The following is a 57036-nucleotide window of genomic DNA, read 5'->3' as shown; positions in this document are numbered from 1 at the left end:
GGACCACGGCAAGCCGTGAAGAGGAGATCGCATTCCTGGCGATGGAGCAGGTGCTCGGAGTAGAGATCAAGCTCGCCGATGCCGGCGCAGGCAACAAGATGCCCGACGGTTCTTGGGTCTATCCCGATGGTCAGGCGCGCCAAGGCATCGTGGAAATCACGTCGCCCCCTGCCACACGCCTTATGAATGAATGGGCCCGCGCCAAAAGGGCCGGACAGCCCCAGATCGAAAGCGGCTCCATCCCGTCGCGCTTGAACGAACTTGCGCAAGTGTGTTTCGAGCTGCTACAGGAAGGCTGGGCTCGTGAAAATTTGGACAAGCTCTTGGCCCAGCCAGCCGATGAGCGGCACCTCTTCCTGTTCGCCCGGAGTCATAAGGCAGGCGGCGACTATTTCTATCGACTCTCAGATACGTACGACGACGCGACGTCTGAGCGCGTCGATGACCTCGTGTTGCCGCTGGGCATCTCGGACGTCTGGTTTCGCGGTCGCGCACAACGAGATCCTTATCAGCCTCTAGGGACAACGCAGCTCTGGCTGGCGAGGTTCCAGGCAGGAGCGGGATGGCACCGATATGTGGTGAATATCGAAGAGCGCGGTCTGCCTTCCCCCAACCCAGGCATCGCTGACGATCGGGTGCCCACCAACTGGCGACTTCCGAAGGATCGAACTGCGGGCTCCCCGGGCCTACAAGATCGCGCGGACCAGCAGGTCTTGCCCGCGAAACTCACAATCCCGAGTCGGTGACGCTTCGCCTCGTCGCGAGCCCGCGGGGGAGCAGGGCGGCGGTACCAGCGACTCCGCGTCCGTGGTTGCGGTTCTGGTTGCAGTTGGCCCAGATCGATCTTGGTCCGCCGTCGTTCGCCGTCGTCCGGCAGAGCGACGAAGCCCCTGTTCAGCAGCCCTCTTCGGACATCCGCGAACTTCAGCGAACGCGATCATGACGGCCTGGCAGTGTGGGGGTCAGGGGTTCGAGTCCCCTCAGCTCCACCCGTGTGACCAGGCCGTTCCCCTCCCGGGGAGCGGCCTGTGTCATGTCCGTGGCGGGTACACCTCAGCCCTGCGGCGAGTGCACCCGGTCCGCCTCGACCAGCACGATCAGCCGCACCTGATCCCGCCCGCCGTACCAGGGGTAGGGCCCACCGGTGTACTTCTGCGCCAACTGCTCGATGTGCTCCGCCCCGCCGTCCGGGCTGATCGACACCACCCGCCCCCGGACGGCGAAGTACCGCGACGGGTCGGCGGGGTCGGCGATGTTCAGCGCGACGCGGGGGTCGCGGCGCATGTTGCGCACCTTGAGGTAGCCCTCGACCGTGTTGATCCGGATGCGGCCCGACGGGTCGGCGTCCACCCAGGTCTGGGTCATCTGCGGCGAGCCGTCGGCCATCACGGTGGCCACGAAGCAGGGGCTGGGGCGGTCGAGCAGGTCGAGCAGGCCGGCGGGGAGTTCCACGGGTGTCCTCTCGGTGGCCGCACCCGGCGGGCGCCGTGGTCGCGGTACGGCCATCGTCGCCCATGGCCGGTCGCTCAGTCGGGGGCGGTCACCAGCGCCTGCGCACCGGCGGCCTCGTGCCGCCCGTCCACGCTGACCTGCTCGGGCAGGCGGGGAGCCGGGCCGGTGTCGTGGGCGTGCAGCGGCACCAGCGGCACCGACGCCGGGTCGGCGCGGCCCCACTCGGTCTCCACGTCGCTGATCAGCGCCTCCAGGTAGGAGCGCAGCTGGTGGCGCACCGCCTCGCCGAACGCCTGCAGGTACACCACCTGGTGCTGCAGCTCCTCGGCGCTGGGCGTGCTGCCGTCGCCGGCGGGCGCGGCGGCCCCGGTGATCGACCCGGCCGCCTCCTGGGCCGCCTGGATGATCGCGCCGGCCTTCTCCCGCGCCTGGTGCATCTGGTCCTCGTAGAGGTCGCGCGCCTGGGTGGCCACCTGCCGGCTGAAGTCCTCGGCCTCGGCCACGTAGGCGTCCGCGGTCTGCTGCGCGACCGACAGCAGCCGCACCGCCTGCTCGCTCGGCGGCTCCGGCACCTGCACGCCGTCGACCTCCCGCTGCAGCGCCTGCACCCGCTGGTGCAGCTCCGCGTTCTCCTCCTCCAGCCGGGCCAGCTCGGCGGCGGCCCGCCGCAGGACGTCGTCCACCTCGTGCTCGTTGTAACCGTGGTGCAGCATCGAGGCGCGGGAGAAGGTCACGGCCCGCAGCGCCGCCGGGGTGAGCCGTCCGTCCCCGCCCCCCGGTCCGTGCACGTCGTTGGTCATGCGGTCACCTCTCCGTCGAGATCGGGCCCGGGCCGGCTGGCGGCGAACACCTCGGTGTGGATGCGCTGCGCGGGCACCTGTGGCCCGATCCGGGCCAGCGTCGCCTCGACGGTCGCCGGCCCCCCGGCGACGTACACCTCGCGGCTGCGCCACGGCCCCCGCTGCAGGACCACGTCGGCGACGTCGCCCCGGGGCAGGGAGGAGAGCTCGTCCCGGGAGACCGCCAGGGTCACCGACAGCCACGGGTGCTCCCGCTCCAGCCGCTGCAGGTCGGCGCGGTCGTAGTGCGCGTCCTCGGTGCGGGCGCCCACGAACAGGTCGATCCGGCGCGTCGGCCCCTCCCGCGCCACCTGGTCGACCAGTGCCTTGAGCGGGGCCAGGCCCGTCCCGGCACCGATCAGCAGCAGATCCCGGTCGGGGTCGCCGTCGAGCACCAGCCGGCCGCCGGGCGGGCCCAGCCGCACCACGTCGCCGACCCGCAGCTGGCGCACCAGGGCGGAGCTGACCGGCCCGCCGTCGCGGGCCTGCACGTGCAGCTCCAGCAGGCCGTCGTCCCGGGGGGCGTTGGCGGGGGAGTAGTACCGCCACAGCCGCGGCCGCAGGTCGGTCTCCAGCGAGAACGACTGGCCGGCCCGGAACGGGAACGGCTCGCGTGGGCGCAGCCACACCACGGCCACCTCGTGCGTGCGCCGCTCGTGACCCACGACGTCGGCGTCCCACCACGGCGGCTGCTCCGCGGCCTCCTCGGCGGCCTCGATCATCACCGAGGCGACCAGCTCGTAGGCCGCCGTCCAGTCGGCGGCGCGGGCGGCGTCCCAGTCGGGGTCGAAGTGCTGCAGGGTGGCCAGCAGGCTGGCCCCGACCGCCGGGTAGTGCGCCGCCAGCGTGCCGAACTTGCGGTGGTCGCGCCCCAGCTCCCGCAGCACCGGCAGCAGCGAGTCCAGGTCGTCGACCCGGGCCACCACCTCGCCCAGCGCCTGGAAGAGCCGGTCGCGCTGGTGGGCCATCGAGACGGGGAACATCTGCCGGGTCCCGGGGTGGCTCAGGAACAGGTGCGCGTAGAACCAGAGCGGCGCCTCGTCCCCGGCTGCCGCTGCCTTGGCGAAGGTCGCCCGCATCGCGGCGACGTCCATCCGCGCATCCCCTCCCGGGCGGTCCGGGGCCGGCTGCCAGCCCGCACCTGTCGCCGAGAATGTAACGGAGGTCACCAGAAGTGCGCACGCAGAGCGATGTGATCGGGCTGTGCACCGAGCCATCACGGGCGCCGTGATCATGCTCTCGCTGAGGGTGACGACCCGTCGGAGCACACCGGGTCCAGCCGACTTTCATCACGGTCGATCGCCGCAGTGCCGAGCGAGCGGCCCGGCCGTCCCTGCACGATGAGGCCGTGACCAGGCCGAGGACGCTGCCGTGGCTGGTCTTCGCCCTGCTCGTGAGCGGGTGCTCCGGAGCGCAGGTCGACGGGCACGCCGACGCCGCACCGACGGCGAGCAGCTCCGAGGTCCGCCCGGCGGCGCCCACCGCCTCGACCGCCGAGGACGGCAGCTACCAGCTCGCGCCGGCCTGCCCGCCGGTGACCGGGCCCCAGCTCACCAGCGCCGCCGAGGTCAACGCGATGGTGTCCCAGGCGCAGCTGCCGGGCTGGCAGGCCGCCGACGTCGGTGCCAGCGCCCCGCTGCACGACGGCCGGCTCGTCTGGGTCTACGGCGACACGTTCCGGGCCGCGGGCTACTCACCGACCATGGTGGCCAACTCCATCCTGGTGTCCTCGGGCAGCTGCCTCTCCCAGGTGGTCACCCCCGAGGCTGGCCCGGTGATCCCCGACCTGGCGCCGGACCTGGTGCAGTGGCCGATGTCGGTCGTGGTGCTCCCGCCCGAGGCGGCGGCAGCGGCGGGGGAGGGCATCACCGACGTGTTCCTGGTGCTCAGCGCCCGCACCTGGCGGGGCCCGGCCGGGCCGATGGACTTCCACTTCCGGGGCACCTCGGCGTCGGTGTTCACGGTGACCGCCGGGGGCGCCCCGCAACTGCGTGAGGTCGTCGAGATCACCCCGGACGACGAGGACGCCACCCAGGTCAACTGGGGTGCGGCAGCCACCGTGGACGACGGCTGGCTCTACGTCTTCGGCACCCGGCTCACCGGTGAGCGGCTGCAGTTCGGCCGGGAGCTGCACGTGGCCCGGGTCCCGATCGGCACGCCCACCGAGCGCTCGGCGTGGGAGTTCTGGGACGGCCGTGACTGGCAGGACGACGCCGAGCGGTCCGCCGTCGTGATCGGGGCCTCCGGTGGGGTGTCCCAGCTGCTGTCGGTCGACGTCATCGACGGTCAGTTCGTCGCCGTCTCCAAGCGGGACGGCGACCTCGGCGACTTCGTCTACAGCTGGACCGCGACCTCCCCGGTCGGGCCGTGGACGGCGCAGCGCGGGCTCTCCGCGCCGGCCGGCTACGACGTCGGCCGGCTGACCTACTCCCCGCTGGCCCACCCCGACGTCGAGCTCGCCTCCGGGCGGCTGCTCGTGTCGGTCTCCCGCAACAGCACCAGCTACGACTCGCTGGTGGCCGACCCGCGGATCGGGCGGCCGACGTTCGCGGAGATCCCCCGGCCCTGAGTTGCCGGGGTCGGCCCTCCGGGGCGTCGCCGCGGTGACCGACGGCACTGGCCGATCGGGCCGCCGGGCAGGTCAGCGGGGGGACCATGTGAGCGTGCCGAGCAGTAACAGGATCTCGCGTCGGGCGGCGTGCGTCGTCGCGGCGCTCGTGGGTTGCCTCGCGGTCGCCGGGTGCTCGGATCCGGCGGGCACCGCCGCGCCGTCCTACACGCTGTCGCCACCGTGCCCGCCGGTGGCCGTCCCGCCGCGGGTGTCCGCCGACCTGGTGAACCAGGTGGTGTCGCAGGCGGGCCTGCCCGGCTGGCAGGCCGGCGACATCGGGGCCAGCGCCCGGCTGAGCGACGGACGGCTGGTCTGGGTGTTCGGGGACACCGTGCGCGCCGCGGGGGTGTCGCCCCGGCTGGTCGCCAACTCGATGCTGCTGTCCTCCGGCACGTGCCTCTCCCAGCTCGTGGCGCCCACCGGCGGGCCGGTCATCCCGGACGCGTTCGACGGCAGCGTGCGGTGGCCGATGTCGGTCGCGGTGCTGCCCCCGACCCCGGACCTGGCGGCGAAGGGCGTCACCGACGCCGTCGTGGTGCTCTGCGCCCGGACCCGCCGCGGCGGCCAGGGCGGGGTCTTCGACTACGAGTTCCGCGGCACGTCGGCCGCGGTGTTCACGGTGCGGGCCGGCGGCACCCCGCAGCTGGAGGAGGTCGTCGAGCTCACCCCGGACAGCGACGACGTCACCCAGGTCAACTGGGGTGCGGCCGCCAGCGTGCAGGGCGACTGGTACTACGTCTACGGCACGCGCCTCACCGGCGACCCGGGCGTGTTCGGCCGGGAACTGCTCGTCTCCCGGGTGCCGATCGCCGCCCCTGCCGACCGCTCGCGCTGGGAGTTCTGGGACGGCACCGGGTGGCAGAGCGACCCGGCCCGCGCCGCGGTCGTGCTGCCCGCCGCCGGCGGGGTCTCCCAGACCCTGTCGGTCGACCCGGTGGGCGACGAGTGGGTCGCGGTCTCCAAGCGGGACGGCGACCTGGGTGACTTCGTGTACAGCTGGACCGCGCCGTCCCCGGTCGGCCCGTGGACCCCGCGCCGGGGCATCGCCGCCCCGGCCGGGTACGACACCGGGCAACTGACCTACGCACCGTTGGCGCACCCGGAGATCTCCCTGCAATCCGGTCAGCTGCTGGTCTCGATCTCCCGCAACACCACCGACTCCGCCCAGCTGCTCGCCGACCCGGAGGTCGGCCGGCCGGTGTTCGCCGAGATCCCCCGGCCGTGAGCCAGGACGGCTGACCCCCGACGTCCTGACCCCCGACGTCCTGGCTCCTGACGTCCTGGCCCCGGACGTCCTGGTCCGCGACGGTCGACACGCCGCAGGCCCACCACAGCACCGGCGAGCCGGCAGCGAGCACCATGGGGGTGTGCCCCGGTCCCCGCTGTCGCGCAGCCTCGTCGGGACGCTGGCCGCCGCGCTGGTGCTCACCGGTTGCTCGACCGCGGGGACGGTCCGGCCCGCGGTCGGCGGCAACGCGCTGGCACCGGCCTGCCCGCCGGTCGGCGGATCACCACTGGTGTCGGCGGACCTGGTCAACGAGCTGGTGTCCGGCGCGGACCTGCCCGGCTGGCAGGCCGCCGACATCGGCGCCAGCGCCCGGCTCTCCGACGGCCGCCTGGTGTGGGTCTTCGGCGACACGGTGCGGGCCGCCGACGTCACCCCGCGGATCGTGGCCAACTCGATGCTGGTCACCGCCGGCAGCTGCGTCTCCCAGCTCGTCGCCCCGGACGGCGGGCCGGTCGTGCCGGACGCCGAGGACGGCACCGTGATGTGGCCGATGTCGGTGTCGGTGATGCACCCCGGCGCGCAGTCCGCCGACGACCCGGTCAGCGACATCGTCGTCGTGCTGTGCGCGCGCACCCGGCGGGGCGACGGCGGGTCGATGGACTTCCAGTTCCGCGGCACGTCGGCCGCGGTGTTCACCGTGTCCGACGGCGGTGCGCCGCAGCTGCGCCAGGTCGTGGAGGTCACCCCGGACGACGGCTCGGCGTACCAGGTCAACTGGGGAGCGGCGTCCACCGTGCACGACGGCTGGCTGCACGTCTACGGCACCCGGTTCACCGGCCTGCCGCTGGAGTTCGGCCGGGAGCTGCACGCCGCCCGGGTGCGGGTCGGTGCGGTCGGGACCCGGTCGAGCTGGGAGTTCTGGGCCGGTGACCGGTGGCAGCGGGACCGCACCCGGTCGACGCCGGTGCTGCCGGCCGCCGGCGGGGTGTCCCAGACGCTGTCGGTGGACCACGTGGACGGGCGGTGGGTCGCCGTCTCCAAGAAGGACGGCGACCTGGGCGACTTCGTGTTCAGCTGGACCGCGCCCACCCCGGTCGGGCCCTGGCAGCCGCGCGCCGGGGTGCCGGCGCCGGCCGGGTTCGACACCGGCGACCTGTCCTACACGCCGCTCGCGCACCCGGACGTGGAGCTGGCCTCCGGGCGGCTGCTGGTGTCGATCTCGCGGAACACCCTCGACTTCGCCCGGCTGCTGGAGGACCCCACGGCCGGGCAGCCGGTGTTCACGGAGATCCCCTACCCCTGACCCCGGGCTGGGTGGCCAGCGCGCCGGTGACGGCGGCCAGCTCGGCCACGTCCGGACGGGTGCTGCAGGGGTCGACGTCGGCTGTGCTGCAGGCGGCGACCCAGGCGCGCGTGGCATCGGGGCCGCCGGTCACCGGCCGGGCGGCAGATCGCGCACCCGGACGTAACACCGACTGCCTACGGTGAGGCGCACCACGGGGCACCGGCGCCCCGGCGCCGCCACCCCACGCGCCCCCCGGAGGACGTCATGACCGTCACCGTCGACCGCCCGCACACCGCCGCCGGCACCGCGCTGCCGGGGCACCCGCTGGAGCCGCTCGCCGCCGCGGAGATCTCCGCCGCGTCGGCCCTGCTGCGCGCCGACGCCCGGTTCCCCGAGGGCACCCGGTTCGTGTTCGTGGAGCTCGCCGAGCCGCACAAGGACGCCGTCCTCGCGTGGGTGCCGGGCACCGCCTGGGACCGCCGGGCCGCGGCGGTGCTGCGCAACCCCCGGCTGCGGGCCACCTACGAGGCCGTGGTGTCGCTGTCCACCGGCGCGGTCGTGGAGTGGCGGCACGTGGCCGGTGCTCAGCCGTCGATGACCGCGGAGGAGTTCAACGCCTGCGAGGAGGTGGTGCGCGCCGACGCGCGCTGGCTGGCCGCCATGGCGTTGCGCGGGGTGCAGGACCCGTCGCTGGCGATGCTCGACCCGTGGGCCGGTGGCTACACCGGCCCGGACGACGACCCGGGCGGCCGCCGGCTGGCCCGGCCGCTGACCTTCGTGCGCAGCGCGCCCGGGGACAACGGCTACGCCCGCCCGGTGGAGGGGCTCGTGGTGACCGTCGACCTGGACACGATGCAGGTGCTGGCCGTCGACGACCACGGCGTCGTCCCGCTGCCGCCGAAGGCGGGCAACTACGACCCGGCACTGATCACCGCCCCGGACAACGTGCCCTCGTTCCCGGCGGTGCGCGAGCGGCTGCGCCCGATCAGCATCACCCAGCCCGAGGGCCCGAGCTTCACCGTCGACGGGCACGCGGTGTCCTGGGCCAACTGGCGGTTCCGGATCGGCTTCACCCCGCGCGAGGGGCTGGTGCTGCACGACGTCGGCTACGTCGACCGGGGCGTGCTGCGCCCGGTGCTGCACCGGGCGTCGCTGTCGGAGATGTACGTGCCCTACGGCGACCCCCGGCCCACGCACTGGAACAAGAACGTGTTCGACGAGGGCGAGTACGGGCTGGGCTGGCTGGCCAACTCCCTCGAGCTCGGCTGCGACTGCCTGGGCGAGATCCACTACCTCGACGGCTGGGTGAACGACCAGGACGGCGAGCCGGTGCGGATCGGCAACGCGATCTGCATGCACGAGGAGGACGCCTCGATCGGCTGGAAGCACACCGACTTCCGCACCGGCGTCGCCGAGGTGCGCCGCAACCGGAAGCTGATCGTGTCCATGATCGCCACGGTCGGGAACTACGAGTACGGGTTCTACTGGAACCTGTCGCTGGACGGCTCGATCGAGTTCGAGGTCAAGCTGACCGGCATCCTCTCCACCGGCGCGCTGCCGGTGGGCGAGGACCCGGTCTTCGGGACGACGATCGCCCCCGGGCTCATGGCGCCCAACCACGAGCACTACTTCAGCGTGCGGCTGGACACCCGGGTGGACGGCACCCGCAACAACGTGTTCGAGGTCGACTCGGTCGCCGAGCCCGCCGGGCCGGGCAACCCGCACGGCAACGCCTGGCGCACCCGCAAGCGCCAGCTGACCACCGAGAGCGAGGCGCAGCGGCTGCCCGACCAGCTGTCCGGGCGGGCCTGGCTGATCGCCAGCGCCGACACCGAGACGGCGCTGGGCACCCGGCCGGCCTACAAGATCGAGCCGGGGGCCTACACGGCGCCGCTGTGGCAGGACGGCTCGCAGCAGGCCGCGCGCGGCGGGTTCGCCACCCGCCAGCTGTGGGTCACGCCCTACGACCCGGCGGAGCGTTTCGCCGCCGGTGACCACGTCGCGCAGAACCCGGGGCCGGACGGGCTGGTGGCCTACACCGCCGGCGACCGGCCGATCGTCGACGAGGACCTGGTGGTCTGGTACACGATCGGCGCCCACCACGTGGTGCGCCCGGAGGACTGGCCGGTCATGCCGGTGACGGCGGTGTCGATGCACCTCAAGCCGTTCGGCTTCTTCGACGGCAACCCGATGCTCGACCTGCCCCGCGAGGGCGGGCACTGCTCGGGCGGCTCCTGACCCGGAGGGCGGAAACGTCCCGCACACGGAAGCGTTACCCGCGGCGCCTTGTAGCGCTCCCGGGCCACTGACACCGTTCAGGGGACGGCGCGACCGACCCGGCGCCGGTGCTCAGCCCCTCGAGGAGTCCCCCGTGAGCGTCGACGACCTGACCACCCGAGCGCCGGCGCCCACCGTCCCGGACGACCCGTCGGTGCCCGCGGCCGGCGGCCGGCTCCGGGGCGGCGCGCTCGGGCTGGTCGGGGTGCTGTTCATGGCGGTCGCGAACGCCGCGCCGATCACCGCGATGACCGGCAACCTGCCGATCGCGGTCGCCTACGGCAACGGCCTGTACGCCCCGGCGGGTTTCCTGCTGGCCACGATCGTGCTCACCCTGTTCACCGTCGGCTTCGTGGCGATGGCCCGGCACATCACCACCGCCGGGGCGTTCTACGGCTTCATCTCCCACGGCCTGGGCCAGGTGTGGGGCATGGCCGCAGGCGTGCTGGCCACCATGGCCTACGTCGTGTTCGAGGGCTCGATCGTCGGCATCTTCTCCTACTTCGCCCATGACGCCCTCGGGCAGTGGTTCGGCTGGGACGTCGACTGGCTGCTGCTCGCCGGGGTGTGCATCGCGGTCATCGGGGTGCTGGGCTACTTCGACATCAGCGTCGCCGCCGTCGTCCTCGGGGTGTTCCTGGTCGCCGAGGTGCTGCTGCTCGGGGCGCTGGCCGTGTCGGTGCTGGTGCGCGGCAGCGCGGACGGCTTCGACCTGGGCTGGGTCGACCCGGTGAACGCGTTCACCTCGGCCCCGGAGGGCGGCGGCTTCGACGTCCAGGCGGCGGGCTCCACCATCGCCGCCGGCAGCGCCGCGATCGGGCTGTTCTTCGCGTTCTGGTCCTGGGTCGGCTTCGAGACGACCGCGGTGTACGGCGAGGAGTCGCGCAACCCGAAGAAGATCGTGCCGCGGGCGACGCTGATCGCCGTCGTCGGGCTCGGGCTGTTCTACACCTTCGTCTCGTGGATGGTGATCGCCGGCACCGGCGGCGCCGCGGCGGTGGACAAGAGCGCCAACAACGCGATCGGGCTGTTCACCGACCTCGCCTCGGCGAACCTCGGCGGGCGCTGGGTGGTCGACGTCTACCTGGTGCTGATCGTCAGCGGCTCGTTCGCCTGCGCGCTGGCCTTCCACAACGCCGCTGCCCGCTACATGTACGCGATCGGCCGGGAGATCCCCGGCCTGCAGCGCTCGCTCGGCGCCACCCACGCCGCGCACGGCTCGCCGCACATCGCCTCGCTGGTGCAGACGGTGGTGACGGTGCTGCTCACCGTGGGGTTCTACGTCCTGACCGTCGGCGGGGACGACGCCCTGCAGGGCGCCTACGTCTACGAGTACGGGCTGCTGGCGCTCATGGGCACCATGGCCATCCTCATCGTGCAGTCCATCTGCTCGGTGGCGGTGATCTCCTACTTCCACGTGAAGAAGGTGCACCCGGGCAACGTCCTCACCACCGGCGTGATCCCCGCGCTGGGTGGGCTGGGCATGCTCTACGTCGTCTACCTGCTGTTCTCCAACCTCGACTTCGCCGGTGGCGGCGCGGCGGGCTCGCCGTTCTTCGCCGCGATGCCGTGGATCGTGCTGGGCGTGTTCCTGGCCGCCGGCGCCGGCGCCCTGTGGCTCAAGCGGGCCCGGCCACGGACGTTCGAGGCGATCGGCCGCACGGTGCTGGTGGAGACGCTCGACTGAACCGTCCGCCGGGTGGTGCTCCGCCGCTGCCCGCGTGCAGGTGCAGGCGCACCACCGCGGGGGCACCATGCCGGGCATGCGCACAGCGAGCTTCGACTTCACCGACACCGTCGTCCTGGTGACGGGAGGCGGCACCGGCATCGGGGCCGCCATCACCCGCGCCTTCCTCGACGCCAGCGCCACCGTGGCCGTCTCCGGCCGCCGCGCGGACCGGCTGCAGCAGGTGCTGGAGGGGCACCCCGCCGAGCGCACGGCCGCCGTGCAGACCGACCTGACCGACCCGGCGCAGGTGCGCGCCATGGTCGACCAGGTGGTCGACCGGTTCGGCCGGCTCGACGTCGTGGTGTCCAACGCGGCCGGTTACGCGAGCGGGCCGCTGACCGAGCTGCCCGACGAGGAGTGGGCGCAGATGCGGGCCACCAACGTCGACGCGCTGTTCCACCTGGCCAAGCACGCCCACCCGCACCTGGTCTCCTCCGGCGGCACCCTGATCGCCACCTCGTCGGTGTCGGGCATGCGCGGGGACTGGGGGCAGGCCGGCTACAACGCGACCAAGGCCGCGGTGAGCAACTTCGTCCGCTCGCTGGCGCTGGACTGGGGCGCCGACGGCGTGCGGGTCAACGCCGTCGCCCCGGCCTTCACCATCACCGAGATCACCGAGCAGCTGGCCGCCGACGAGCAGGCCATGGCCCCGTTCGTGAACCGGGTCGCCCTGGGCCGGCCGGGCCACCCGGAGGACATCGCACCCGCGGTGCTGTTCCTGGCCAGCGAGGGCGCGCGCTACGTCACCGGCATCGTGATGCCCGTCGACGGCGGCACCAGCGCCTCCACCGGCCAGCCGCACGTCTGACCCACCGAGCACGGGGGCTGCGGGGCACGGACCGCGCCGGGTCCGTGCCCCGCAGCGGTCAGTCCCCGGCGCCCACGCTCGGCACCGGCACGCTGTCGGCGGCCAGCGTGATCCGCTCGGCCTCCTCGGCCACCGTGTTCGGCGCGGGGACGCCGGCCGGCTCCGGCCAGCCGATGCTCGGCCCGTGCCCGCGGAAGTTCTCCAGCCAGAACGCCGTGTCCGGCGGCAGCAGGCGGAACGGCTCCGGGTGGCCCAGCTCGCGGGCCGCCCACACCGGCCAGTGCGGGTTGGCGAGCGCGGGCCTGCCGAGCAGGACGAGGTCGAGGTCGCCGGAGCGGACGGCCGCGTCGGCGTTGGCGGGCACGCCCAGGTTCCAGCTCGTGGCGACCGGGATGCCGACCTCCCGCTTCACCCGGGCGGCGCGCGCGACCCAGGCGCTCGGGTCGTTCCAGATGGGGTCGCGCATGTCGTCGGTGTTCCCGCCCTGGCTGACGTCGGCCATGTCCAGCCCGTGCTCGGCCATCCAGCCGATCGCGGTCACCGCCTCGTCGAACTGCACGCCGTCGGGGTGGAAGTCGTCCGAGCCCAGGCGCATGGTCAGCGGCAGCCTCTCCGGCCACACCGCGCGCACCGCGTCGAGCGCCTCGAGGAGGAAACGGGCCCGGTTCTCCAGGCTGCCGCCGTAGGCGTCCTGGCGCTGGTTGGCGAGCGGTGAGAAGAAGCTCGACGCCAGGTAGCCGTGGGCGAAGTGCATCTCCAGCCACTCGTAGCCGGCGTCTGCAGCCCGCCGCGCTGCGTCGGCGTACTGCCGGTGGAGCTGCTGGATCTCCTCGACGCTGAGCGGGTGCACCGGGAACGGTCGCTTCGGGGCCCCGTAGGGGATGTCCGAGGGGCCGCGCACCTGCCAGCCGTCCGGCTCGTCCGGCGAGATCTGGCCCCAACCGGCCCACGGTGGCTGCTCGCTGCCGTTGCGCCCGGTGTGGCCCAGCTGGATGCCGGCCACGCCGCCCATCTTCTTGATCATGGCGGTGACCCGGGCGTGCCCCTCGACCTGGGCGTCCTCCCAGATGCCGGCGCAGTGCACGCTGGTGCGCCCGTCGGGGGCGATCGCCACCTGCTCCGGGATGACCAGCCCGAACCCGCCGGCGGCGCGGGCCCCGAGGTACATGAGGTGGTAGTCGTCCATCTTGCCGTCGACCGAGTGGTACATCGTCATCGGGCTCATCCCGATGCGGTTGCGCAGGGTGACGTCCTTGAGGGTGAACGGGCTGAACAGGTCGGGCATGGGTCCTCCGTCGCAGGTCGGTACCCGTCAGTGGACGGCCTGCTGGAGTGGTCGGGATGTCCCGCAGGACAGGTCCGTGTCACGTTCTCCGCACTCGCCCTCCCGCTGCCGTGTGAGCTCGCCGTGCCGTGCCGTGCCGTGCCGTGCCGTGCCGTGCTGTGCCCGGGCTCCGCTGCCGGTGCCGCCGGGCGGGCGCTGTCACGACGCCGTGACCGAACCCGGCCCGTCGCCCAGGTCGGCCCGTTCCGCGGCCAGCCGGCCGGCGTGCCAGCCGGCGGCGTCCACCGACCGGCTGCGGCGCCGGGCCACCCGGGGGAACAGTGCGTCGGTGGCGCGGTCGACCTCCTCGGCCCGCCGGGCCAGCACCGGCACCAGGTCCGCACCGTAGGCGTGGGTGGCCGCCGTGGCAGCCTCCTCGCGCGCCCGCTCCAGCCGCTCGCCCACCCGGGCCGCGTAGGCGAGGAGGAAGCCACGGCGGAAGGCCGCGGAGCGGGTGGCGGTGCCGCCGTGCCGGGTCGCGTCGGTCAGCGCCCGGGTGGCCTGCAGCAGCAGCGAGGTGAACAGCAGCGACACCAGCTCCAGATCGGCAGGCAGCCCGACCACGGTGGCGATGCCGAGCTCGCGGTACAGCACCACCCGCGCGCCGTTGGCGTCCGCCACCGCGTGCAGCAGGTGCGCCTTGGGCTCGGCGTACGGGTCGGCGAGGTGCAGCCGCCGGGCGACCGCGGTGCCGGCCCCGCCGGCCGGCTGCGCGTCGGCCAGCACGGCGGCGTCGATGGCGTGCCGGGACATCAGCTCCTGCGCCTTGGCGGTGAGCGCATCGGCCTCCTCGGGGAAGTCCGTCGACTCGGCCTTGGCCAGCAGCCCGCGGATCCGGTTCAGGGCCCGCTCCGCCACCGGGGCCGTGCGCACCGCGGCGTCCCGGCGGGCGGCGGGCCAGGCCGAGGGCGGCGGCAGCAGCGGCTCCGTGCCGGGCAGCGCGAGCAGCGCCGCCACCAGGCGGATCAGGTCGCGCCAGCCGGTGGCCGCGTCCAGGCCCTCGCTGCGCTGCCACTGCCCGACCGAGCTGGTCGTGGCGCAGCCGTCCAGCTGCTCGACCCACGCCGCGGGCGCCCGGGTGGCCGCCCCGCTCGCCGCGGCCTCGGCGGTGATGCCCACGGCCACCAGCCGGGCCGCGCGCCGGTTCACCCGCCGGCCGGCCAGGTGCACGACGTCGGCCGGCTGCCAGCCGTGCTCCCACAGCACGGCGAGCTGGGTGGTCAGCGCGTGCAGGCCCGCACCGGTGACGTCGGTCTGCGGTGCGCGGCGGCCGAGCTCGTCGGCGACCTCGTCGAGTTCGCGCCCACCGTCGGGGGAGCGGGCGGCCTGCAGCCCGGCCGCGAGGAGCAGGACGACGGGGTCGGCGCTGGGCCGCTGGGCTCGGGTGGGCACGGGGCGAGCATGCCCGCCCCGCCCGCCGGCTCCGCTCCCGCGCACCGGGCTGTGGACGCCGGGGCGGTGTCCACAGCCCGGCCGGCACGCCGGCCGACCGGTGTGCTCGCGGGGCTCAGGCGCGCGGGCGCACCCGGGAGGCGGCGTCGGTGGCGACCGCGCGGGCGGTGTCGACGTCCTCGGCGCGGGCCAGGGCGACGCCCATCCGGCGGCGCGGGAAGCTCTCCGGCTTGCCGAACAGCCGCAGGTCGACGCCGGGCAGGGCCAGTGCCTCGTCCACGCCGTCGAAGGCGATGCCGGTGGCGTCCATGCCGCCGTAGACGACCGCGGACGCGCCGGGGTTGCGCAGCGAGGTGTCCACCGGGAGGCCCAGCAGGGCCCGCGCGTGCAGCTCGAACTCGTTCTGCCACTGCGTCGTCATGGTCACCATGCCGGTGTCGTGCGGGCGCGGGCTGACCTCGGAGAACCACACGTCGTCGCCGCGGACGAACAGCTCGACGCCGAACAGGCCCAGCCCGCCCAGGTCGCCGGTGACCGCCGCGGCGATGTCCTGCGCGCGGGCCAGCGCCGTCTCGGACATCGGCTGCGGCTGCCAGCTCTCCACGTAGTCACCGCTCTCCTGCCGGTGCCCGATCGGGGAGCAGAACGAGGTGACCGGCTCACCGCCGACCAGTGACCGCACGGTGAGCAGCGTGATCTCGTAGTCGAAGTCGACGAACCCCTCCACGATCACCCGGGTGCCGGCGACGCGGCCCCCGGCCATCGCGTACTCCCAGGCGCCGGCGACGTCGTCGGGCCCGTCGAGCTTGCTCTGCCCCTTGCCCGAGGAGCTCATCACCGGCTTCACCACGCACGGGAAGCCGACCTCGGCCGCGGCGGCCCGCAGCTCCTCCAGCGAGTCGCAGAACCGGTAGGCGCTGGTGGGCAGCCCCAGGGTCTCCGCGGCCAGGCGGCGGATGCCCTCCCGGTCCATCGTCAGCCGGGCAGCGCGTGCCGTGGGCACCACGCGGGTGCCCTCGGCCTCCAGCTCGACCAGCGTCTGCGTGGCGATCGCCTCGATCTCCGGGACGACGACGTCGGGACGCTCGGCCTCCACCAGGCCGCGCAGCTGGGCGGGGTCGCTCATCGTGATCGTGCGCTGGTGGTGGGCCACCTGGTGCCCCGGCGCGTGGTCGTAGCGGTCGACGGCGATCGTCTCCACCCCGAGCCGCTGCAGGGCGATGAGCACCTCCTTGGCCAGCTCACCGCTGCCGAGCAGCATCACGCGGGTGGCCGAGGGAGACAGCGGGGTGCCCAGGGTGACCATGCGCCCAGGTTAGAGAGGGTGGGCCGCGCCCCCGCGCTGACCGCGCTCCTAGGGTGCTCGACGTGTTCGAGGTCGGCAGTCGCGAGCGGACGCTGCCCGCGCCGGTGCCGGTGGTCTGGGAGTCACTGACCCGGCCGCGCCGGCCGGGTGCCCGACCCTGGCTGCACCTGCTGGACGACGAGGTCGAGCCGACGGTCCTCTACGCCTCCGCCCCGGTGCTGCTGGTGTGGTCGTCGGCCTGGCCCCGGTGGCCGCAGCTGGTGACCGTGCTGGAACTGCGTCGAACAGGGCTGGAGTCGGCGCTGAGCTGGACGGCCACCGCGCCGGACGACCCGTGCGACGACGGGTTGGTCGGGCACGTCCGGCTCCGGCTCAACCGGCTGCTCTGGGCCGACCTGCGCCTCAGCTACGGCTAGTGGCCCGCCCGTGCCCGCTCGGTCGACGACAGGAGCCCGCGTGACGTCCCCGACCCCCTGGTCCGACCCTGCGCGGTCCACCGACTGGGACCACAACGCCCGGTACCAGCACCTGCTGCTGCGCCGGGTGCCCAGGGACGCGGTCCGCGTGCTGGAGGTCGGCTGCGGAGCCGGGGCGCTCGCTCGCCGGCTGGCCGCCCTGGGTCCCCGGGTCGACGCCGTGGACGTCGACCCGGCGATGGTCGCCGCCGCGTCCGAGGGGGCCCCGCCCGGACTGCAGGTGTGGCAGGCGGACGTGCTGACCGTCGAGCTGCCGCCGGGCAGCTACGACGCCGTGGTCAGCCTGGCCGCGCTGCACCACCTGCCGCTGGAGCCGGCGCTGCGCCGCATGGCCGGCTGGGTCCGGCCCGGTGGCGTGCTGGCGCTCGTCGCACTGCCCCGGACCGACCTGCCGCGCGAGCTGCCGGTGGAGCTGGCCGCCGTGGTCACGCACCACGGGATCGGGCTGGCCCTCGGCCTCGCCCGCCGGCTGGGCGCGAACACCCCGTGGCAGCGGGAGCCCACGCACGCGCGGATGCCGGTGCACGAGCCGACGCTCACCACCCGGCAGGTGCGGGAGGTGGCAGCGTCGGTGCTGCCCGGGGCGCGGGTGCGCCGGCTGCTGCTGTGGCGCTACGAGATCACCTGGCGGCGTCCGGTCTGAGGCGGGGATCAGTACGTTCGGGGGCATGGCAGACCTCAGCACCCGCGCCCAGACCCTGCTCGAGCTGCACACCGCGCCGGAGATCCTGGCCCTCACCAACGTGTGGGACGTCGTGTCCGCGGAGGTGGTCGCGGCCACGGACGGCACGCGGGCCCTGGCCACCGCCAGCCACGGCATCGCCTCGACGTTCGGCTACCCGGACGGGGAGAGGATCCCGCTGGAGCTGCACCTGGCGATGGTCGAGCGGATCGTCGCCGCCGTCGACCTGCCCGTGTCGATGGACCTGGAGGGCGGCTACGGCCACCCGGGGGAGACGGTGCGCCGGGCCATCGAGATCGGGGTCGTCGGGGGAAACCTGGAGGACCAGATGAAGCCGCTGGACGAGGCGGTCTCCGCGGTGGAGGCCGTGCTCGCCGCCGGTCGCTCGGCCGGCATCGACTTCGTGCTCAACGCCCGCACCGACGCCTTCGTGAAGGCCGGCCCGGACGCCGACCGCCGGGAGGTGCTGGCCGAGGCCGTGCGCCGCGGCCAGGCCTACCTGGCCGCCGGGGCGCCGTGCGTCTTCGTGCCCGGCGTGGTCGCCCGGGAGGAGATCGAGGCGCTGGTCGCAGCCCTCGGCGAGCGTCGGCTCAGCGTGATCAGCGTGCCGGGCCGGTCGCTGCCGGTCAGCGAGCTGGAGGCGCTCGGCGTGGCCCGGGTGTCCACCGGTCCGTTCACCCAGCGGGTGGCGCTGACCGCCCTGCAGGACGCTGCGGTCGACTTCCTCGCCGGCGGCACGCTGCCCGAGGGCACCCGCGCGCTCAACTGAGCCGGACAGCACGGAGCCCCGCCGGACGACGTCCGGCGGGGCTCCGTGTGCGGTGCGGTCAGGTCAGCTGGAGGCCTGGCCCTGCACCGACTGCTTGGACTGCTGCGCCTGGCCCTTGACGTCCTGGGCTGCGCCCTTGCCCTGCTCGGTCACCGTGGTCGCGGAGTCCTGCGCGGTGGACTTGACCGACTCCACGGCCTCCTGCGCGACCGGCTTCAGCTCGTCGCCGATCTGCTGCGCGACCTGCTTGGCCTGGTCGACCAGCGGCTGCTTGAACTCCATGACCGTGTTCTCGGCCTGCTGCGCGAGCTGCTTCTCCTTCTGCGACGCGGGCAGCAGGGAGGAGACGAGCCAGCCGACGCCGAAGGCGATGAGGCCCGCGGCCAGGGGGTTGCCCTGGGTCTGCGACTGGATCTGCGCGGGGGCCTGCTGCACGGCGCCGGCCACCTGCTGCGCGGCACCCTGCACGGAGTCGGCCGCGTTGTGCGCTGCCCCCTGCACGTTGCCCGCGGCGTTCTGGGCGTAGCCCTGCACGTTGCCGGCCGCGTTGCCGGCGACACCCTGCACGTGCGACATCGTGCCGCCCTGGCCGGAGGACGAGGTGTGGTTGCCCATCACCTTGGTCCGCAGGTTGTCCACGGCGTTCTTGGTCTTGGTCACGCGACGGTCGACCACGCGGGACGGGTTGACCTTCTCGTTGAGCGCGTCGACGTCGTAGCTGAGGTTGCTACGGGTGTCCTCGATCTGACGACGGATGACGTCCGGGTCACTGCTGGTCATTGCTCGACTCCTTCGGGGCTGCTGGGTCAGTGGGGCTTGAGGGCGCCGGGGACCTTCTGGAGGGTCTCCACGGTCCGTTCCGGCTTCGGGTTGACCTGCTGCAGGTTCTTCTTGCCGCTCAGCGCCAGGACGGCGGCCGCGATGCCCCAGATGACGGCGACGATCAGGAACGCCCATCCGGCCGGGATCGCGCTGGCCAGTGCCCACGCCAGGGCGAAGGAGAGGAACAGGACGGTCATGTACCCGGCGAAGCCGGCGCCGCCGAGCATCCCGGCACCCTTGCCGGCCTTGGTGACCTCGGCCTTGATCTCGGCCTTGGCCAACGCCATCTCCTGGCGCATCAACACCGACAGGTCGGTGGTGACCTCGCTGATGAGCTGACCGACCGAGGCACCCTCGACGTCGGGGTGCCCGTCAGCGGTCATCGCCTGCCCGGACCCGGGCTGGTACCCACCCTGCTGGTACTGCCGGGGGTCGGGGTACTGCTGCGGGTCGACGTAGTTCTGCGCGGCCTGGCCCGCACCCACGGGGTGCGCGCCGGAGGGGGCCTGCCCGTAAGGGGCGCTCACTGCTGGCCGCCCTGGCCGAGCCCGCGCTGCGGGTCGTCCCAGCCGGACGGGGTGGTCGGCGGCACGACGCTGCCGGCCGGGGGCACGGTGCCGTACGGCGGCGGCGGCACGGAGCCGGTCGTCGTCTCGGTGTAGCCCGTCTCGTAGGCCTGGCCGTGGGCCGGGGTGGCCTGGCCGTACGCCTGGGTCCCGGCGGTGGCGTAGGACGACGTCTCCGGCGTGTAGGTCTCCTCGACCCAGTTGCCCTGCTGGCTCGGCGCGCCCAGGCCCTGGCGGGGCGCGGTGCCGCTGGTGCCGGACGGGGAGCTGTCCTTGTGCGCGGACACGACGCCGCTGGTCAGCCGGCCGGCGAGCACACCGGCGACGGCGGCACCGAGCAGGAAGGCACCGGGACGGCGACGAGCGAAGCTGCGGACCTCCTCGACGAGGTCACCCGGCTCGCGGGACTCGATCCAGTGCGCGACCTCGTCCAGCTTGTCGGTGGCCTGGCGCACTATGTCGGTGGCCGGACCGGAGGACGGCTGGCCGCCCTCGGCCATGGTGCGCAGCTCGGACGCCAGGGCGCTGATGCTCTGGACGGCCTTCTGCTGGCCGTTCTTGGCCTGCGTTTGCACCTGCTGGGTGACCTGCTGGCGACCCTGGCCGATCACGTTGGTGGCCTGGGCCTTCGCCTCGCCGGCGACGTGCTTGGCCTCGTCCGCGGCGGTGGCCGCCACCTGGCTGCCGGCGTTCGCGGCGGTCTGGCCGACGTTGCGGGCCTCGTCCTTCGCGACGTCGGTGGTGGTGTTCGGGCTGCTGGTCCCCTGGCTGACGGGGGCGGCACCGGTGTCGGTCGTGGTGGTGGTCGAGTAGGTGCTGTCGATCTGGCTGTGCGTCATGCTTCCTCCTCGGCGTGCGTCGTGGTCGGTGCGACCGCGATCCACCCTGGGTGAGGATGGGTACGTGTCGTCTCACCTCGTGGCGCGGCATCCGTGCCGGCGCTGTCGAGGGCAAGAGGGCGTGGAGGGGCCGGTGCGAGGACCTGCCGCGCTCACGTCCACCGGGGCTGAGTGGTTGCGTCTCGTGAGACCTCGGGTACCCGGGCCGGGGGCGGGTCGAAACAGAGATCTCCCCGTAAGCTGATGGTGAGCAGCTCAGGCAAGCCTTCCCTCACCCGTGTCGAGCGGGTGTCGGCTACGACAGCGAGGAGCCCCGCATGACGCAGGCAGCGCGGCCGAAGCGGGTGGCCCGGCTGGCCCAGGTCGTCCGCACCGAGCGGCTGACCCCGCACATGGTCCGGGTCGTGCTGGGTGGCGAGGGCCTGGCCGGCTTCCCGGCGGGTGAGTTCACCGACCACTACGTGAAGCTGCTGTTCCCGCCGGCCGGTGCCGGCTACCGGGCGCCGTTCGACCCGGCGGAACTGCAGGAGCGGCTGCCTCGCGAGCAGTGGCCGGTGACGCGCACCTACACGGTGCGGCAGTGGGACGCGGTCGCCGGTGAGCTGACGCTGGACTTCGTGCACCACGGGGACACCGGCCTGGCCGGCCCGTGGGCTGCCTCGGCGCGGCCGGGCGACCTCGTGCAGTTCTTCGGTCCGGGCGGTGCCTACGCGCCGAGCGCGGACGCCGACTGGCACCTGCTGGCCGGCGACGAGAGCGCCCTGCCGGCGATCGCCGCGGCGCTGCCGCGCATCCCGGCCGGTGCCGCCGCGAAGGTCTTCGTGGAGGTCGCCGACGCCGCCGAGCAGCAGCCGCTGGTGCCGGCCCCCGGCGTCGAGCTGACCTGGGTGCTGCGCGGGGACGGGCCGGTGGGTGCGGCGCTGGCAGCCACGGTGCGGTCGGCGGCCCTGCCGTCGGGCACGCCGCACGTGTTCGTGCACGGCGAGGCCGGTTTCGTGCGGGAGCTGCGTCGCTTCGTCCGCGCCGATCTGCAGGTGCCGCGCGAGCTCATGTCGGTCTCCGGCTACTGGCGGCTGGGCAGCACCGAGGACCGCTGGCAGGCGGAGAAGCGCGACTGGAACGCCGCGGTCGCCTCCGACGACGAGGCGTTGGCAGCGCGCTGACCCGCGCTGCCGCAGCAGCTCACATGTCGCGGTAGCGCTTCGCGGCCTCCGTGGCCTGGCGCAGCTGGTCGACGTCGTACTCGGGGCCGTAGCCGGGGGTGTCCCGCTGGATGCGCCAGCCCTCGGCGAGCGGACCCAGGTCCAGGACGTCGAAGCCGAGGTCGTCGATGTAGCTGCCCACCACGGTCTTCGCGGCCGGCAGGTCACCGGCGATGGCCAGCGCCCGGCGATGCGGGGTGCCGCTGGGGGAGCGCTTGGTGACCAGGTGCTCGGAGTAGATGTGGTTGAAGGCCTTCACCACGGTGGACGTCGGCAGGTGGGCCTGCAGCAGCTCGGCGGTGGTGGTGGTCTCGTCGTCCAGGGCGGCGATGTGGCCGTCCCGCTCCGGGTAGTAGTTGTTGGTGTCGATGACCACCTTGCCGGCCAGCGGCTCGACCGGCAGGTCCGGCACGTTCTTCAGCGGCACGGTCACCACCACGAGGTCGCCGGCCGCACCCGCCTCCGCGGCGGTGGCGGCCCGTGCCGTGGCCCTGCTGGTCTCCCGGGCGCCGAGCTCGGCGACCAGGTCGCCCAGCGTCTCCGGGCCCCGCGAGTTGGCGATGACCACGTCGTAGCCGGCGTCCAGGGAGATCTTGGCCAGTGCTGCGCCGATGTTGCCGGCGCCGATGATGCCCACAGTCGTCATGCCCTGCTCAATCACCGGACGGCGCCCCGGTGTTCCCGGCCGGTGTCAGCGGCCGGTCCAGCCGAAGGCCGGCGGGCGACGGCCGGCGAAGGCGGCGACGCCCTCGGCCAGCTCGCCGCTGGCGATGGTCTCGGTGAACCAGCCGGCGGCCACCGGCCCGGCGTCCCGGCCGGCCATGAGCTCACCGACGATCTCCTTGGTGGCCCGCTGGCTCAGCGCCGACCGGGTGGCCAGCACGTCGGCGAACCGGCGCACCTCGGCGTCCAGGTCGGCGGCCGGGAGCAGCCGGTCCACCAGCCCGGTGCGCAGCGCCTCCGCGGCGTCCAGCAGCTCCCCGCTGAACAGCAGGTACTTGGCGGTGGCGGGGCCGACCAGGTCGATCAGTGCGCGGGTCGGTGCCGGCGCGTAGACCACACCGACCTTCGCCGGGGTCACGCCGAACACCCCGGTGTCGTCGGTGAAGCGCAGGTCGCAGCTGGCCGCGAGCTCGATGCCCCCACCGATGCAGTGCCCCCGCACCACCGCGATCGTCGGGGTGGGGAACGCCCGCAACGCCGCCTGCGCGGCCAGGTTGTGCGCGCGCAGCTCGGCCATCGGGTCGGCCGGGTCCGGCCCGCCGAGCAGCTCGGCGATGTCGGCACCGGCGCAGAAGCTCGGGCCCGCGCCGGTGACCAGCAGCACCCGCACCCGGGGGTCGGCGGCGAGCTCGTCCAGCAGCGCGGGCACCGCGGCCCACATCGCCGAGGTCATGGCGTTGCGCTTGGCGGCGCGGTCGACGGTGAGCACGGCGACGTGCCCGTCGACGGCGGTGGTCAGGTCGGCTGTGCGCATGCCCCGCAGCCTGCCCTACCGCGCGTGGGCGTCAGCCGAGGTCGTCGGTGGCGAAGGTGTCGCACCGTGCCGGGTCACCGGTCTGGTAGCCGGTGGTGAACCACTTCTGCCGCTGCTCGCTGGAGCCGTGGGTGAAGGAGTCCTGGTCGACCGTGCCACCGCCCAGGTTCTCCTGGATGAAGTCGTCGCCGATGCGCCCGGCGGCGTCCAGGGCCCGGGCGATGTCGTCGTCGGTGATCTCGGCGATCAGCGGCCGGCCCGACTCGTCGGGCACCGTCTCGGCGTGGTTGGCCCAGGTGCCGGCGTAGCAGTCGGCCTGCAGCTCCAGCCGCACGGTGCCGCTGGTGGGGCCGGTCTCGCCCTGCTGCACCTGCTGGTTGGTGCCCATCAGGTTCTGCACGTGGTGGCCGTACTCGTGGGCCAGCACGTAGGCGTCGACGAACAGCCCGCCCTCGGCGCCGAAGTCGGTGCGCAGCGTGTCGAAGAAGGTCAGGTCGATGTACACCAGCTGGTCGGCCGGGCAGTAGAACGGCCCCGAGCCGCTGGTCGCCCCGCCGCAGGAGGTCTGCACCTGGTCGCTGAAGAACACGGTCTCGGTGCGCTGGTATCCCTGCAGCGTCTGTTCCCAGTAGTCCTGGATGGAGTCGATGTCGGCGGCGATGGCGCAGTCCAGCGAGGTGTTGGCGTCCCCGCTGTCCTGGCACTGCTGCTCCAGCTGCGTGTTGTCGGCGGTCTGGCCCTGGCTCAGCCCGCCGAGGGTGCCGGACAGCCCGTTGCCCCCGGTGCCGGTGCCGGTGCCGCCGTCGCCACCGCCGAGCACCTGGATCAGCACGACCACGACCAGCCCGACCAGACCGAGCCCGCCGCCGCCGACGGCCACGCCCCGCCCGCCGCCGAAGCCGCCGCCCCCGCCGCGGCGGTCCTGGACGTCGGACGTGTCGAGGTCGATGCCTTCGTTGTAGCGCATGCCGGGGTGACCTCCGGGTCTCGGGACAGGTCCCCCAGGGTGACCGTTCCCGGGACCGGCCGCACCTCGGCGGCGGGTCAGCGGCCGAGGGCCGTCAGGTCCGGCTGCTGCACGGTGAACGTCATCTCCACCTGGGCGCGCACCTGCTGGCTGCCCGGCTCCACGTCCAGCCCTCCGCCCGAGGCGGGCGCCGCCTGGACGGCCCAGCGCTCGGCACCACCCCGCGCGCCGGGCACGTCCCGCAGCTCGACGAGATCGGCGAGCTCGGTGCCCATCGTCCGGGCGTGCGCGCGGGCCCGGGCGACGGCGTCCAGGACGGCGAGCTCCCGCACCTCTGCGTGCACCTCCTCGGCCGCCCGCAGCTGCCACTGCGGCCCGTGCACCGAGACCCCGGCCAGCGCCCCGGCGGTGAGCAGGAACGCGCCGACGGCGTCGACGTCGTCCAGCCGCACCCGGGTGGACAGCTGGGCGAGGTGCCCGACGACCCGACCGGACCCGTCCTCGGCGTGCGCGGGGGAGACCCACACGGACTCCGTGGCGTGCTCGCCGACCACGTCGGCCCGGGCGGTGAGCAGGTCGAGCACGGCCTGCTGCCGCTCGGCGAGCTCGGCCATGGCCTGCTCCCGGCCGCGCTCGCGGGCCCCCACGGTGACCGTGACCACGGCCGTGTCCGGCGGCACCGAGCGCTCCGCCTGGCCCTGCACCACCACCCGCGGCAGCGGCGCCGGCAGCCCGGTCACCGCCGCCGCCGGGTGCCGAACAGCCCGCGGGTGAGCTCCCGGCCCAGCGCCGAGGCGGCCGACCGGGCGAACGCCTTGAACGCCGAGGACTGCAGCACGTCGCCCAGCACGCCGTCGTCGGCGGGCTCCGGGCGGCTGCGCGGTGCCGGCCGGGGCCGTGGCTCCGGGGCCTCGGCCCTCGGCGCCGGAGTGCGAGGCGGTGCCGGCGTCGGCGGGGGTGCGGGCGGGGCCATCCGGGCGGCGATCCGCTCGTGCGCGGAGTCCCGGTCCACGGCCACCCCGTAGCGGGCCTGCAGCGGCGAGGCCGCCACCGCCTGCTGCAGCACCGCCGGGTCGAGCGGGCCCATGGTGGACCGGGGCGGGCGCAGCATCGTCCAGGCGACCGGCGTCGGTGCCCCGCGCTCGCTGAGCACCGTCACCACCGCCTCCCCGGTGCCCAGCGAGGTGAGCGTCTCGGCGATGTCGTAGTCGGTGCTCGTCGGGTAGGTCTTCACCGTCTTCTTCAGCGCGTCGGCGTCGTCCGGGGTGAAGGCGCGCAGGGCGTGCTGCACCCGGTTGCCGAGCTGGCCGAGCACCGGCGTCGGCACGTCGGTGGGGTTCTGGGTGACGAAGAAGATGCCGACGCCCTTGGAGCGGATCAGCCGCACCGTCTGGGTCACCGACTCCAGGAAGCCCTTGCTGGCCCCGGCGAAGAGCAGGTGCGCCTCGTCGAAGAAGAACACCAGCTTGGGCTTCTCCACCTCGCCGACCTCGGGCAGCTCCTCGAACAGCTCGGCCAGCAGCCACATGAGGAACGTGGAGAACAGGGCCGGCCGGTCCTGCACGGCCACCAGCTCCACGCAGCTGACGACGCCGCGTCCGTCCGGGGCCACCCGCATCAGGTCGGCCGTCTCCCACTCGGGCTCGCCGAAGAAGACGTCGCCGCCCAGGTCCTCCAGCGCGATCAGGTTGCGCAGGATGACCCCGGCGGTGGCCTTGGACAGCCCGCCGAGCCCCTCCAGGTCGCCCTTGCCCTCGGCGCTGACCAGCCAGCTGATCACCGCGCGCAGGTCCTCGAGGTCCAGCAGCGGCAGCCCGGCCCGGTCGGCGTGGTGGAAGACCAGCCCCAGCGAGCTCTCCTGGGTGGCGTTGAGCTGCAGCACCTTGCTCAGCAGCAGCGGCCCGAACGAGGTGACGCTGGCCCGCACCGGCACCCCGCTGCCCAGGCCACCCAGGGCCAGGAACTCCACCGGGAAACCGGTCGGTGTCCAGTCGTCGCCGGTGTCCGCGGCGCGCCGGGTCACCCGGTCACCGGGCGGGCCGGCCTGGGCCAGCCCGGCGAGGTCGCCCTTGACGTCGGCCACCACCACCGGGACGCCGGCCGCGGACAGCTGCTCGGTGAGCAGCTGCAGCGTCTTCGTCTTACCGGTGCCGGTCGCGCCGGCGATCAGCCCGTGCCGGGTGGCCATCGACAGCGGCAGCCGCACCTGGGCCTCGGGGTGCGGCGAACCGCCGTGCACCACCGACCCGAGCTCCAGCGCGGGCCCGTCGAAGGCGTAGCCGGCGGCGATGGTGGTCGCGGTGGCGGTGCTGCTGGTGTCCATCGTGTCCTCGTCCCGGTCGGTGGTGGCGCGCCCAGACTGCCCCACCCGTCCGACGTCCCGGCGTCCTAGGCTCGGGGCATGCCAGTCGAGGGTGAGTACGAGCCGAGTCCGGAGAAGTGGGTCCGCGACCAGGTGGAGGCCTACGAGCGCACCAACGGCCAGGAGGCGAACACCCTCCCGGGCCGCCCCGAGCCCGTGGTCGTCTTCACCACCCGCGGTGCAAAGAGCGGGAAGGTGCGCAAGAACCCGCTGATGAGGGTGGAGCACGACGGCGTCTACGCCATGGTCGCCTCGCAGGGCGGTGCCCCCAAGCACCCGACCTGGTACTTCAACGTCACGAAGCACCCCGACCAGGTCACCGTCCAGGACGGCGCCGAGGTGTGGGACGGCGTCGCCCGGGAGATCACCGGCGAGGAGAAGGCGATCTGGTGGGAGCGGGCGGTCGCGGCATTCCCCGACTACGCCGACTACCAGCGCAAGACCGACCGGGAGATCCCCGTCGTGCTGGTCGAGCGCGCGACGTGAACCCGGCCCCGGCGTGACCGGGGACGACGAGCCCGGGCCGGTGGTGGTGGTCACCGGGGCCAGTGACGGCATCGGTGCCGCCGCCGCCCGCCGGCTGCACCGCTCCGGGGCCCGGGTCGTGGTGGTCGGCCGCTCCCCGGTGAAGACCGCCGCCGTGGCCGCCGAGCTGGGGGTGGAGTGGCACGTGTGCGACTTCGCCCGGCTGGACGACGTGCGGGCGCTCGCCGAGCAGCTGTTGCACGACCACCCCCGGATCGACGTGCTGGCGGGCAACGCCGGCGCTGCCCGCCCGCGCCGGGAGCTGACCGTGGACGGGAACGAGTGGACGCTACAGGTCGGCCACCTGGCGCCCTACCTGCTCACCCGCCTGCTCGAGCAGCCGCTGCGCGCCGCCGGCGGCCGGGTGGTGACCACGGCGTCGTTCGTGCACTGGCTGGGCGGCACGCGGCGGGGGCGCGGGGAGCGGGCGCTGGACACGGTCCCGTACCTGGCGACCCGGGCGTACGCGAAGGCCAAGCTGGCAAACCTGCTCATGACCCGCGAGCTCGCGCGGCGCTGGGCGCCGGACGTGACCGCCACCTGCTTCGACCCCGGGGCGGTGGCCACCAACTTCGGGGCGGGCGCCGGCGGGGTCACCGGGCTGGCCTTCCGCACGCCGCTCACCGCGTTCTTCCGCACCCCGGCGCAGGGTGCGGACACGCTGGTGTGGCTGGCCACCGCGCCGGACGGCTGGCGCAACGGTGCCCACCACGCGCACCGGGCCCGCACCTGGACGTCGATGGCCGGCCGGGACGACCGCCGGGCCGCCGAGCTGTGGGACCTGTCCGCCCGGCTGGTGGGCCTGGACCCCTGAGCGCGGGCGGGTCCGGCGGGTGCTCAGCCGAAGCCGGCGACGGCGTGCGGCGTGTAGGGCTCCTCCAGTCGCTCGACCTCCTCCGGGGTCAGCCGCAGACCGACCGCGGCGACGGCGTCGTCGAGGTGCTGGTCCCGGGTCACGCCGACGATGGGGGCGCTGACCACCGGCTTGGTCAGCAGCCAGGCGAGCGCGACCTGCGCCCGCGGCACGCCGCGCTCCTGCGCGACCTCGGCCACCCGCGCGACGATCGCCGGGTCGCTCGCCTCGTCGTAGAGCCGGCGGCCGAACTCGTCGGTCTCCGAGCGGGCGGTGCGCTGCGACCAGTCGCGGGTCAGCTTCCCGCGGGCCAGCGGGCTCCACGGGATGACGCCCACGCCCTGGTCCAGGCACAGCGGGTGCATCTCCCGCTCCTCCTCGCGGTTGAGCAGGTTGTAGTGGTCCTGCATGGACACGAAGCGGTGCCAGCCGTGCTCGCCGGCGGTGTGGAGCGCCTTGCTGAACTGCCAGGCCCACATGGAGGAGGCGCCGAGGTAGCGCACCTTGCCCGACCGCACGCAGGCGTCCAGCGCCTCGAGCGTCTCCTCGATCGGCGTGGCCGGGTCCCAGCGGTGCACCTGGTAGAGGTCGACGTACTCGGTGCCGAGCCGGCGCAGGCTCGCGTCGAGCTCGGCCAGGACGGCCTTGCGGGACAGGCCCGCCCCGTTCGGGCCGGGCCGCATCCGGCCGTGCACCTTGGTGGCCAGGACGACGTCGTCCCGCTGGGCGAAGTCGCGCAGCGCCCGGCCGGTGATCTCCTCGCTGGACCCGTCGGAGTAGACGTTCGCGGTGTCGAAGAAGGTGATCCCGGCGGCCAGCGCCTGCTCGATGAGCCGGCGGCTGTGCTCCTCCGGCAGGCTCCACGGGTGCGTGCCCCGCGCGGGGTCGCCGAAGCTCATCATCCCGAGGCAGATGCGGGAGACCTGCAGGCCGGTGCTGCCGAGGCGGGTGTACTCCATGCCCTCCACCCTGCCCCGCGACCTCGTCGTCCGGCCAGGGGGGTGGGGTCGCCACAGCGCAAGAACGGTCGGGCGCCGGGGTCGGCCGGGCCGCCAGACTGACCCACGTGACGCCACCCGGACGTGACCGCCTGCGCGAGCTGCTGGACGCCGTCCTCGACGAGGACAACCGTTCCCTGGCCGACATGGCCGGAGACGCGTACGCCTCGCCGTTCCACTTCAGCCGCCTGGTGTCCGGGGGCGCGGGGGAGTCCCCGGTCGCGCTGCGCCGGCGGGTGGTGCTGGAGCGGGCGGCCTGGCAGCTGCGGCAGGGCGCGCGGGTCACCGACGTGGCCCTCGCCGCGGGGTACGAGTCGGTGGAGGGCTTCAGCCGGGCCTTCGCCCGGGCCTACGGGCACACCCCGGGCAGCGTCCCCGGCGGCGGGCCGCCGCGTTCCCGGGACGAGCACTGGTTGCCGGCGCCCAACGGCCTGCACTTCCACCCGCCGTCCTCGCTGTTGGTGTCCGACGAGCCGCAGCGCCGCGGGGGCGACGAGGTGACCGCGCTGCTCGTGCAGCACGGCGTGGAGGACACCCGCGCCCTGCTGGAGCTCGCCGGTGACCTGGACCCCGGGGAGTACCGGCGGGTGCGGGGCCCGGGTCAGGTGCTGCTGCCGTGGGACGGTGCGGAGGAGTCGGTCGCCGCGGTGCTGGAGCACCTGGTGTGGACCCTGGAGGTGTGGGTCGCCTCCCTGGAGGGCGCCGACACCCCGGTGCGCGGCGGGGACGACCCGGCGGCGTTGCTCGACCGGCACGACGCGGTGGCGCCCCGCTGGCTGGCCGCCGTCCGGGAGGTGTCCCGGCGTGGTGCCTGGGGCGACCGGCTGGTCGACGCGCTGTGCGAGCCGCCGGAGAGCTTCCTCGTCGGCAGCGTGGTGGCCCACGTGCTCACCTTCTCCGCGCACCGGCGCCTGCTGGCCCGGCACTGGCTGCGCGAGGCCGGCGTCCCCGTGGACACCGGCGACCCGATCGAGTGGCTGACCCGGAGGACCCGTTGACCCGCACCGTCTACTACACCGCCACCTCGCTGGACGGCTTCGTCGCCGACGCCGAGCACTCGCTGTCCTGGCTGCTCAGCCGGGAGGCCGACCACGAGGGCGTCATGGGCTACCAGGCCTTCGAGCGGACCGTCGGCGCGCTGGTGATGGGCGCGTCGACGTACCGGTGGATCCAGGACCACGGTGGCCCGGAGGGGTGGACCTACACCCAGCCGGCCCAGGTGCTGACCCACCGGGAGCTGGCGCCCTTCCCGGGCGCGGACATCCGGTTCAGGGCGGCCGACTCGCCCGAGGAGCTGCGCGCGGTGCACGCCGAGCTGGTCGCCGCCGCCGGTGAGCGGGACGTCTGGGTGGTCGGTGGGGGGCCGGTGGCCGCCCAGTTCGCCGCGGCCGGGCTGCTCGACGAGGTGGTGGTCTCCATCGCCCCGGTCACGCTCGGCGCGGGCGCACCGCTGCTGCCGGCACGGGTCGAGCTCGTGGTGCGTGAGGTGGCGCGCAACGGTGAGTTCGCCTGCGTGCGCTACGACGTCGTCCGACCGGGCTGACGGTCCACGGCGAAGCCGACGTGCGGTCTGACTAAGGTGAGGCTCACCTGAGTTGATCACCATGGAGGTCGCCCGTGTCCCGCCCCGTCCGCTCCGCCGTCACCGCCGCCGCCCTGGTGCTGACCGGGCTGCTCACCGCCTGCGGTTCGACGGCGACCGACGCCGCCCCGTCCCCCGCCGCGGCGGTGGAGGAGGGCTTCCCGCGCACCGTGACCCACGACAAGGGGACGACGGAGCTGCCGGACCGGCCGACCCGGGTCGTGGCGCTGGACAACAGCCTGGTCGAGGCGGTCGTCGCGCTGGACGTGCCGCTGGTGGGCGGGATCGGGTCCTACCGGGACCAGCAGGGCGCCTTCCCGGAGTACCTGGGCGACGCGGTCGCCGACACCGAGGACGTCGGCCCGCTGGAGCAGCCGGCGCTGGAGCGGATCGCCGCGCTGCAGCCGGACCTGATCCTGTCCGCCACCGTGCGGCACGACGAGCTGTACGAGCAGCTGTCCCAGATCGCGCCGACCGTCTTCGTCGCCACCACCGGGCCGTCGTGGAAGGACAACATCCGGGTGGTCGGTGAGGCGACCGGCACCGAGGAGCGCGCCGAGGAACTGATCGGCGACTACGAGGAGCGGGCCGCAGCGCTGGGGGCGGCGGTCAACGCGGCGGCCGGCGACCCGACGGTCTCCATGGTGCGGTTCGTCGACGGGCCGACGCGGCTCTACGCCAAGGCCTCGTTCAGCGGCATCGTCTTCCAGGACATGGGCCTCGCCCGGCCGGCACCGCAGGACGTCGACACGTTCGCCGTCGAGGTGAGCGAGGAGGAGATCCGGCTCGCCGACGGCGACCACATCTTCGTGTCCTCCTACTCGGGCGGTGCGGAGACCGCGGCCCGCGTCGAGTCCACCCCGCTGTGGACGGACCTCGCGGGCGTGAAGGCGGGCAACGTGCACCGGGTGGAGGACGCCATCTGGATGACCTCGGTCAGCCTGCAGGGCGCGCACATGATGATGGACGACATGGCCGAGGTCTTCGGCGTGGACCCGCAGCGGTCCTGAGTGGTCGGCGTTCCTGCCGGGACGCCGTCCGCCGCCGCGTTCCCGCGGGAACGCTGTGCGCCGCCGCGTTCCCGCGGGAACGCTGTGCGCTGCTGTGTTCCCGCGGGAACGCTGTGCGCTGCTGTGTTCCCGCGGGAACGCTGTGCGCTGCTGTGTTCCCGCGGAACGTCGTTCGCGGCCCGGGACCGCCGGCGGCGACGCCCGGTCGGCGTGACGGGACTGTCGGACCTGCCTGACACGATCGAACACATGTTCGACACGTCTGCAGCAGCGTCCTCCGTGGTGGCCGTCGACGACACGTTCGGAGGGCGTCCACGGCCGGTGGGAGAGCTGGCCGAGGAGATCGTGACCGGGGCGGTGCGGCTGTCGGCGGCCACGGCGTCGTGGTTGCGGCTGGTCGCGGAGTTCGACCGGCGGGAGGGGTGGGCGGGGCACGGGGTGCGGTCGTGTGCTCACTGGTTGGCGTGGCAGTGCGGTCTGGAGCCGGGGACGGCGCGCGAGCACGTGCGCACGGCTCGCGCGCTGTGCCGGTTGCCGGTGCTGTCGGGTGCCTTCGCTGCGGGGCGGGTGTCCTACAGCAAGGTGCGCGCGCTGACCCGGATCGCCGAGCCCGGCAGTGAGGCCGAGCTGCTCGAGTTCGCCCGGCACGCCACCGCCGCCCAGGTGGAGCGGGTGGTGCGCGGCTGGCGCCGGGTCGACGCGAACACGGCCGCAGGTGCCGCTGCTGCCGCCGGCGGGATCGGGGACCCCGGTGTCGGACGCGATGGTGATGCCGGCACCGGTGGGGGAGCCGGCGGCGGTGCAGCCGTGCGCCGCCGGCCGGAGGTGTTCGAGCACCACTGGGACGCGGACGGGATGCTGTCGCTGCGCGTGCGGATGCCTGCCGAGGACGGCGCCGAGCTGCTCGCCGCCATCGAGTCCCTGGTCGAACGCTCGGCCCGTCGCGACCGCGCGGCGGCGCGACAGGCGGCCGCGGGACAGGTGGCGGGACGGGCGGCGGCGGAGCGGGCGGCCGCGGACCGGACCGCGGCCACGCCGACCGCCGCCGATCGCGCAGACGCTCGCGGTGAGGCCGCCGACGAGCCCGTCGACCACCGGTCCTCGCTCACGGGCCAGCCCGGCCCGGTGGATGCGTTCCCGCAGGAACGCGGCGGCGAGCAGTCCGGTCCGGTGGACGCGTCTCTGCGGGAACGCGGCGGTGAGCAGTCCGGTCCGGTGGAGACGTCTCTGCGGGGACGCCGTGCCGAGCAGCGGTGCAGCGCACTGCGGCTGCTGGCCCGCGCCGCCGCCGACGCCGACCGCCGCGCCGGCGACCCACCTCGTCGGGAGGTCGTCGTGCACGTCGATGCCGCCGTGCTGGCCGAGGACACCGCCGCCGGTCGCGCCCACGTCCTCGGCGGCCCGGCTCTCACCGCCGCACAGGTCCGCCGGTTGGCCTGCCAGGCCAGCATCGTGGCGATCGTGGAGCGGGACGGTGAGGTCCTCGCCCAGGGCCGCCGGCACCGCTACGCCACCCGTGCCCAGCGCCGCGCCCTGCTCGCCCGCGACGGCGGCTGCGCCCGGCCCGGCTGCGAGGAGACCCGGGTCGAGCGCCTGCACGCCCACCACCTGCGGCCCTGGCGCCTGGGCGGGCGCACCGACGTCAGCGCCATGGTGCTGCTCTGCGACACCGACCACGGGCTGGCCCACGACGAGGACCTCCGGATGACCCGTCACCGCGGACAGCTCGTGGTCACCACCCCGGCCGGTGAGCGCGTCTGGGGACCCGCCGACACCGCCTTCGACGACGGCCTGACCGGCGTCACCTCGCTCGGCCGCCGGCCCACGACCCGGCCCGTCCCGGACCCGACTGGCGCGGTGACCGCCCGGAGCGACGCAGCCACCGACCAGGTCAGCGGCTCTGGCCAGGGGTCGGTGCAGGAGCAGGGCCCGGCCCCCTCGGCGGACGTCCTGCCGCTGCGGCTCCGCCCGGGCGTGCTCGACGACCTGCTGCCCAGCCCCGTCGCCGCCGACCCCACCGGCCCCGGCGGTGAACGGATGGACCTGCACCACGTCCTCTGGGTGCTCATGACCCACCGCGACGTCATCCGCCGCCGAGTTGCCTGACCCACCCCGGTGCACGCCGCCGCCGTGCAGCCTGCCTCGCCGCTGAGTCCGGTGTGCGTACGGGTGCGGGGTGTGCCGTTGACCAGCTGCGCCGCTGTGCCGCTGGACCTGTCGCTGTGTGTCCGTGCCGCCATGTCGACGAGCGGACATGTCGGGGTGTCCACTCGGGCAGGTGACACCCTCGCGAAACGTGGGGGGAACACACCGGCGCGATGCTCACTGCTCCGTCCGGTCCGTCGAGAGGTGTCCTGCGTGCGCATCGACCTGCACTACTACGGCGGGGTCCCGATGACCGACGCCGGCAACGCCGGGCCGGTCCCGACCGACCGCCGGTACGGCAACGACGCGGTGATCGCCGGGTACCGCAACCTGGAGCACTGGGCGCAGACCGCCGACCGGCTGGGCTACGACACGATGTGGCTCACCGAGCACCACTTCCAGTACGAGGGCTACGAGGTGACGCCCAACCTGATCCAGTTCGGCCAGCACCTCACCTCGATCACCACCCGGCTCAAGTCCGGCCAGGCGTTCAACGTCGTCCCGCAGTGGCACCCGCTGCGGCTCGCCGAGGACTACGCCACCGCCGACATCCTGAGCCGCGGCCGCATGCGGTTCGGCGTCGGCCGCGGCACCGTCCCGCGGGAGGCCCAGACGCTGGGCGCGGTGATTGCCAGCGGCGACAACGCCATGAGCGCCGAGCTGGACCAGGTCAACCGTGAGCTGTTCGAGGAGTCGATGGAGGTCATCAAGCTCGCCTGGGCCCAGGAGCGGTTCAGCTACTCCGGCAAGCACTTCACCTTCCCGCCGCCGGGCATCCCGGACCGCGGTGCCACCGTCACCGAGCTGACCCTGGTGCCGCGCCCGCTCGGGCCGGTCGAGGTCTACCAGCCGATGAGCCCGGGGAAGACCCTGGAGTACGTGGCCCGGGTCGGGCACAAGGGTGTCATCGCGCTCGCACCGCCGGCGCTGATCAAGCAGGTGTGGGACGGCTACGGGGAGATCGCCGAGCAGCACGGCCGCACCCTGCGCCCCGGCCAGGACCGCACGCTGAACATCCACACCCACGTCGGGCGCACCCGGGAGGACGCCTTCCGCACCGCTCGCGACGGGCACGACGAGTTCTGCCGCTTCCTCGCCCCCTACGGCCGGTTCAAGACCTACGCCGCCGCCGACGGCTTCGCCTTCCAGCCCACCCTGGAGCAGTCGGTCAGCGAGCAGGTGATGGCCATCGGCAGCATCGACGACGTCGTGGACACCCTCGGCACGTACCGCGACCTGCTCGGTCTGGAGGAGGTCATGCTCTTCCCCGACCTGCCGGGCCTCACCCGGGAGCAGATGGACGAGCAGCTGCACCTCATCGCCGAGGAGGTGCTGCCGCGCCTGGGCATCCGGCTCCCGGCGGCGTGACGGGCACAGCCGACGCGAGCACCAGCACGGGCGCGGGCACCAGCACAGGGGCGCGCACCAGGACCCACGCACACCGGAGCGGCTGTCCCAAGGACATGACGCACGGGCCGTGCGGCGGGGTCACCGGCAGCCGGGGCTGCGAGGTCGCCCCGCTGCCCTGCCCGTTCGTGGAGCTGCCGACCGTGCGGTGGACCGGGCCGCCGCGGCCCGCGCCCGGCCCCGAGCCGCACCTGCTCGCGCTGATGCGCCAGCGGCCGGTGGTCGTCGCCGACCTGCCCAGCCAGGCGCTGTCCCGGGTCTCGCTGCAGCGCGCCGCGGAGACCGTGGCCGGTCAGGTGGACGCCGTGCTGCTCGGTGACCACGGCGGTGCCCGCGTGCAGTTCCCGCCCACCCACCGCGCCGCGATCGTCCAGGCCCAGGGCGTGCCCGTGTGGCAGGGCCTCACCTGCCGGGACCGCAACCGGGTCGCCCTGGAGGGCGAGCTCGCCGGGCTGGCCGACGTCGGCGTCGCCGCGGTGCACTGCGTGACCGGCGACCACACCGACGTCGGCGACCGTCCCGACGCCCGGCCGGTGTTCGACCTGGACTCCACCCAGCTCGCCGCGGCCGCGGCCGCCGCCGGGCTGCTGGTCTCGGTGGGGGAGACCCCGACCGGGCCGCCGGCCCGACGGCGCCCGGCGCGGCTGGCCGAGAAGGTCCGCGCCGGCGCGCAGGTCTGCTTCGTCAACCACGCCGGCCCGGCCGGCGCGGTGGCCGACTTCGTCCAGGCCGCCACCGACGCCGGTGCCGACGTCCCGTTCGTGGCCTGCGTGGCGGTCGCGCTCGACCCCGGTTCCGCCGCCGAGCTGCGCCGGTTCACCGGCCTGGTGCTGCCCGCGGGCTACCTGGACGCCATCGAGTCCGCCCGGGACCCGCGGCGGGCCGGGATCGCCGCCGCGATCGCCCTCGCCGAGTCCTACCTCGCCGTGCCCGGGGTGCGCGGCGTCGACCTCTCCACCGTCCCCACCCCGGGTCGGGAGCTGTCCACCGCGGCCGCCCTGGCCGAGATCGGAGCCGAGCTGACGTGACCGGGTCCCTCGCGTGAGCCTGCTGCTCACCCACGCCACCGACGTCGACGGCCGGGCGGTCGACGTGCGCGTGGACGGCGCGACCGTCGCCGCGGTCGCCCCTGCCGGCACGCTGACGCCCACCCCCGGCGAGCAGGTGCACGACCTCACCGGGCACCTGCTGCTGCCGGCGCCCGCCGAGCCGCACGCCCACCTGGACAAGGCGCTCACCAGCCACCGGGCACCCAACCGCACCGGCGATCTCGCCGGCGCGATCGTCGCCATCCGGGAGATCGCCGCCGGGTTCACCCACGAGGACCTCGTGGAGCGGGCCACCCGGGCCGCGATGGAGTACCTCTCCCACGGGACGACGGCGATCCGCACCCACGCCGACCTCGGCGCGCACACCGGCACCCGGCACGTGCGCGCCCTGCTGCAGGTGCGTGACGCGCTCGCCGGCCTGATCGACGTCCAGGTGGTGGCCCTGACCTCGGGTCCGTGGACGCCGGAGGACGTGCGGGACAACGCCCGCCTGCTGGAGGAGGCCGTCGACCTCGGCGTGGACCTGGTCGGCGGCGCGCCGCACATGTGGGCCGACCGCGCCGCCGGCCTGGACCTGTCCTGGGACGCCGCGGTGCGGCACGGTCTGCCGCTGGACCTGCACACCGACGAGACGCTCGACCCCACCGCCCAGGGTCTGCTGCACCTGGCGCAGCGGGTGCTGGGCACCGGGTTCGACCGCGCGGTGACGGCCAGCCACTGCGTCAGCCTGGGCGTGCACCCGCTGGCCGTCGCCCGGGCGACCGCCGCCGAGGTGGCCCGCGCCGGGGTCGGTGTGGTGGCGCTGCCGCAGACCAACCTGTTCCTGCAGGCCCGCGGGGAGCTGGTCGGGCCACCGCGCGGGCTGACCGCCGTCCGCACCCTGCTGGAGGCCGGCGCCACCCTGGGTGCCGGCGGGGACAACCTGCGCGACCCGTTCAACCCGATGGGCCGGGCCGACGCCTGCGAGGCGGCGTCGCTGCTGGTCGCCGCCGGGCACCTGTCCAGCCGGGAGGCCTGGGACGCGGTCAGCACCGGGGCGCGCCGGTGCATGGGCCTGCCCGTGCCGGCGGTCGCCGCCGGGGCGCCGGCGGAGTTCCTCGCGGTCGCCGCTGAGGGCCTGGACGCCGCGGTGGCCGGCGCCGGCACCCGCCGGCTGGTGGTCTCCCGGGGACGCCTCGTGGCCCGGACCGAGGTCGTGCGCACCGTGGAGTGGCCGCGCCCACCTGCTGAGACGACATCGTGATGAGCGGGACAGCGCCGTTCACCACGGGCACACGAGCTGGAAACAGACCGCGCCCAGGGTGGTCCCGACCCCCCGCAGCCGACCACCCGACCCGGAGGTGCCCGTGAGTGCTCCCGCGCCCACCGCCCCACCCCAGCGCACCGGCGCCGCGGCCGCACCCACCCGCGTGCTGCGCTTCCGCGACGTCGCCAAGACCTTCCCCGACGGCACGGTGGCCCTGGAGGGCGTCGACCTCGACGTGCACCGCGGCGACTTCGTCACCGTCGTCGGGCCCTCGGGCTGCGGGAAGAGCACGCTGCTGCGGATCGCCTCCGGGCTGTCCCCGGCGTCGGCCGGGCTGAGCGAGGTGGACGCGCAGCGCATCGGCTACGTCTTCCAGGACGCCACGCTGCTGCCCTGGCGCTCGGTGCGCAAGAACGTGGAGCTGCTGGCCGAGCTGCACGGCATGTCGAAGACGGCAACCGCCCAGGCCGCGCTGGACGCCATCGAGCTGGTGGGCCTGCGCGGGCACGAGAAGAAGCTGCCCCGCGCGCTGTCCGGCGGCATGCGGATGCGGGCCTCGCTGGCCCGTTCGCTCACCCTGGACCCCGACCTGTTCCTCTTCGACGAGCCGTTCGGCGCCCTCGACGAGATCACCCGGGAGCGGCTGAACGACGAGCTGATCCGGCTGTTCCACGCCAAGGGCTTCGGCGCCCTGTTCATCACCCACTCGGTCAGCGAGGCGGTGTACCTGTCCACCCGGGTGCTGGTGATGAGCGGCCGGCCCGGGCACATCGTGGACACCTTCGAGGTGCCCTTCGGTGCCGACCGCACCCCCGAGCTGCGGTTCACCCCCGAGTTCGCGGCGCTGGCCGGCAAGGTCAGCCACGCCCTGCGCGAGGGCCACTCGTGAGCGCCCCGGCCGACGCCCGCCCCGCCGTCGAGGAGGCCGCCGTGAGCGCCCCGACCACCACCCTGGCCGCCGAGCAGGCCGCCACCCCGGGCGCACCGCCGGTGGCCGCCCGCCGCCGGGGCCGGCGCCTCACCGACCTGCTGCTGCCGCTCGGCGTCTTCGCCGCGCTGCTGGGCAGCTGGTACGCGATCACCTACCTGGTGCTCGACGAGCGACGCCGGTTCATCCTGCCCGCCCCGCACACCATCCTCACCGACGCGCTGTTCGACCAGCCGACGATGGACAAGCTGCTGCCCGCGCTGTGGCGCACCGTGCAGGTCACCTTCACCGGGCTGGCCATCGCCATCGTCATCGGCATGGTCTGGGCCATCGCGATGAGCCAGGCACGGTCGGTGGAGCGGGCGCTGTTCCCCTACGCCGTCGCCCTGCAGTGCATCCCGATCCTCGCGCTGGTGCCGCTGATCGCGTTCTGGTTCGGCTACGGGTTCAACTCGCGCGTCATCGTCTGCGTGATGATCTCGCTGTTCCCGATCGTCTCGAACACGTTGTTCGGCATGCAGTCGGTGGACCGGAGCATGCACGAGCTGTTCGACCTGCACAGCGCGTCCCGGCTGACCAAGCTGCGCAAGCTGCAGCTGCCCGCCGCCATGCCGGCCATCTTCGCCGGCTTCCGCATCTCCGCCGGGCTGTCCGTGGTCGGCGCGATCGTCGGCGACCTCTTCTTCAAGCAGGGCCAGGCCGGCCTGGGCATCCTGCTGTCGAACTACAGCTCCCGGCTGCAGGGCCCGGAGCTCTTCCTGACCATCTTCGTCGCCGCCGGCCTGGGGTTCGCGGTGTTCGCCGTCTTCGGCTGGCTCGGGAAGGTGGCCGTCGGCCGTTGGTACGACCAGTCCCGCGACGCCGGCTGACCCACCCCGCGCCGGGCGACCCGCCCGGCCCCTCGTCTGCACCACCGCAGCGCCCCGACCCTGAGGCGCTGTGCCACCCTGCCCTAGGAGCGCCCGTGCGCAGCACCACGAACAAGGCCGGCCTCGTCGCCGGTGCCCTGCTCGCCAGCATCGTCCTGTCCGCGTGCGGGAGCGACGAGGAGAGCTCGGCCGCTGCCGGGCCCTCCGGTGAGGTGGGCGCGACCGACCTGGCAGCCGCCGGCTGCCCGGACACCGTCGTCGTGCAGACCGACTGGAACCCGGAGAGCGAGCACGGCGGGCTCTACGAGTCCCTCGGCGAGGACTACGTGGTGGACGCCGACACCAAGACCGTCAGCGGCACGCTGATCGACTCGGCCGGCGACAGCACCGGGGTGAAACTGGAGATCCGGGCGGGTGGCCCGGCGATCGGGTTCCAGACGGTCACCGCCCAGATGTACGCCGACGACTCGATCGACATGGGCTACATCGCCACCGACGAGGCGATCCAGAACTCCGCCGAGCAGCCGACGACGGCGGTCCTGGCACCGCTGGAGAAGTCGCCCACCATGATCATGTGGGACCCGTCGACCTACCCCGACGTGCAGTCGATCGCCGACCTGAAGGGCACCGGTGCGACCGTCCGGTACTTCGAGGGCTCGGCCTACATGGCCTACCTGACCGGCGCCGGCATCCTCGACCCCGGCCAGGTGGACGGCAGCTACGACGGCACCCCGGCCGGCTTCGTCGCCGCCGAGGGCAAGGCCGCCCAGCAGGGCTTCGCCTCGGCCGAGCCCTACATCTACGAGAACGAGGTGGACAGCTGGGGCAAGCCGGTCGACTACCAGCTCGTCTACGACGCGGGCTTCCAGCCCTACCAGTCGTCGATGTCGGTGCGCACCGAGGACCTGGAGGGCATGTCGGAGTGCCTGACGGCGCTCGTCCCGGTCATGCAGCAGGCCGACGTCGACTACCTGGCCGACCCGACCCGGGTCAACGCGATCATCCTGGAACTGGTCGAGCAGTACGACACCGGCTGGGTGTACACGCAGGGCGTGGCCGACTACTCGGTGCAGACCCAGGCCGAGCTCGGCCTGGTCGGCAACGGGCCCGACGACACCCACGGCAACATGGACGAGGCCCGGGTGCAGACCCTCATCGACCAGACGACGCCGATCTTCACCGAGCAGGGCACCGCTCCCGCGGACGGCATCACCCCCGCGGACCTGGTCACCAACGAGTTCATCGACATGTCGATCAGCGTGGCCGGCTGACGGCCACGCCGGGCGCCCGGGCGCCGGCGCGACGGAGCACCACCGACGCCGCATTGCGGCCGGAGGCGCCCCAGACGCCAGCGCCCGGGAAGGTGCCGGCCCCGGTGAGGAACAGCCCGCGCACCGGGGTCTCGTACCGGGTCAGCTCCCGGTCCCGGCCGACCAGCGCCGCCAGCGGCCCACCACCGAAGGACGGCGCGTAGCCGCGGGCCATGGAGAAGTCGCGCTCGTAGTCCTCCGGGGTCATCACCCGCCAGCGGCGCACGCCGTCGAGGAAGCCCGAGGCCACCTGCCCGGCGTAGGCGTCCAGCCAGCGCTTCGGCTCCGCCGAGTCGGCCCACCCACCGGGCAGCGCGTACGGCGTCCACAGCACCTCCAGGGAGAAGACGTGGTCCGCCCCCACCCGCATCGTCGGGTCGAGCACCGACGGTGTGTTGACCAGCAGCATCGGCCGGTCCGCGACCTGACCGGAGGGCAGCAGGGCGTGCGCGGCGCTGATCTCGGCGAGACCGGGCGACACGGTCGTGGTCGGCACGTTCTGGTCGAAGGCGCCCACCCGGGCCAGCAGCGCGTCGTCCACCTGGGGCAGTTGCGGCAGCGTCCCGACGACGGCGTCCAGCTTGGACTCGTAGCCCTCCGGTGACGGCCGGCGGGTCCAGCGGCCCACCATCGCCCGGGCCCGGGTGGGCAGCGCGCCCGCCGGGGCCGGGGTGAGCCAGTCGACCAGTGCCTCCCGCGGGTCGACCGCGCACACCACGGTGCCGGCCTCGACGAGCTCGCCGGTGGCCAGCCGCACGCCGCGCACGGCCTCGCCCTCCACGACGAGGCCGGTCACGCGGGTGCCGGTGCGCACCCGGCCACCGGCCGCCTCGAACGCGGACGTGAGTGCCGCGGGCAGCGCGCCGCTGCCGCCGACCGGGCGGCCGATGCCGACCAGGTGCCGCATCGCCATGCCGGTGGCGCCCAGCCCGGTGCCCGGGGTGCCGTGGGTGACGCCCCAGACCGCCGGCCCGGTGGCGAAGGCCCCGGCGATGAGCGAGTCGTCGGTGAAGTAGCGGCCCAGCACCTCACCGACGCTGCGCCGGCTCCAGTCCAGCAGCCGGGGGAGTGCCGCGGCGCGGCGGTCGGCGAGCCGCCGGAGCACCGAGCCCGGCGTGGGCGGGGCCGAGGTCAGCTCGGTCAGCAGCCGGGCCACCGGCGTCGCGTGGGCCAGGTAGCGCCGGTAGCCGTCCACCTGGTCGGGGTGGGTGTGCGCCAGGCCGGCGAGGGTGCGCTCGACGTCGCGGAACTGCACGAAGGGCGCGCTGCCGGTGTCCCAGCCGACCTGCAGTGCCTGCGGGTCGACCTCCAGGTAGCGCAGCCCGTGGGCGGCGAGGTCGAGGTCCTCGGCGATCGAGGTGGTGCGCACCATGGTGTGGTCGCAGTTGCAGATGTTGACGCGGGCGCCGTCCAGGGCGTCCACCGTGGAGGCGCAGCCGCCGGTGGTGTCCCGCGCCTCCAGCACCAGCACGTCCAGCCCGGCCCGGGCGAGGTACGCCGCGCACACCAGCCCGTTGTGCCCGCCACCGACGACGACGACGTCTGCCCTGCTCAGGTCCGTCACCACCGCAGCCTGACGGCCGGGCGTGACGGCCGGGTCACACCGCCGTGTCCGGCACCGCACACCCGCACACGGCCGTGGCCACGCCGGCGACTGCCGACGTGGCCACGGGTCGTGCTGCGGGCTGCTGCCCGGGGGTCAGCAGGCGCTGACGAGCGTCCAGGTGTCGGGCGCGGTCTGACGCAGGGAGACGACGTTGAACGAGCTCTCCCGGCCGAGGCGGTTACGGCTGCCCAGGGCGTAGGCCTGGCCGAACACCGCGGTGGCGCGCCCGGCCTCGACGTGGTCGCTGGTGTCGTCGCGGACGCAGGTGCCGGTGGCCGGCGGGGTGACCGGCGGCGTGGTGGGCGTGGTCGGGTCGGTGGGCGTGGGCGTGGGCGTGGGCGTGGGCGTGGTCGGCGCGGTGCCGGCCTTGACCAGCCCGGCGGCGAAGGTGGCGGCCTGGGTGACCGCGCCGTTGCTGCCGTAGCTCAGGTGCGAGCCGGAGCCGGTCTTGGGCTGGCTGCCGCAGACGGGGTCGGTCTGGTTGCAGTAGTCCTTGGACCGGGGCCCGTAGACGGTGCTGGAGCTGGCGATCGTGGCCCCGCCCGTGAGACCCAGCGGGTTGCCGAACGCGACGACGGCGGACACGCGGTCGGACAGGTTGGCCGGGATGGCCGCGCCGGCGCCGCCCAGGGCGATCTGGATGCCGACGGTCTTGTCGATGACCGTCCCACCCTGGGAGTAGCCGCCGAGCACGAAGCGGGTGTTCGGGCAGGCGGCCGCGGTCTGGGTGATGTAGTTGACCGCGTCCCTGGACCCGGCGCCCGCGCTGGTCTGGGTGATGTCGGCGGCGTAGACGACCGCGTAGCTGGCCACGGTGTACCCGGTCAGCTGGCTGCGCAGCGCGCTGACGAAGGGGGTGCCCAGCGTGCCGAGGCCCTGGGGCTCGGTGGAGCCGCGGGCGAAGACGACGTCGATGTCGGCGCAGGGGGTGGCGGCGGAGGCGCTGGCCTGGGTGGCGACGATCGCACCGGTGGTGGCCAGGACGGTGAGGCTGAGTCCGGCGAGGACTCGACTGACGAGGGAGGGCAGTTGCATGGGAGTCCGATCTCGATCTTGGGCCCGGACCGGTACCGGACCCCATGGCACTGACCGCCGGCCGGCGCACAGCGCGCGCCGATCGTGCACACGGCGCGGTCATGCGGACAAGACAACGGGAGGTGATCATCGGGCATCCGCGGCGTGTCGTTATCTGCAACCAACTATCACGCCAACATGAGTGACGCAGCGTGAGGCGTCGGGTCGGGGCCGGAGGAGCCGCCCCAGCGTCGCCGCACGCGGCTCTGAGCTGCCCGTTCCGGTCACGGAGCGGTGCGACGGCCCAACAGGGACGCCAGCTCCCGGGTGACGGAGGTCTCGTCCCGGGTCAGCAACCGGCCGTCCCGCACCACCACCCGACCGGCCACCACCACGTGCCGGGGACGCCGTCCCGGAGCTGCCCACAGCAGTCCGGCGACCGGGTCGGCGACCCCGGCGTCGGCCACCCCGGTCACGTCCCAGCAGACGAGGTCGGCGGCCGCGCCCAGCTCGATCCGGCCCAGGTCGGCCCGGCCGAGCCCGTCGGCCGAGCCGCGGCCGGCCCAGTCCAGCACCTCGCGCGCCGCGACCGGGCGGCCGACCAGCGGCGCCACCTGCATCGCCAACCGTGCGTCGGCCAGCAGGTGCCCGGCGTCGTTGGACCCACCCCCGCTGGTGCCCAGACCCACGGCCACGCCGGCGTCGGACAGGGCGGCCATCGGCGCCACGCCCCAGCCCATCGGCAGGTCGCACCCCGGCGCGTGGGTGGCGCTCGCCCCGCTGCCGGCGACCCGGGCCAGCTCCGCGTCGGTGATCGCGCACAGGTGGGCCAGGGTCACGTCCGGCGCCAGCCAGCCCCATTCGTCCAGCAGCTCCAGCGGCCGCCGGCCGTACCGCTGCCCGGCCGCCACCACGTCGACCTGCTCGTTGGCCTGGGTGCGCCGGCGCAACCCGTGCCGGGCGGCCACCTCGCCGAGCAGGCGGAAGGTCTCCGGGGAGTCGCTGTGCACGCCGGCGGGGCCGACCGCCACCTGCAACATCCCGTCCGCGGTGACCCCGCCGGCCGGTGCCCCGCCGTCGCGGGCCGGCAGCAGGGCCGCCACGACCGCCTCGGCGGAGGCGGCCGCGGTGCCGGGGTCGTCCCCCGCGCTGCCGCGGACGAACACCACCCGCGCGCCGAGGTCGCGGGCCGCGGCGGCCACCGCGGAGGCCAGCTCGACGCCGTCCCCGGTGCCGGCCGGCCAGGTCAGGTGGTGGTCGGCCACCGTGGTCACGCCGCACAGCAGGGCCTCGGCCAGCCCGGCGGACGCCGCCGCGTGGGCGAGCTCGCCGTCCACCCCGGTGGCGCGGTAGGCCGCGGCCATGGCCGGCAGCCACTGCGCCATCGGGACGCCGCGGGTGCCGGGCAGGGTGCGGAAGGCGGTCTGCAGCAGGTGGGCGTGCGCGTTGACCAGGCCGGCGGTCACCACGCAGCCGCTCGCGTCCAGCACCTCACCGGGCGGCTGCGGTGTGGCGCCCAGGTCGACGACCCGGCCGTCGGCGCAGGTGACCGCGACGCCGTCGCGCTCCCCGCTGGTGGTCCGGACGACGAGGGCCCCTGCGACGGTCAGCACGCCGGCGACCCTGGCAGCCCCGTGTTACGGCCGGGTGCGCGCCGACCGGTGCGGCCCGGGCCGGTCTCGACCTGCCGGATCGGCCGCACCGGCCTAGCGTGACCTCCGTCACTTACCGAGCGCAGAGGGGCGCTGTCGAGATGAACGCACTGGTGATCAGGAGTGCCGTGGTGGCCGGCCTCGGCGGCCTGCTGTTCGGCTTCGACACCGCGGTGATCTCCGGGACCACCGAGGACCTGGAACGGGTCTACGGCATCGACGGGTTCATGCTCGGCTTCACCGTCGCGACCGCGCTGATCGGCACGATCGTCGGCGCGCTCGTCGCCGGCCGCCCGGTCGACCGCTACGGCCGGAAGAAGGTGCTCTTCGCGATCGGCGTCCTGTACTTCGTCGGCGCGATCGGCAGCGGCGTGGTCACCTCGCTGCCGCTGTTCATGGCCTTCCGCTTCCTCGGCGGGATCGGGGTCGGCGTGGCGTCGGTGGTGGCGCCGATCTACACCGCCGAGATCGCCCCGCCCCGGCACCGCGGCCGGCTGGTCGGCCTGGTGCAGTTCAACATCGTGCTCGGCATCCTGCTGGCGTACCTGTCGAACGTGGCGATCGCCGCGCTGCTTCCGGCGGACGTGGCCTGGCGGTGGATGTTCATCGTCATGGCGGCGCCGGCCGCGGTGTTCTTCCTGCTGTTGTCCACCACCCCGGAGACGCCCCGCTGGCTGCTCTCGGTGGGCCGGCGGGAGGAGGGCGTCGCGGTGATGTCCCGGCTGACCGCCGACCCGGCGGAGGCCGCGGTGCAGGTGCGCGAGATCGACGAGGAGCTGGGCCGGGGTGCGGGTCTGGCGCAGGCGCCGTTCTTCGTCCGGGAGAACCGCAAGGTGATCATGCTGGCCGTGGCCATCGCGGCCTTCAACCAGCTGTCCGGGATCAACGCGATCCTGTACTACGCCCCCGACGTGTTCCGGATGGCCGGGGCCGGCGACAGCGCAGCCGGCCTGCAGAGCGTCGTCGTCGGTCTGGTGAACCTGGTCGCCACGATGGCGGCGCTGACGGTGATCGACCGGATCGGCCGCCGGAAGCTGATGCTCATCGGCTCGATCGGCTACCTGGTCAGCCTCGGCGGCCTGGCCGCGGTGTTCTTCGTCTACGACGGTCAGTTCTCCGGGACCTCCAGCGTCCTGGTGCTCGGCGGCCTGGTCGTCTTCATCGCCGCGCACGCCTTCGGTCAGGGGGCGGTCATCTGGGTCTTCATCTCCGAGATCTTCCCCAGCCGGATCCGGGGCCGGGGCCAGTCGCTGGGCAGCTTGACGCACTGGGTGTTCGCCGCCGTCGTCTCCTGGTCCTTCCCGGGGATCGCCGCCGTGCTCGGCGGTGGCGCTGCGTTCTCGCTGTTCTTCGTCTGCATGGTCGGCCAGCTGGTGTGGGTGCTGCGGGTCATGCCGGAGACCAAGGGCGTGCCGCTGGAGGAGATGGAGGCGGCGCTCGGCATCGAGCTCACCCCGGAGGACGTCGCGCCAAGCGCCGCCCGCGCACACTGACCTGCCCGCCGCCGCCCGGCCGACACGGCGGCGACACGGGACGGACACACCGGCGCCCTAGCGTCCGCCGGCGTGACCGTGCGCCTGCTCACCGAGTTGTCCGCCCCCGCCATCACCGCAGCACTCGGCCCCGACTCGGTGCTCGTGCTGCCGACCGGGGCGATCGAGCAGCACGGACCGCACCTGCCGGTGGCCACCGACCTGATCGCCGCGCAGAGCCTCGCCGAGCGCGTCGTCGAGCAGTTCGGCGAGGAGCTCGACCTGTGGCTGCTGCCGCCGCTGGCGTACACCAAGAGCAACGAGCACGCCTGGTCCGGTGGCACCTTCTGGCTCTCGGCGGCCACGCTGCTCGCCGTGCTGGACGACCTCGGCCGCTGCGTGGCGAAGACGCCGGCGCGCCGGCTGGCCTTCCTCAACGGCCACGGCGGGAACTCCGCGCTGCTGCAGGTCGCCGCCCGCGACCTCCGGCTGGCACACGGGCTGCGCACCTTCACGCTGCACCCCGGGGTGCCCGCCGACCAGGGCGGGGAGAGCCCGGTCGAGGAGCTCGGCATGGGCGTGCACGGCGGGCTGGAGGAGACCTCGCTGATGCTGCACCTGCGCCCGGACCTGGTCGACATGTCCGCCGCCGACCGCTGGGTGCCCGAACACCTGGACGACTACCGGCACGTGCGCTTCGGCGGCTCGGTCAGCTTCGGCTGGACGTCGGACGACTTCGGCCCGTCCGGTGTGATCGGCGACGCCACCGGGGCCACCGCCGAGCGCGGCGAGCAGCGCGCGAAGGCCATGGTCGCCCACCTCGGTGAGGCCTTCGCCGAGGTCGCCCGCTTCGACCCCAGCCCGCGCCCGTGACCGGCCGGCTGGGCGGCCGCCGGGTGGTGGTGACCGGCGGCGCCCGGGGCATCGGGGCGGCGATCGTCGCGACGTTCGCCGCCGAGGGGGCGCGGGTCGCCGTGCTGGACCGGCTGGCCGAGGACGCCGAGCGGGTGGCCGAGGCCGCCGGCGGGCGCGCGTACGCCGTCGACCTGGCCGACGTGCGGGCCACCCGGGACGTCACCGAGAAGGCGGTCGCCGACCTCGGCGGCGTGGACGTGCTGGTCAACAACGCCGGCGTGCTGCGCTTCGGTTCCCTGCTGGAGCTGGAGCCCGCCGAGTGGGACGAGGTGTTCGCGGTCAACGTGCGCGCCATGCTGGTGACGACCCAGGTCGTGGCCCGCGCGATGATCGCCGCCCGCACGCCGTCGGCGGACTCCATCGGCAAGGTGGTCAACATGGCGAGCATGGGCGGCAAGGCCGGGGGAGCGGGGCAGGCGCACTACGCCGCGTCCAAGGCCGCGGTCATCGGGCTCACCCGCGCGTCGGCCGAGGAGCTGGGCCCGCACGGCATCACCGTCAACTGCATCTGCCCCGGCTACGTGCTCACCGAGATGGGCGCCGGCACCCGCACCGCCGCCGACGTCGCCCGCTGGTCGGCCCGCTCGCCGCTGGGCCGGCTCGCCGAACCGGCCGACGTCGCCCGCGCCGCGCTCTTCCTCGCCTCCTCCGACGCCGACTACCTCACCGGCGACGCCCTCAACGTCACCGGCGGCATGGTCACGCACTGAACCGGCCCACCGCCCGGACCCGGGCTCAGGCCCAGGCCGGGCCCGCGGCGAGGTCGGGGACGGTGGCCTCGACCGCGGGGTCCAGGGTGCCGAACGCCTCGACGGTGACCGCCCGCCGCGCGCCGGTGACCCTCCACGTCGCCACCGCCACGCCCCCCACGACGACGGTCGGGCGGAAGACGCCGTTGTTGCCGGGCACGATGCGGGCGGCGTGCTCGGCCGGCACGGTGCAGCTGCGGTCGGCGTAGCCCAGCACCAGCTCGTCGAACCCGGGCAGCAGCAGCACCCGCTGCGCGTCGGCGCGGTGCGCGGCGAGCAGCTCCGGCGTCGCGGGGTCCAGCCAGTGCTCGGTGCCGTCGACGGTCGTCGACTCCAGCCGGTCGCGGACCAGCGCCAGCCCGGCCCGGGCGTCGCGCACGGTCAACCCGGCCCAGCGCACCAGGTCGGGGACGGTCGCCGGGCCGTGGCCGGCGAGGTAGCGCCACGCCAGCTCGCCGAGGGCCTCCTCCCGCTCCGGCCGGCGCGCCCCGGGCAGCCACTCCTCGAGCAGCACGAACTGCTGCTCGGTGCCGTCGGTGGGCCCCAGCACCAGCGTCCCGGTCTGGGAGAGGAACCACAGCGTGTGGTAGCCCCGCGGGCCGTCGACCAGCGCGCCCGCCTCGCCGAGCGCGGCGAGCAGGTCGGGGCGGGACAGCCGGCGCCGCCCGGACAGCAGCCCGACCGCGAGCTCCCGGGAACGCTCCAGGTCCGCGACGGTCAGCTGCACGACCTCCCGGCGCTTCTCCACCCCGCTCAGCGCCCGGGCGGTGAGCAGCTCCAGCAGCCAGGGCAGGTCGTCGCCGGCCACCAGGTGCAGCGTGCCGCGCATCGGCCACGACCGGACGACGTCCCCGGCGTCCATCGCCGCACGGACGCCGGCCCGGCTGCCGTCGGTGGTGCGCAGCGCGACCGCGCTCAGCGCCCCGGGCAGCTCCTGGCCCTGCACGCACAGCGACCAGCGGACCGCGTCGGCCGGGGTGGCGTGCCGGGGCCCGGCCAGCCGCTGGGCGGCGATCCGGAGCAGGCTGATCTCGGTGGCGCTGGTCACCTGGTCACTGTGGCACGGGGTGCTGACGCATTCTCTACCAGAGTGGTGTGGTTCAGTGGTGCCGTGCCACGCCAGGAGCTGACCCGCCGCCGGGTCGTCGACTTCTCGCTCGTGTGCACCTGTGCCTGTCCGCGCTGAGCCACCGCTCCCGCCCGACCGCACGCCCCCGACCGCACGTCGCGTCCGCACGCCCCGACCGCGGGTCGTCGACCGCACGCACCGGCCCGGGCAGCGACCACCCCTGCCCGGGCCGCCCGAGCACACGTCCGTCCCCTGTCCCTCCGGCACGAGGAGTCCACCGATGAGCGCACCGAACACCCCCGACGACGAGCTGCAGGCCTCGAAGTTCGCCTACTGGGTCCCCAACGTCAGTGGTGGCCTGGTCACCTCCACCATCGAGCAGCGCACCGACTGGGGCTTCGACTACAACAGGAAGCTGGCGCGGACCGCCGAGGCCGTCGGCTTCGAGTACGCGCTGTCCCAGGTTCGCTACATGGCCAGCTACGGCGCGGAGTTCCAGCACGAGTCGACGTCGTTCTCCCTCGGCCTGCTGCTGGCCACCGAGCGGCTGAAGGTGATCGCCGCCGTGCACCCCGGCATGTGGCAGCCCGGCGTGCTGGCCAAGCTCGGCGCCACCGCCGACCACATGTCCGGCGGCCGGTTCGCCGTCAACGTCGTCTCCGGGTGGTTCAAGGGCGAGTTCACCGCCATGGGCGAGCCGTGGCTGGAGCACGACGAGCGCTACCGCCGCAGCGAGGAGTTCATCACCGCGCTGAAGGGCATCTGGACCGAGGAGGGCTACACGCTCGGCGGCGACTTCTACCGGTTCCGCGACTTCGACCTCAAGCCCAAGCCGCTGTCCTCACCGGGCCGCCCGCACCCCGAGGTGTTCCAGGGCGGCAACTCCACCGCCGCCCGGCAGATGGCCGGCCGGGTCTCCGACTGGTACTTCAGCAACGGCAAGGACCTCGCCGGCATCGACGAGCAGATCCGTGACGTCCGCGCGGTCGCCGACCCGCTGGGACGCCGGGTCCGCTTCGGGCTCAACGGCTTCGTCATCGCCCGCGACACCGAGGCCGAGGCGCACGAGACGCTGCGCGAGATCGTCGCCAAGGCGAACAGGCCCGCCGTCGAGGGCTTCCGGGACGCCGTGCAGCAGGCCGGCAACTCGACCGGGGACGGGAAGGGCATGTGGGCCGACTCCTCCTTCGAGGACCTGGTGCAGTACAACGACGGCTTCCGGACCAACCTCATCGGGACGCCGGAGCAGATCGCCGAGCGGATCGTGGAGTTCCGCCGCCACGGCGTCGACCTCTTCCTCTGCGGGTTCCTGCACTTCCAGGAGGAGATCGAGTACTTCGGCGCCCGCGTGCTGCCGGTGGTGCGCGAGCTGGAGGCGGCCGCCGGGTTCGCGCCCACCGAGTTCGCCCCCGCGACGGCGGCCCGCTGACGTCGACCCGCTGGACGGGTTACCGTCCTGCGCATGATGAGCCTGCGCCGACAGCGTCTCGTGGCCGGCGTCATCGTGGTGGCGCTGGTGCTGGGGGCGCTGTCGGTGCTGCTCTCCTACCTCTGACCGCGTGATCGAGGGCGGGGGTCGCGCGGTGGGCAGCTCGGCAGCGCTGGAGATCGACGTCGACGGGCTGACCGTGCGGCTGTCCAACCCCGACCGGGTCTACTTCCCGGCCCGCGGGGAGACCAAGCTGGACCTGCTGCAGTACTACCTGTCCGTCGGCGACGGCATCGTCACCGCGCTGCGCGAGCGGCCGTGCATGCTGCACCGCTTCCCGACCGGCGTGGCGGGGGAGAAGGTGCACCAGAAGCGGGTGCCCGCCGGGGCACCGCCCTGGCTGGAGACGGTGCGGGTGCACTTCCCGCGCTGGAACCGCACCGCCGACGAGCTCTGCGTCACCCACCTGGCGCACGTGGCCTGGGCGGTCCAGATGTCGACGGTGGAGTTCCACCCGTGGAACAGCCGCCGGGCCGACGTCGAGCTGCCCGACGAGTGGCGGATCGACCTGGACCCGATGCCCGACGCCGACTGGGCCACCGTGCGCCGGGTCGCCGGGGTGGTGCAGGAGGTGCTCGACGAGCTCGGCGCCGTCGGCTTCCCGAAGACCTCCGGTGGGCGCGGCCTGCACGTCTACGTGCGCGTCCCGCCGGTGCCGTTCGCCGACGTCCGCCGGGCAGCGCTCGCCTTCGCCCGGGAGGTCGAGCGGCGCACCGACGACGTCACCACGGCCTGGTGGCGCAGGGACCGCGACCCGCGGGCGGTCTTCGTCGACTACAACCAGAACGCCCGCGACCACACCATCGCCGCTGCCTACTCGGTGCGCGGCAACGCCGAGGGCACCGTGTCGACGCCGGTCACGTGGGCCGAGATCGCCGACGCCGAGCCGGGCGACTTCACCATCGCGACGGTGCCCGAGCGCTTCGCCCGGCTCGGTGACCTGCACGCCGGGATCGACGCCGCCGTCTTCGACCCGGCCCCGCTGCTGGCGTGGTCCGACCGCGACGCCGCCGCCGGCGTCGAGACACCACCCGAGCCCGAGGCCTGACCGCGCTCCGACCCGGCACGTCGTCGGGGAGGATGGCCACGTGGGATACGTCGACGTCACCGGTGTCCGGTTCACCCTCCCGGACGGGCGGGTGCTGCTGGACGACGTCTCGTTCCGGGTGGGCGACGGCGCCTGCGCCGCGCTGGTCGGGGAGAACGGCGCCGGCAAGACGACGCTGCTGCGGATCATCAGCGGCGACCTGACCCCGGAGGCCGGGTCGGTGGCACTGGTCGGCGGGCTGGGCGTGATGCGGCAGTTCATCGGCTCGGTCCGCGACGACACCACCGTGGAGCGCTTCCTGGTCGACCTGGCCCCGGCCCCGGTCACCCAGGCGTGGGACGCCGTCCAGGCCGCGGAGCTCGCGCTCATGGAGTCCGACGACGAGCCGACGCAGATGGCCTACGCGACGGCGCTGGGCCACTGGGGCGACGTCGGCGGCTACGACGTCGAGGTCACCTGGGACACCGTGACCGTCGCGGCGCTCGGCGTGCCGTACGAGCGGTGCAAGTACCGCGAGCTGCAGACGCTGTCCGGTGGGGAGCAGAAGCGGCTGGCCCTGGAGTGGCTGCTGCGCGGCCCGGACCAGGTGCTGCTGCTCGACGAGCCGGACAACTACCTGGACGTGCCCGGCAAGCGGTGGCTGGAGCAGCGGCTCCAGGAGACCCGCAAGACGGTGCTGTTCGTCAGCCACGACCGGGAGCTGCTGGACACCGTCGCCGACCGCGTGGTCACCGTCGAGGGCGGCACGGCGTGGGTGCACGGCGGCCGGTTCTCCGCCTACCCGCAGGCCCGCGAGGCCCGGCACGAGCGGATGGCCGAGCTGCGCCGCCGCTGGGACGAGGAGCACCAGCGGCTGGTCGACCTCACCCGCACGATGCAGCAGCTGGCCAAGAACTCCCCGGACATGGCCGCCCGGTACCACGCGATGCAGACCCGGCTGGCCAAGTTCGAGGCCGCCGGGCCGCCGCCGGAGCGCCCGCCGCAGCAGGAGGTGTCGATGCGGCTGACCGGCGGCCGCACCGGCATCCGGGTGCTCGTCGCCGAGCAGCTGGAGCTGACCGGGCTGATGAAGCCCTTCGACCTGGAACTGGACTACGGCGACCGGGTGGCCGTGCTCGGTGCGAACGGCGCCGGCAAGTCGCACTTCCTGCGGCTCATGGCCGGCCAGGACGTCGACCACACCGGCACGTGGCGGCTCGGCGCCCGCGTCGTGCCGGGCTTCTTCGCCCAGACCCACGCCCACCCGGAGTGGCTGGACGAGACCCTGGTCGACCTGCTGTGGCACGGCGAGCCGGGTCGGCCGGGCGTGGACCGCGGCCGGGCGATGGCCACGCTGCGCCGCTACGGGCTGGCCGCCCAGGGCGACCAGCTCTTCCGGTCGCTGTCCGGCGGCCAGCAGGCCCGCTTCCAGGTGCTGTTGCTGGAGCTCTCCGGGGCCACGCTGCTGCTGCTCGACGAGCCCACGGACAACCTGGACGTGCTCTCCGCCGAGTCGCTGGAGCAGGCGCTGGCCGCCTTCGACGGCACCGTGGTGGCGGTGACCCACGACCGCTGGTTCGCCCGGTCCTTCGGCCGGTTCCTGGTCTTCGGCTCCGACGGCGTGGTCTACGAGGCCGCCGAGCCGGTCTTCGACGAGGCCCGCGTGCAGCGCGCCCGCTGAGGGCGGCCGGCCGCGGGCCCGTCCGGCGCCTGCTCAGGCGGGTGCGGTGCCCGGGCCGCCGATCTGCTCCAGTGCCTCCAGCTCGACCGGGCCGAGCCGGTGGGCGCCGGCCTCCAGGTTGGCCTCCAGGTGCGCCACCGACGAGGTGCCCGGGATGAGCAGCACGTTCGGCGAGCGCTGCAGCAGCCAGGCCAGGGCCACCTGCATCGGCGTGGTCTCCAACGTGCGGGCGACCTGCTCCAGGGCAGCCGACTGCAGCGGGGAGAAGCCGCCGAGCGGGAAGAACGGCACGTAGGCGATGCCGTCGCGGGCCAGCGCGTCGACCATCGCGTCGTCGTCCCGGTGCACGAGGTTGTAGTGGTTCTGCACGCACACCACCGGGGCGATCGCCCGGGCGTCGGCGAGCTGCTGGGTGTCCACGTTGCTCACCCCGATGTGCCGGACGAGCCCCTCGGACTGCAGCTGCGCCAGGGCCTCCATCGGCTCGGTGACCGAGCGGCCGTCCGGCCCGGCGAACCCGGGCATCCGCAGGTTGACCACCTCGAGCACGTCCAGGCCCAGGCGGCCGAGGTTGTCGTGCACCGCCTGGCGCAGCTCGTCGGCGGACAGCGCCTCCGGCCAGGCCCCGTCCGGCGTCCGGCGGGCGCCGATCTTGGTGACCAGGACGAGGTCCTCGGGGTAGGGGTGCAGCGCCTCGCGAATGATCTCGTTGGTCACGTACGGGCCGTAGTAGTCGCTGGTGTCGATGTGGTCGACCCCGAGCTCCACGGCCCGGCGGAGCACCGCGACGGCGGCCTTCCGGTCGGCCGGCGGACCCATCACGTGCGGGCCGGCCAGCTGCATCGCGCCGTAGCCCATCCGGTTGACCTCCCGGTCGCCCAGGGAGAACCGGCCTGCCGTGTCCGCGGTGATCGCCATGCCCACCGTTCTACCCCGTGTCGGCGGGGCGCACCGTCTCAGGCGGTGGCGGCCAGCGGTGCCACCGCGCCGGTCCATGCGACGACGTCCTGCTCCACCGGGTCGGGCAGCTCCCGGCGCTCGCCGTGCAGTGCCGCCAGCGCCACGCCCGCCCCGGCCAGGGCGAGCAGCGCGCCCACCCAGATCGGCGCGGTGTAGCCCAGGCCGGCCGACAGCGTGGCCGCGCCGAGGGCGGCGCCCAGGGCGTTGGCCACGTTGAACGCGCCCTGGTTGGCCGCGGACACCAGCGTCCCGCCGCGCACCCGGGCCGCCACGATCACCCGGTCCTGCACGACCGGGCCCAGCGCGAAGGCGATCGTGCCGAAGAGCACCAGCAGGGCGACCGCGGCAGCCGGCGTCCGGGCGAGGACGGCGAACGCGGCCAGCACCCCGGCGATCGCCACCAGGCCGGTGGCGACGAAGGCGAAGCCGAACCGGTCGCCCAGCGGGCCGCCGACCAGCGTGCCGACCGTGGTGCCCACGCCGAACAGGGCGAGCACCGGGGTGACCCAGGCCTCCGGGATGCCGCCCAGCTCGGTGAGGATCGGGTTGACGTAGCTGTACACGGCGAACATGGCCGAGAAGCCGACCATCGTCACGCCCAGCACCAGCCACACCTGACGACGGCGGAACGCGGCCAGCTCGGCCCGCAGGTCGGTCGGCTCACCGGCCGCGTCCGGCATCCAGGCGAGCAGGGCCGCGATGGTCACCAGGCCGATCACCGCGACGCCGGCGAGCACGTAGCGCCAGCTGGTGGTCTGGGCGACGAAGGTGCCCAGCGGCACCCCGATCACGTTGGCCAGCGTGAGCCCGGAGATCATCAGCGAGATGGCCCGGCCGGCCTTCTCCCGCGGGACCATCCGGCGGGCCGCCACCGCACCGACACCGAAGAACGAGCCGTGCGCCAGGGCAGTGAGCACCCGGGCGACCGCGAGCGTGGTGTAGTCGGGCGCGACCGCCGACAGCGCGTTGCCGACGGTGAACAGCACCATCAACGCGACCAGCGTCTGCCGCGGGGTGAACCGCACGCCGACAGCGGTCAGCAGCGGTGCCCCGACGACGACGCCGAGGGCGTAGGCCGAGATCAGCAGGCCCACCGCGGACACCGACACGCCCAGCCCCTCGGCGATGTCCGGCAGCATGCCCAGGACGACGAACTCGGTCGTGCCGATGCCGAAGGCGCCGATGGCCAGGGCGAGCAGGGCGCGGGGCAGGGCGGGCTCCTCGGGGAGGGGAGGGGAGTCGGGCGGCGCGCCGGCGCGCGCCCTCCTCCAGCCAAGCCCACCGGGTGGCCCCGGCGTCCCCGCGACCCGCATGAGATCGCTCACCCGACCCGGGGGCGGCGGGCCGCCGGCCGCCCCCGGGACGGTGTCAGGGCTGCAGCAGCACCTTCACGGTGCCGTTGCGCTTCTGACGGAAGTCCTCGTAGGCCGTGGCAGCGTCCGCCAGCGGCACGCGGTGGGTGGCGAAGTCGTCGACGCCGAGCACGTCCTCGTCGGCCAGCAACGGCAGGATGTCGGGCACCCAGCGCCACACGTTGGCCTGCCCCATCCGCATCTGCACCTGCTTGTCGAACATCCGCATCAGCGGCATCGGGTCGGTGGCACCGCCGTACACCCCGGACAGCGAGATGGTGCCGCCGCGGCGCACCGCCTCGATGGCCGTGTTGACGGCCGCCAGCCGGTCGATGCCGACCACGGTCATCACCTTCTCCATGATCGCGTCGGGGACGAGTGCGGTCGCCTTCTGGGCCAGCCGGGCGCCGGGGGAGCCGTGCGCCTCCATGCCGACCGCGTCGATGACGGCGTCGGCGCCGCGGCCGTCGGTCTTGTCCCGGATCGCCTGCACCACGTCGGCCTGCTCGGTGGAGGTGATCACCTCGATGCCGCGGGCCCGGGCCCGGGCGATCCGCTCCGGGACGACGTCCACGGCCACCACCCGTGACCCCAGGTGGGCGGCGATCCGGGCGGCCATGTCACCGATCGGGCCCAGCCCGAGCACCAGCACGGTGCCGCCGGGCGGCACGGCGGCGTACTGCACGGCCTGCCAGGCGGTGGGCAGCACGTCGGACAGGTAGACGAAGCGGTCGTCGGGCGGGCCGTGCGGGACGGTGATCGGCAGGGTGTTGCCGAAGGGCACCCGCAGCAGCTCGGCCTGCCCGCCGGGGACCTGCCCGTAGAGCTTGGTGTAGCCGAACAGCGACGCGCCCATCCCGGTGTCCCGGTTCTGGGTGGTCTCGCACTGGCTCTGCAGGCCCTGCTCGCACATCCAGCAGGTGCCGCAGGAGATGTTGAACGGGACGACGACCCGGTCGCCGGCGCGCACGCCGGTCACCTCCGGACCCACCTCGCGGACGATGCCCATCGGCTCGTGGCCCATGACGTCGCCGACGGTCATGAAAGGCGCCATGACCTCGATGAGGTGGAGGTCCGAGCCGCAGATCCCGGAGGACGTCACCTCGACGATGACGTCGGTGGGGTCCTTGATGGAGGGATCGGGGACGGTGTCGACGCGGACGTCGTCCCGGCCGTGCCAGGTCACTGCGCGCATGGGGGCTCTCCTCGGATCGGGGTGGACGCCGTCCCCGGGCGTGGTCCTGCCGAGCCGCCCGGGGAGGCGTGACGTTCGTCCCCCTACCCGCCACGGTGCGCGACACGCGTTCACGGGTGTGCACGTACGACATCACGGAGCGTGCAGCGTTGACACATCCTGTCGTGACCTCGGTCACGAAACAGCCGGCTGTGTCCCCAGGAGGAGATCACGACGGGGTCACGGCGTGTTTACATGGGCCCCGCCCTGCACAGTGCTACCGGAAGCCAGGTGGATGAGACCGCAGCACCCAGCCCGACTGCTCGACGGCGTCGTGAGCCCCGGCGCCGGCCCCTCGGCCGGCTCGGCACCCTCCACGCCCTCCCGTGGTCCCGGGGGTGCCCAGCGGTCCGCGCACGACACCCGCGCACCCGGCCGTCGGCCTCCCGCCGGCGCCGCCTCCCCCGTGGAGGCGCAGCTGGTGGCCGTGCTCGGCGCGTCCTGCCCCACGTCGGTGGGCTCGTCCCGCGTGCTGGGCCGC

Annotated in this window: 52 protein-coding genes (2 of these 52 cut by a window edge); 30 read left to right on the top strand and 22 right to left on the bottom strand. The window is 74.2% G+C overall.

The genetic code is table 11. The features are described from left to right. On the top strand, positions 1-746 hold the 3' portion of the coding sequence (locus tag G1H19_RS08100; protein ID WP_152729854.1) for a hypothetical protein. It extends 16 nt beyond the left edge of the window; the window shows 746 of its 762 coding nt (coding positions 17-762); its start codon lies beyond the left edge, outside the window; its stop codon occupies positions 744-746. 307 nt (positions 747-1053) lie between these two features. On the opposite strand, the gene G1H19_RS08095 is transcribed toward G1H19_RS08100, so the two are convergent. From G1H19_RS08095 to G1H19_RS08085, 3 genes are all read right to left on the bottom strand, one after another. Further along, positions 1054-1452 carry a PPOX class F420-dependent oxidoreductase gene (locus G1H19_RS08095; RefSeq protein ID WP_162392727.1) on the bottom strand — a complete coding sequence of 133 codons (399 nt, stop codon included), beginning with the start codon at positions 1450-1452 and terminating at the stop codon, positions 1054-1056. Positions 1453-1526: 74 nt separating this feature from the next. Beyond that, on the bottom strand, positions 1527-2252 hold the full coding sequence (locus G1H19_RS08090) for a DivIVA domain-containing protein (protein WP_152729852.1): 726 nt from the start codon (positions 2250-2252) through the stop codon (positions 1527-1529). Further along, on the bottom strand, positions 2249-3385 hold the full coding sequence (locus G1H19_RS08085) for a globin domain-containing protein (RefSeq protein ID WP_152729851.1): 1137 nt from the start codon (positions 3383-3385) through the stop codon (positions 2249-2251). The genes G1H19_RS08090 and G1H19_RS08085 overlap by 4 nt, the downstream gene beginning before the upstream one ends. Positions 3386-3639: 254 nt before the next feature. On the opposite strand from G1H19_RS08085, the gene G1H19_RS08080 reads away from it, so the two are divergent. The 6 genes from G1H19_RS08080 to budC all read left to right on the top strand — a co-directional run bounded on the left by G1H19_RS08080 (position 3640) and on the right by budC (position 12229). Next, positions 3640-4860 (top strand): DUF4185 domain-containing protein, encoded by a 1221-nt coding sequence (locus G1H19_RS08080; RefSeq protein WP_152729850.1) that lies wholly within the window; start codon positions 3640-3642, stop codon positions 4858-4860. A 232-nt stretch (positions 4861-5092) separates the two neighbouring features. After that, positions 5093-6127: a DUF4185 domain-containing protein gene (locus tag G1H19_RS08075; protein ID WP_152729849.1), complete on the top strand. Its 1035-nt coding sequence runs from the start codon at positions 5093-5095 to the stop codon at positions 6125-6127. A 142-nt stretch (positions 6128-6269) separates the two neighbouring features. Continuing rightward, positions 6270-7433 (top strand): DUF4185 domain-containing protein, encoded by a 1164-nt coding sequence (locus tag G1H19_RS24450; protein ID WP_152729848.1) that lies wholly within the window; start codon positions 6270-6272, stop codon positions 7431-7433. 246 nt (positions 7434-7679) lie between these two features. Further along, complete coding sequence (locus G1H19_RS08065) at positions 7680-9653, top strand: primary-amine oxidase (RefSeq protein ID WP_152729847.1); 1974 nt, start codon at positions 7680-7682, stop codon at positions 9651-9653. 133 nt (positions 9654-9786) lie between these two features. Next, positions 9787-11379, top strand: coding sequence for an APC family permease (locus tag G1H19_RS08060; protein WP_162392726.1), 1593 nt, complete (start codon positions 9787-9789; stop codon positions 11377-11379). Positions 11380-11455: 76 nt separating this feature from the next. Next, a complete protein-coding gene (budC, locus tag G1H19_RS08055; protein WP_152729845.1) occupies positions 11456-12229 on the top strand; it encodes a meso-2,3-butanediol dehydrogenase in 774 nt (257 codons plus the stop codon). Positions 12230-12287: 58 nt separating this feature from the next. On the opposite strand, the gene G1H19_RS08050 is transcribed toward budC, so the two are convergent. From G1H19_RS08050 to purT, 3 genes are all read right to left on the bottom strand, one after another. Further along, positions 12288-13514, bottom strand: coding sequence for an NADH:flavin oxidoreductase/NADH oxidase (locus G1H19_RS08050; RefSeq protein WP_152729844.1), 1227 nt, complete (start codon positions 13512-13514; stop codon positions 12288-12290). Positions 13515-13712: 198 nt separating this feature from the next. Then, the gene (locus tag G1H19_RS24445) at positions 13713-14945 is read right to left on the bottom strand and encodes a DUF2786 domain-containing protein (RefSeq protein WP_152729843.1); all 1233 of its coding nucleotides are present in this window, start codon (positions 14943-14945) and stop codon (positions 13713-13715) included. Between the two features lie 115 nt (positions 14946-15060). Beyond that, on the bottom strand, positions 15061-16251 hold the full coding sequence (purT, locus tag G1H19_RS08040; RefSeq protein WP_152729842.1) for a formate-dependent phosphoribosylglycinamide formyltransferase: 1191 nt from the start codon (positions 16249-16251) through the stop codon (positions 15061-15063). Between the two features lie 62 nt (positions 16252-16313). On the opposite strand from purT, the gene G1H19_RS08035 reads away from it, so the two are divergent. From G1H19_RS08035 to G1H19_RS08025, 3 genes are read left to right on the top strand one after another with little or no spacing between them, the layout of a single operon-like run. Then, positions 16314-16667 (top strand): hypothetical protein, encoded by a 354-nt coding sequence (locus G1H19_RS08035; RefSeq protein ID WP_162392725.1) that lies wholly within the window; start codon positions 16314-16316, stop codon positions 16665-16667. 40 nt (positions 16668-16707) lie between these two features. Further along, positions 16708-17370: a class I SAM-dependent methyltransferase gene (locus G1H19_RS08030; RefSeq protein WP_162392724.1), complete on the top strand. Its 663-nt coding sequence runs from the start codon at positions 16708-16710 to the stop codon at positions 17368-17370. 25 nt (positions 17371-17395) lie between these two features. Beyond that, positions 17396-18178: an isocitrate lyase/PEP mutase family protein gene (locus tag G1H19_RS08025; protein ID WP_152729841.1), complete on the top strand. Its 783-nt coding sequence runs from the start codon at positions 17396-17398 to the stop codon at positions 18176-18178. Positions 18179-18241: 63 nt separating this feature from the next. Here the strand turns inward: G1H19_RS08025 and G1H19_RS08020 are convergent, their stop codons facing one another. Genes G1H19_RS08020 through G1H19_RS08010 form a run of 3 tightly spaced genes read right to left on the bottom strand, consistent with a single transcriptional unit; the run spans position 18242 to position 20405 of the window. Continuing rightward, positions 18242-18958 carry a DUF3618 domain-containing protein gene (locus G1H19_RS08020; RefSeq protein ID WP_152729840.1) on the bottom strand — a complete coding sequence of 239 codons (717 nt, stop codon included), beginning with the start codon at positions 18956-18958 and terminating at the stop codon, positions 18242-18244. A gap of 26 nt (positions 18959-18984) precedes the next feature. Beyond that, positions 18985-19527: a phage holin family protein gene (locus G1H19_RS08015; protein ID WP_202925858.1), complete on the bottom strand. Its 543-nt coding sequence runs from the start codon at positions 19525-19527 to the stop codon at positions 18985-18987. Beyond that, positions 19524-20405, bottom strand: coding sequence for a hypothetical protein (locus G1H19_RS08010; RefSeq protein WP_152729839.1), 882 nt, complete (start codon positions 20403-20405; stop codon positions 19524-19526). Before G1H19_RS08010 ends, G1H19_RS08015 begins: the two co-directional genes overlap by 4 nt. 317 nt (positions 20406-20722) lie before the next feature. On the opposite strand from G1H19_RS08010, the gene G1H19_RS08005 reads away from it, so the two are divergent. Further along, positions 20723-21568 carry a siderophore-interacting protein gene (locus G1H19_RS08005; protein ID WP_152729838.1) on the top strand — a complete coding sequence of 282 codons (846 nt, stop codon included), beginning with the start codon at positions 20723-20725 and terminating at the stop codon, positions 21566-21568. Positions 21569-21587: 19 nt separating this feature from the next. Here G1H19_RS08005 and G1H19_RS08000 read toward each other — a convergent pair whose 3' ends face one another. The 5 genes from G1H19_RS08000 to G1H19_RS07980 form a co-directional block, all read right to left on the bottom strand. Beyond that, the gene (locus G1H19_RS08000; protein ID WP_152729837.1) at positions 21588-22253 is read right to left on the bottom strand and encodes an NADPH-dependent F420 reductase; all 666 of its coding nucleotides are present in this window, start codon (positions 22251-22253) and stop codon (positions 21588-21590) included. Between the two features lie 45 nt (positions 22254-22298). Further along, complete coding sequence (locus G1H19_RS07995; RefSeq protein ID WP_152729836.1) at positions 22299-23084, bottom strand: enoyl-CoA hydratase/isomerase family protein; 786 nt, start codon at positions 23082-23084, stop codon at positions 22299-22301. A 31-nt stretch (positions 23085-23115) separates the two neighbouring features. Continuing rightward, entirely contained in the window at positions 23116-24051 is a 936-nt protein-coding gene (gene ypfJ / locus G1H19_RS07990; RefSeq protein WP_152729835.1) for a KPN_02809 family neutral zinc metallopeptidase, read from the bottom strand. 77 nt (positions 24052-24128) lie between these two features. Further along, the gene (locus G1H19_RS07985; protein ID WP_152729834.1) at positions 24129-24791 is read right to left on the bottom strand and encodes an SIMPL domain-containing protein; all 663 of its coding nucleotides are present in this window, start codon (positions 24789-24791) and stop codon (positions 24129-24131) included. Beyond that, positions 24788-26419, bottom strand: a complete 1632-nt coding sequence (locus G1H19_RS07980) for a helicase HerA-like domain-containing protein (RefSeq protein WP_235928058.1) — start codon at positions 26417-26419, stop codon at positions 24788-24790. Before G1H19_RS07980 ends, G1H19_RS07985 begins: the two co-directional genes overlap by 4 nt. 33 nt (positions 26420-26452) lie before the next feature. Here G1H19_RS07980 and G1H19_RS07975 point away from each other — a divergent pair, with 33 nt between their 5' ends. Continuing rightward, complete coding sequence (locus G1H19_RS07975; RefSeq protein WP_152729833.1) at positions 26453-26899, top strand: nitroreductase family deazaflavin-dependent oxidoreductase; 447 nt, start codon at positions 26453-26455, stop codon at positions 26897-26899. A 13-nt stretch (positions 26900-26912) separates the two neighbouring features. Further along, a complete protein-coding gene (locus G1H19_RS07970; protein ID WP_152729832.1) occupies positions 26913-27752 on the top strand; it encodes an SDR family NAD(P)-dependent oxidoreductase in 840 nt (279 codons plus the stop codon). 23 nt (positions 27753-27775) lie between these two features. Here G1H19_RS07970 and G1H19_RS07965 read toward each other — a convergent pair whose 3' ends face one another. Then, positions 27776-28750: an aldo/keto reductase gene (locus tag G1H19_RS07965; RefSeq protein WP_152729831.1), complete on the bottom strand. Its 975-nt coding sequence runs from the start codon at positions 28748-28750 to the stop codon at positions 27776-27778. Between the two features lie 107 nt (positions 28751-28857). Between G1H19_RS07965 and G1H19_RS07960 the strand changes: the two genes are divergently transcribed. From G1H19_RS07960 to G1H19_RS07915, 10 genes are all read left to right on the top strand, one after another. Beyond that, complete coding sequence (locus G1H19_RS07960) at positions 28858-29787, top strand: helix-turn-helix domain-containing protein (protein ID WP_202925857.1); 930 nt, start codon at positions 28858-28860, stop codon at positions 29785-29787. Continuing rightward, on the top strand, positions 29784-30332 hold the full coding sequence (locus G1H19_RS07955; protein ID WP_152729829.1) for a dihydrofolate reductase family protein: 549 nt from the start codon (positions 29784-29786) through the stop codon (positions 30330-30332). Before G1H19_RS07960 ends, G1H19_RS07955 begins: the two co-directional genes overlap by 4 nt. Positions 30333-30406: 74 nt before the next feature. Beyond that, positions 30407-31381, top strand: a complete 975-nt coding sequence (locus G1H19_RS07950; protein ID WP_162392723.1) for an ABC transporter substrate-binding protein — start codon at positions 30407-30409, stop codon at positions 31379-31381. A gap of 249 nt (positions 31382-31630) precedes the next feature. Next, positions 31631-33487, top strand: a complete 1857-nt coding sequence (locus G1H19_RS07945) for an HNH endonuclease signature motif containing protein (protein WP_152729828.1) — start codon at positions 31631-31633, stop codon at positions 33485-33487. 252 nt (positions 33488-33739) lie between these two features. After that, positions 33740-34894, top strand: a complete 1155-nt coding sequence (locus tag G1H19_RS07940) for an LLM class flavin-dependent oxidoreductase (RefSeq protein ID WP_162392722.1) — start codon at positions 33740-33742, stop codon at positions 34892-34894. 95 nt (positions 34895-34989) lie between these two features. Continuing rightward, positions 34990-35961: a methylenetetrahydrofolate reductase gene (locus tag G1H19_RS07935; RefSeq protein WP_152729826.1), complete on the top strand. Its 972-nt coding sequence runs from the start codon at positions 34990-34992 to the stop codon at positions 35959-35961. Between the two features lie 13 nt (positions 35962-35974). Next, a complete protein-coding gene (locus G1H19_RS07930; RefSeq protein WP_162392721.1) occupies positions 35975-37225 on the top strand; it encodes an amidohydrolase family protein in 1251 nt (416 codons plus the stop codon). Between the two features lie 103 nt (positions 37226-37328). After that, a complete protein-coding gene (locus G1H19_RS07925) occupies positions 37329-38117 on the top strand; it encodes an ABC transporter ATP-binding protein (RefSeq protein WP_162392720.1) in 789 nt (262 codons plus the stop codon). 41 nt (positions 38118-38158) lie between these two features. Then, positions 38159-39025, top strand: a complete 867-nt coding sequence (locus G1H19_RS07920; RefSeq protein WP_162392719.1) for an ABC transporter permease — start codon at positions 38159-38161, stop codon at positions 39023-39025. 95 nt (positions 39026-39120) lie between these two features. Then, positions 39121-40296 carry a substrate-binding domain-containing protein gene (locus G1H19_RS07915; RefSeq protein ID WP_162392718.1) on the top strand — a complete coding sequence of 392 codons (1176 nt, stop codon included), beginning with the start codon at positions 39121-39123 and terminating at the stop codon, positions 40294-40296. On the opposite strand, the gene G1H19_RS07910 is transcribed toward G1H19_RS07915, so the two are convergent. The 3 genes from G1H19_RS07910 to G1H19_RS07900 form a co-directional block, all read right to left on the bottom strand. Next, complete coding sequence (locus tag G1H19_RS07910) at positions 40280-41899, bottom strand: phytoene desaturase family protein (protein WP_174278002.1); 1620 nt, start codon at positions 41897-41899, stop codon at positions 40280-40282. The genes G1H19_RS07915 and G1H19_RS07910 overlap by 17 nt on opposite strands. A 135-nt stretch (positions 41900-42034) precedes the next feature. Further along, positions 42035-42976, bottom strand: coding sequence for a cutinase family protein (locus G1H19_RS07905; protein WP_202925856.1), 942 nt, complete (start codon positions 42974-42976; stop codon positions 42035-42037). 263 nt (positions 42977-43239) lie between these two features. Then, positions 43240-44568, bottom strand: coding sequence for an amidohydrolase family protein (locus tag G1H19_RS07900; RefSeq protein ID WP_162392717.1), 1329 nt, complete (start codon positions 44566-44568; stop codon positions 43240-43242). A 140-nt stretch (positions 44569-44708) separates the two neighbouring features. On the opposite strand from G1H19_RS07900, the gene G1H19_RS07895 reads away from it, so the two are divergent. The 3 genes from G1H19_RS07895 (at position 44709) to G1H19_RS07885 (ending at position 47704) form a co-directional block, all read left to right on the top strand. Further along, complete coding sequence (locus G1H19_RS07895; protein WP_152729825.1) at positions 44709-46100, top strand: sugar porter family MFS transporter; 1392 nt, start codon at positions 44709-44711, stop codon at positions 46098-46100. Positions 46101-46172: 72 nt separating this feature from the next. Further along, positions 46173-46952, top strand: coding sequence for a creatininase family protein (locus G1H19_RS07890; protein ID WP_162392716.1), 780 nt, complete (start codon positions 46173-46175; stop codon positions 46950-46952). Then, positions 46949-47704 carry an SDR family NAD(P)-dependent oxidoreductase gene (locus tag G1H19_RS07885; protein WP_235928057.1) on the top strand — a complete coding sequence of 252 codons (756 nt, stop codon included), beginning with the start codon at positions 46949-46951 and terminating at the stop codon, positions 47702-47704. Before G1H19_RS07890 ends, G1H19_RS07885 begins: the two co-directional genes overlap by 4 nt. A 25-nt stretch (positions 47705-47729) precedes the next feature. Here the strand turns inward: G1H19_RS07885 and G1H19_RS07880 are convergent, their stop codons facing one another. Further along, positions 47730-48791 (bottom strand): winged helix DNA-binding domain-containing protein, encoded by a 1062-nt coding sequence (locus tag G1H19_RS07880; RefSeq protein WP_162392715.1) that lies wholly within the window; start codon positions 48789-48791, stop codon positions 47730-47732. Between the two features lie 301 nt (positions 48792-49092). Here G1H19_RS07880 and sfnG point away from each other — a divergent pair, with 301 nt between their 5' ends. From sfnG to G1H19_RS07865, 3 genes are all read left to right on the top strand, one after another. After that, complete coding sequence (sfnG, locus tag G1H19_RS07875; protein ID WP_152729824.1) at positions 49093-50241, top strand: dimethylsulfone monooxygenase SfnG; 1149 nt, start codon at positions 49093-49095, stop codon at positions 50239-50241. Between the two features lie 154 nt (positions 50242-50395). After that, positions 50396-51349, top strand: a complete 954-nt coding sequence (gene ligD, locus G1H19_RS07870; RefSeq protein ID WP_162392714.1) for a non-homologous end-joining DNA ligase — start codon at positions 50396-50398, stop codon at positions 51347-51349. A gap of 40 nt (positions 51350-51389) precedes the next feature. After that, the gene (locus tag G1H19_RS07865; RefSeq protein ID WP_162392713.1) at positions 51390-53009 is read left to right on the top strand and encodes an ABC-F family ATP-binding cassette domain-containing protein; all 1620 of its coding nucleotides are present in this window, start codon (positions 51390-51392) and stop codon (positions 53007-53009) included. Between the two features lie 33 nt (positions 53010-53042). Here G1H19_RS07865 and G1H19_RS07860 read toward each other — a convergent pair whose 3' ends face one another. From G1H19_RS07860 to G1H19_RS07850, 3 genes are read right to left on the bottom strand one after another with little or no spacing between them, the layout of a single operon-like run. Further along, positions 53043-53927 carry an oxidoreductase gene (locus G1H19_RS07860; protein WP_152729823.1) on the bottom strand — a complete coding sequence of 295 codons (885 nt, stop codon included), beginning with the start codon at positions 53925-53927 and terminating at the stop codon, positions 53043-53045. A gap of 38 nt (positions 53928-53965) precedes the next feature. Next, positions 53966-55282: an MFS transporter gene (locus tag G1H19_RS07855; protein ID WP_235909712.1), complete on the bottom strand. Its 1317-nt coding sequence runs from the start codon at positions 55280-55282 to the stop codon at positions 53966-53968. 55 nt (positions 55283-55337) lie between these two features. Beyond that, positions 55338-56516: an alcohol dehydrogenase catalytic domain-containing protein gene (locus G1H19_RS07850; protein WP_152729822.1), complete on the bottom strand. Its 1179-nt coding sequence runs from the start codon at positions 56514-56516 to the stop codon at positions 55338-55340. Between the two features lie 445 nt (positions 56517-56961). Here G1H19_RS07850 and G1H19_RS22560 point away from each other — a divergent pair, with 445 nt between their 5' ends. After that, a protein-coding gene (locus G1H19_RS22560) for a M23 family metallopeptidase (RefSeq protein ID WP_235928056.1) crosses the window boundary here: on the top strand, positions 56962-57036 show its 5' portion. Its footprint extends 1008 nt past the window's final position; 75 of the gene's 1083 nt are visible here — the first part of the coding sequence; it begins with the start codon at positions 56962-56964; its stop codon lies off the right edge, out of view.

It is taken from the genome of Goekera deserti, assembly GCF_010685995.1.
Taxonomy (GTDB): Bacteria; Actinomycetota; Actinomycetes; order Mycobacteriales; family Geodermatophilaceae; genus Goekera; species Goekera deserti.
Note: the sequence above shows the minus strand (reverse complement) of the source record. Positions and strands in the feature narration are given on the sequence as shown.

Excerpts from the sequence above, each read along its gene's own strand:
- G1H19_RS08090 (WP_152729852.1), bottom strand. The coding sequence starts at position 2,252 with ATGACCAACGACGTGCACGGACCGGGGGGCGGGGACGGACGGCTCACC.
- G1H19_RS08085 (WP_152729851.1), bottom strand. The coding sequence starts at position 3,385 with ATGGACGTCGCCGCGATGCGGGCGACCTTCGCCAAGGCAGCGGCAGCC.
- G1H19_RS08065 (WP_152729847.1), top strand. The coding sequence starts at position 7,680 with ATGACCGTCACCGTCGACCGCCCGCACACCGCCGCCGGCACCGCGCTG.
- budC (WP_152729845.1), top strand. The coding sequence starts at position 11,456 with ATGCGCACAGCGAGCTTCGACTTCACCGACACCGTCGTCCTGGTGACG.
- G1H19_RS08050 (WP_152729844.1), bottom strand. The coding sequence starts at position 13,514 with ATGCCCGACCTGTTCAGCCCGTTCACCCTCAAGGACGTCACCCTGCGC.
- purT (WP_152729842.1), bottom strand. The coding sequence starts at position 16,251 with ATGGTCACCCTGGGCACCCCGCTGTCTCCCTCGGCCACCCGCGTGATG.
- G1H19_RS08025 (WP_152729841.1), top strand. The coding sequence starts at position 17,396 with ATGGCAGACCTCAGCACCCGCGCCCAGACCCTGCTCGAGCTGCACACC.
- G1H19_RS08020 (WP_152729840.1), bottom strand. The coding sequence starts at position 18,958 with ATGACCAGCAGTGACCCGGACGTCATCCGTCGTCAGATCGAGGACACC.
- G1H19_RS08010 (WP_152729839.1), bottom strand. The coding sequence starts at position 20,405 with ATGACGCACAGCCAGATCGACAGCACCTACTCGACCACCACCACGACC.
- G1H19_RS08005 (WP_152729838.1), top strand. The coding sequence starts at position 20,723 with ATGACGCAGGCAGCGCGGCCGAAGCGGGTGGCCCGGCTGGCCCAGGTC.
- G1H19_RS08000 (WP_152729837.1), bottom strand. The coding sequence starts at position 22,253 with ATGACGACTGTGGGCATCATCGGCGCCGGCAACATCGGCGCAGCACTG.
- G1H19_RS07995 (WP_152729836.1), bottom strand. The coding sequence starts at position 23,084 with ATGCGCACAGCCGACCTGACCACCGCCGTCGACGGGCACGTCGCCGTG.
- ypfJ (WP_152729835.1), bottom strand. The coding sequence starts at position 24,051 with ATGCGCTACAACGAAGGCATCGACCTCGACACGTCCGACGTCCAGGAC.
- G1H19_RS07975 (WP_152729833.1), top strand. The coding sequence starts at position 26,453 with ATGCCAGTCGAGGGTGAGTACGAGCCGAGTCCGGAGAAGTGGGTCCGC.
- G1H19_RS07965 (WP_152729831.1), bottom strand. The coding sequence starts at position 28,750 with ATGGAGTACACCCGCCTCGGCAGCACCGGCCTGCAGGTCTCCCGCATC.
- G1H19_RS07945 (WP_152729828.1), top strand. The coding sequence starts at position 31,631 with ATGTTCGACACGTCTGCAGCAGCGTCCTCCGTGGTGGCCGTCGACGAC.
- G1H19_RS07935 (WP_152729826.1), top strand. The coding sequence starts at position 34,990 with ATGACGCACGGGCCGTGCGGCGGGGTCACCGGCAGCCGGGGCTGCGAG.
- G1H19_RS07905 (WP_202925856.1), bottom strand. The coding sequence starts at position 42,976 with ATGCAACTGCCCTCCCTCGTCAGTCGAGTCCTCGCCGGACTCAGCCTC.
- G1H19_RS07895 (WP_152729825.1), top strand. The coding sequence starts at position 44,709 with ATGAACGCACTGGTGATCAGGAGTGCCGTGGTGGCCGGCCTCGGCGGC.
- sfnG (WP_152729824.1), top strand. The coding sequence starts at position 49,093 with ATGAGCGCACCGAACACCCCCGACGACGAGCTGCAGGCCTCGAAGTTC.
- G1H19_RS07860 (WP_152729823.1), bottom strand. The coding sequence starts at position 53,927 with ATGGCGATCACCGCGGACACGGCAGGCCGGTTCTCCCTGGGCGACCGG.
- G1H19_RS07855 (WP_235909712.1), bottom strand. The coding sequence starts at position 55,282 with ATGCGGGTCGCGGGGACGCCGGGGCCACCCGGTGGGCTTGGCTGGAGG.
- G1H19_RS07850 (WP_152729822.1), bottom strand. The coding sequence starts at position 56,516 with ATGCGCGCAGTGACCTGGCACGGCCGGGACGACGTCCGCGTCGACACC.